Here is a 56901-nt window from a genome sequence, read left to right on the forward strand (position 1 = left end):
TGTGCTCTTCCGATCAGTTCCCCGGTCGGTCGGGGAACTCGGGCACGGCGCCCTGATGTTGTGCCGGGTGCGGTCGGCTCAGCGGCCGGTGCCGCCGTCGGCGTTGGGGCCCGCGTAGTCCTCGCCGTAGGCGCCCTTGGCGGGGCGGCGGCGGCGCATGGGGGGCTCGACGCCGTCGGCGAGGCGGCGGGCGGTGAGCAGGAAGCCGGTGTGGCCGATCATGCGGTGGTCGGGGCGGACGGCGAGGCCCTCGATGTGCCAGTTGCGGATCATGGTCTCCCAGGCGGTCGGCTCGTTGAAGCAGCCGATCTCGCGGATGGATTCCACGGTGCGCGCGAGCTGGGTGGTGGTGGCCACGTAGCAGCAGACGATGCCGCCGGGGACGAGTGCCTTGGAGACGGCTTCCAGGCATTCCCAGGGGGCGAGCATGTCGAGGATGACGCGGTCGACGTCGGTGTCGGACAGGTTGTCCTGGAGGTCGCCGACGGTGAGCTGCCAGGCGGGGTGGGGGCCGCCGAAGTAGCGTTCGACGTTTTGCCGGGCGATGTCGGCGAAGTCGTCGCGGCGCTCGTAGGAGTGCAGCATGCCCTGGTCGCCGATGGCTCGCAGCAGGAAGCTGCTGAGGGAGCCGGAGCCGACGCCGGCTTCCACGACGCGGGCGCCGGGGAAGATGTCGGCGAAGGCGAGGATCTGCCCCGCGTCCTTCGGGTAGACGACGGCTGCCCCGCGGGGCATGGACAGGACGTAGTCGGGGAGCAGGGGGCGCAGCGCGAGGTAGGCCACGTTGCCGGTGGTGCGGACAACGCTGCCCTCGGGAGCACCGATCAGTTCGTCGTGCGGGAAGGAACCCTTGTGGGTGTGGAAGTTCTTTCCGGCTTCGAGCGTGAACGTGTAGTGGCGGCCCTTGGGGTCGGTCAGCTGTACCTGGTCCCCGACCTTGAAGGGCCCGCGCCTGCGGGCGGCACCGGTCGGTTCGGACATGTGACCAGACTACCGGGTCCCCGCCGGGCGCTTGACCGGCGCGGGGGGCGTCGGGGGCGGGGCGGTCCGCCGGGCCGCTAGCTGGGCCGTGCCATGGCCTTGACGAAGGCGCGTTCCACGTCGGCGGCGGAGAGGACGCCGTAGATCTCGCCGGTGTTCTCGACCACGAGGTATTCGGTGGCGGGGGCGGCGCGCAGGGCGTCGAGGAGTTCTTCGCCGGACAGCTCGGCGGAGACGCGCATGGCGTCGGTGAGGTCCTGGGCGAGGCTGCTGACGGGGACCCAGGGGCGGCGGTGTTCGGGTACGCCGACGATGGCGGACTCGCGGACCAGGGAGAGGGGGTGGCCGTCGGCGTCGACGACGACGAGGGCGCGGGCGCCTGCGGTGTTGGCGCGGCGCAGGGCTTCGGAGAGGGGGGTGTCGGTCTCGACGGGTACGGCGCGGCGGGTGAGGGTGCGGGCGCGCAGTTCGGGGAGGTGTTCGCGGAGCCTGGCCATGCGCAGGCTGTTGCCGGCGCCGGTCCAGATGATGGCGGCGAGGATGGCGGCGAGCAGGGCGTCGGTGACGGTGTCCATGCCGCCGGTTTCCTCGGTGCCGCCGCCGAGGCCGCCGGAGGAGTTGAGCAGGGGCAGTCCGACGAGGACGGCGACGGCGAGGGCGCGGCCGACCCAGGCGGCGGCGACGGTGCCGCTCATGGGTTTGCCGGTGATCTTCCAGACGACGGCGCGGAGCATCCGGCCGCCGTCGAGGGGGAGGCCGGGGAGCAGGTTGAAGGCGGCCACGATGAGGTTGGAGACCATCAGGCCGGCGAGGAGGACGCCGGGGACGGTGCCGGGCTGCACGGGCTTCATGGCGAGGTAGAAGAGTCCGGCGAGGACGAGGGAGAGCAGGGGGCCGACGAAGGCCAGGACGAATTCCCGGCCCGGTGTCTCGGCTTCCTTCTCGATCTCGGAGACGCCGCCGAAGAACTGGAGCTGGATGCGGCGGACGGGGAGTTTGAAGCGGATCGCGGCGACGGTGTGGGCGAGTTCGTGGACGAGTACGGAGGCGTAGAAGGCGACCGCGAAGAACAGTGACACGAGGTATCGGGCGGCGCCGAGTTCGGGCAGTACCCGGTCGAGTTGTCCGCCGAACACCCAGGTGATCAGGGCGGCGACGAGGAACCAGCTCGGCGCGACGTACACGGGTACGCCGAAGGGGCGTCCCATGAGGATGCCGCCGCCGGGTTCCTTGGGGGGCCGCGGGGGTTCGCCCTTGGCCATGCCGGGGGTGGGGCCGGTGGGGGGTTCGGTGTGGGCGAGGGTGCGGTGGGTTTCGTGGGGGTCGGTGGCGGGGTCGCGGGGGCCTTCGGCGGTCTTGGTCCCGTCGGCCTCGGCCTTGTCCGCCCCGGCCTCGCCCGCGCCGGTGTCGGGCGTCTCGGTCTCGGTCTCGGGGCCGACGGTGTCCGTGTCTTGGCCGTCTTCCGTCGGTGCCGGGGCCTCGGAGGCCGGCGGCGGGGGCGTTGGGACTGCGGGGTGGTCGGTCGGCTGATCGTCGCCGGACCGCGGCTGCCCGCTCGCGCCGCTCACGTCCACGGTGTCCCCTCGTTCGAAGCGTCTTCCGCGCCTCTTGGGGCGGAAGGGTCTCTGATCGATGGTATGCGGCCGTGGTGGCACGTTTCGCCCCGGCACCCCTTGTGTTCGCACCGGGTCACTGTCGGTGGTGGGCCGTATGGTCTGTGGACATGGACACCAGCTTCGAGGAGGCGGGAGCCGCGGCGAGCGGTCCCGAGCCGACGGATCCGCCCGCGGCGGACGCGACGACCGGCGCCGTGGCGGCGAGCGCCGTGGCGACGCGGGAGCCCGCCCCTGTGGCCTCGGCCGCCGATTCCACTCCGGCGACCGTCGAGGCCGCCGAGGCCGCCCCCTGCGCGGTCCCCGTCCCGCGCCCCGCCGCCGCGCCGACCTCGCTCTCGCCCTCCCGCGCCGGTGACTTCATGCAGTGTCCGCTGCTGTACCGGTTCCGGGTGATCGACCGGCTGCCGGAGAAGCCGAGCGAGGCGGCGACGCGGGGCACTCTGGTGCACGCGGTGCTCGAGCGGTTGTTCGACGCGCCCGCCGGGGAGCGGACCGCGCCGCGGGCCAGGGCGCTGGTGCCGGGTCAGTGGGACCGGCTGCGCGAGAGCCGCCCGGAGCTGGCGGAGCTGTTCGCGGACGATCCGGACGGGCAGCGGCTGGCGCGCTGGCTTGGCGAGGCCGAGCGGCTGGTGGAGCGCTGGTTCACGCTGGAGGATCCGACCCGCCTGGAGCCCGCCGAGCGGGAGCTGTTCGTGGAGACCGAGCTGGAGTCGGGGCCCCGGCTGCGCGGCATCATCGACCGGGTGGACGTGGCGCCGACCGGCGAGGTGCGGATCGTCGACTACAAGACGGGCAAGGCGCCGCGGCCGGAGTACGCCGAGGGCGCGCTGTTCCAGATGAAGTTCTACGCGCTGGTGGTGTGGCGGCTGAAGGGCGTCGTGCCGCGCCGGCTCCAGCTGGTGTATCTCGGCAGCGGCGAGGTGCGGACGTACGATCCGGTGCTCGCCGATCTGGAGCGGGTGGAGCGCAGGCTGCGCGCGCTGTGGGACGCCATCTGCGAGGCCACGGAGAGCGGGGAGTGGCGGCCGCGTCCGACGAAGCTGTGCGGCTGGTGCGATCATCAGGCGCACTGCCCGGAGTTCGGGGGCACTCCCCCGCCGTATCCGCTGCCGGTGAGGGCGCGGGAGGCGGGCGATGTGCCGCAGGGCAGAATGGGCGCGGAATAGCGAAGGAGTGTCACGTGGCCATCCGCGTCCTACTGGTCGACGACCAGCCCCTGCTGCGTACGGGTTTCCGGATGATCCTGGAGGCCGAGCAGGATCTCGCGGTCGTGGGCGAGGCCGGTGACGGCCTGCAGGCTCTCGATCAGGTGCGGGCCCTGCAGCCGGATGTCGTGCTGATGGACATCCGTATGCCGCGGATGGACGGGGTGGAGGCGACCCGGCAGATCAGCGGTCCGGAGCGGAACGGCCCGGCGAAGGTGCTGGTGCTGACGACCTTCGATCTGGACGAGTACGTGGTGGAGGCGCTGCGCGCCGGTGCCAGCGGTTTCCTGCTCAAGGACGCGCCCGCGGACGAGCTGGTGCAGGCGATCCGGGTGGTGGCGGGCGGTGAGGCGATGCTGGCGCCGAGCATCACGCGCCGGCTGCTGGACAAGTACGCGACGCATCTGCCCTCGGGCGAGGAGCCGGTTCCGGACACCCTGCACACGCTCACGGACCGTGAGGTGGAGGTGCTGAAGCTGGTGGCGCGGGGGCTGTCCAACGCGGAGATCGCGGCGGATCTGTTCGTCAGCGAGACGACCGTCAAGACGCATGTCGGGCATGTGCTGACCAAGCTGGGTCTGCGGGACCGGGTGCAGGCGGCGGTGTACGCGTACGAGAGCGGTCTGGTGCGTCCCGGCGCGCAGTAGGCGGCGCGGGCTGCCGACGGCCGGTCGCCGGGGGCTTGTTCGGTACGACGGCGAAGGGCGCCCCTCTCCTCGCGGGGAGAGGGGCGCCCTTCGCCGTTGTCGGCGCTGCCGCCGTCGTGGTCGGCGGGTCAGCCGCTGACACCCCGGCCGAGCTCCCAGAGCTGGAGCGTGGAGGAGGAGTTGACGGCGTAGGCGACGCCCGTGATGTCGTCGCGGGCGGCGATGTACTGCTTGCCCTGCCACAGCGGGAGGACCGGGACGTCCTCGGCGACGGTGTCCTGGATCTTGGTCAGGCTGTCCGCGGCGGAGAGGCGGTTGGCGTCGCGGCGGGACTGCGGGATCAGGTTCCGCTGGATGTCGCTGTTGGAGTACGGCGAGCCGAGGAAGTTGTCCTTGTCGAGGAACGGCGCGAGGAAGTTGTCGGCGTCGGGGAAGTCGGGGAACCAGCCCATGCCGTAGACGTCGTACTGGCCCTTCTCCTCGGCGGGGCGGAAGGAGTCCCAGGGGTGGCCCTGGATGGTGACGTCGAACAGGCCGCTGTCGTTGAGCTGCTTCTGCAGGACCTCGAACTCCTGCTTGGTGGCCGTGCCGTAGTGGTCGGTCGTGTAGTGCATGGTCAGCTTCACCGGGGTGGTGATGCCGGCCTTGGTGAGCAGGTTCTTGGCCTTGGCGGCGCTGGGGTTTCCGTACTTGTTGAAGAACGAGTTGGAGTGCCCGGTGACGGTGGCGGGGACCAGCGAGTACAGCGGCTCGGCCTCGGTGCCGTAGACCTTGGAGACCAGTTCGCCGCGGTTGATGAGCTGGGCCATGGCCTGGCGTACGGCCTTGGACTTCACCGTGGGGGCGTTGGTGTTGAAGGCGAGGTAGCGGATCTCGAGGCCCGGCATGTCGACGAGGTCGACGTTGTCGTCGCTGCCGGAGTCCAGCTTCTGGATCTGGGCGGGCGACATGGTGCGGGTCATGACGTCGATGTCACCCTTGTCGATGGCGGCGCCCATGGCGTCGGCATCGGCGAAGGAGCGGACCACGACCTTGTTGTTGTTCACCGTCTGGGCCCCCTTGTAGTGGGGGTTCTTGGTGAAGGTGACGCTGACGATCGCGTTGTCCTTGACCTCGGCCTGGAAGGTGTACGGGCCGGAGCCGTCCAGGTGGAAGCCGTCGCGCAGGGAGCCCTTGGGGTAGTCCTTGGGGTCGAGGATGCCCGCGACCGGGGTGGACAGCTTGTAGGGGAAGGTGGCGTCGGCCGTCTTGAGGTGGAAGACGACCTCGCGGTCGCCCTGCGTCTCGATGGTGTCGATGGTGTTCAGCAGCGAGGCGACACCGCTGTCGGCCTTGATGTGCAGGGCGCGTTCGATGGAGAACTTGACGTCCTGGGCGGTCACCGGGTCGCCGTTGGCGAAGGTGAGGCCCTCGCGCAGCTTGCAGGCGTAGCGCTCGCTGCCGCTGTCGGTGAAGCCGCAGCTTTCGGCCGCGTCCGGGACCGGGTCGCCCTCGCCCTTGGGCTCGGCCATGAGGGTCTGGACGGTCTGGCGCAGCAGGTTCCAGCTGCCGACGTCGTAGGCGTAGGCCGGGTCGACCGGAGCGGGGGCGTCCTTGGTGACGGTGAACCGGTCCGTGGTGCCGACGACGATGGCGTCGCCGCCCTTGCTCCCGCTGCCCGATCCGCCGCACGCGGCGAGGACCGGGGTGAGCAGGCCGGCCACCGCCGGCAGCACCAGAGTCTTGCGGTTCATGCGGGGGTTTCTCCAGAGCTGTTCGGGTCCGTGTTTCCGGCGCGCATGGGTGGCGCGCGGCGGAGTACGGGGGTTTCTTCGGTGATGTTCTCGCGACGAGATTAGTCCGCGCCCCGTGGGGCGTTCACAGCCGCGTGAGTTGACTCTCCATCACGCTGTGAAACCGGGTGTGGACACACCGAAAACCCGACAGTGGCAGGATTAGTGCAGCGTCTCATCAATCGGGACACAAGGGCGTGCCGCTCCCGGTCGAACCGGGCCGGTCTGCATACTCGTCAGACCTTGTCGAGACCCTTCGGGGTGGCGAACGTCACATCTTCAACTGCGCGGGACGGCGGTCGAATTCGGCCGTGCCGACTTGCGGTGAATTCCCTTGGGCGTACTTCCGCGGTTATTTGAGGGCCGCGGTCAATGGCCTTTGCACGCTGGGTGAACGGCTAGGGCATTTCCGTCATCAGGCCCCGCAGAAATGCGAGGTCGACGTGTTCGAGGGAGGGGACGACGGTGCGTCGTTCGGCCGGGCCGATGGGGGCGAGGGAGGGTACGGCGACGACGCGGCAGCCGGCGGCCTCGGCGGCGGCGACGCCGGTGGAGGTGTCCTCGACGACGGCGCATCTGGCGGGGTGGGCGCCGAGTCCGCCGGCGGCGAGGAGGTAGGGGTCGGGGAAGGGCTTGGTGCGGGTGACCTCGTCGCCGGCGATGGACAGGGCGAAGTGGTGCGGGCCGAGGACGGCGAGGACGCGGTCGATGATGCGCCGGTGGGAGGCGGAGACGAGGGCGGTGGGGACGCGGTGCTGGTGGAGTTCGGCGAGCAGCCGGGCGGCGCCGGGTTTGAGGGGCAGGCCGGTGCTGATGCGGGCCTCGAAGCCGTCGTTGAGCAGGACGCTGAGTTCGGCGAGGGTGATGTCGGCGCCGGTGGCCTCGATGAGGAAGCCGGCGCTGCGGGTCATCGGGCCGCCGACCACGATGTGCTTCCAGGAGTCGTCCAGGGTGTGGCCGAGGGCGGCGAAGACCTCCGTCTCGACGTCCCACCAGAAGCCCTCGGTGTCCACCAGGGTGCCGTCCATGTCGAGGAGGACCGCTTGCAGGGCGGATCCTTCGGCCGAACGGGTTCCGAGCGCGGGGACCGTGCTGGTCATCCGGCGCACCTCCTTGAGGGACGTTCAGGCCGGCTCCCCTGCGGGGAACCGGCCTGCGGTGGACCGACCAGTGTACGACTCCGCGCGGCGAAGCGCTTCGTTTATCGCTGGTGGCCCGGGGTATCCCGAAAGTCCCCGGGCGTGGCCCGAGGGACGCTTCTCCGTGCCCTTGGCATATGCCTCAGCGGGCGTTGAAGTACTTCGCCTCCGGGTGGTGGATCACGATGGCGTCCGTGGACTGCTCGGGGTGGAGCTGGAACTCCTCGGAGAGGTGGACGCCGATCCGCTCGGGCTCCAGCAGGGCCGCGATCTTGCCGCGGTCCTCCAGGTCCGGGCAGGCGCCGTAGCCGAGGGAGAAGCGGGCGCCGCGGTACTTCAGGGCGAACATCTCCTCGATGTCGGCGGGGTCCTCGCCGCCGAATCCGAGTTCGGTGCGCACGCGCGCGTGCCAGTACTCGGCGAGGGCTTCGGCCAACTGGACGGACAGGCCGTGCAGTTCGAGGTAGTCGCGGTAGGCGTTGGCCTCGAACAGCTTGGCCGTCTCCTCGCCGATGCGGGAGCCGACGGTGACGACCTGGAAGCCGACGACATCCCGCTCGCCGGACTCCTCCGGGCGGAAGAAGTCGGCCAGGCACAGGCGGCGGCCGCGGCGCTGGCGCGGGAAGGTGAACCGGGTGCGCTCGTTGCCCTGTTCGTCCAGGACGATGAGGTCGTCGTCCTTGGAGACGCAGGGGAAGTAGCCGTAGACCACGGCCGCTTCGAGCAGGTTCTCGGTCTGGAGCCGGTCCAGGAGTCCGCGCAGCCGGGGCCGGCCCTCGGTCTCGACCAGTTCCTCGTACGACGGTCCCTCGCCGGTGCGGACCTGTTTCAGTCCCCACTGGCCCTTGAAGAGGGCGCCTTCGTCGAGCCAGGAGGCGTATTCCTTGAGCTGGATGCCCTTGATGACGCGGGTGCCCCAGAACGGCGGGGCGGGTACCGGGTTGTCGGTGGAGACGTCGGAGCGGACGTGCCCCTCCTCCGGGCGCTCGGTCACCTCGACGGGGGCCGTGGCGCGGACCCGGCGTTGCTTGAGTTCGGGGAGTTTGGCGCCGGGGACGCCGCGTTTGACGCCGATGAGGGCGTCCATGAGGCGCAGGCCCTCGAAGGCGTCGCGGGCGTAGCGGACCTCGCCCTGGTGGTGCCCTTGCCGTCGGCGTCGGACTTCTCCATGTGGGGTTCGAGGTGGGCGACCGCGGCCTTCATCACCTCGGCGGACTGGAGGACGAACGGCAGCTGCATCTGGCCCGAGCCGAACAGCTCACCGACGACCTTCATCCCCTCCAGCAGCGTCTCGTTGACGATGTCCAGGGCGGGGCGGTCCTGGAGCGCGGTGTCCAGGTCGGCCTCCAGGCCGTTGCGCTCACCGTCGATGATCCGCCGCTTGAGCCGCTCCTCCAGCGGCAGCGCGGCCAGCTCCTCGGCCCTGCCCGCCTTCAGCGACTTCGCCGTCGCCCCCTCGAACAACCGCATCAGCTTCTGGAGCGGGTCGTAGCCCTCGGCGCGCCGGTCGTGGATGAGGTCGAGCGCCGTTCGCACCTCTTCCTCGCTGAAACGCGCGATGGGGAGGATCTTGGAGGCGTGCACGATCGCCGAGTCGAGTCCGGCCTTGACGCACTCGTCCAGGAAGACGCTGTTGAGAAGGATGCGGGCGGCGGGGTTCAGGCCGAAGGGTCACGCGTCGGCGGGGTCAGACCCCGCACCCGCTCCACGACCTGGCGCAGGTGCTCGGGAGTCGTACCGCAGCAACCACCGACCAGCGAGAGGCCGTACTCACGGACGAACGTCTCCTGGGCGTCCGCCAGCTCGGGGGCGGTCAGCGGGTAGTGGGCGCCGTCCTTGCCGAGGACGGGCAGGCCCGCGTTGGGCATGCAGGACAGCGGGATGCGCGCGTTGCGGGCGAGGTAGCGCAGGTGCTCGCTCATCTCGGCCGGGCCGGTGGCGCAGTTGAGGCCGATCATGTCGATGCCGAGCGGCTCGAGCGCGGTGAGGGCCGCGCCGATCTCGGAGCCGAGGAGCATGGTGCCGGTGGTCTCGACGGTGACGGAGACGATCACCGGGAGGTCCAGGCCGAGGGCGGCCAGGGCGCTGCGGGCGCCGATGACGGATGCCTTGGTCTGGAGGAGGTCCTGGGTGGTCTCCACGAGCAGCGCGTCGGCGCCGCCCTCGATCAGTCCCTCGGCGTTCGCCTGGTAGGCGTCGCGCAGCACGGGGTAGGGCGCGTGGCCGAGGGTGGGCAGCTTGGTGCCGGGGCCCATGGAGCCCAGGACCCAGCGGGGGCGGCCGTCGCGGGCGGTGAACGCGTCGGCGCTCTCCCGGGCGACCCGGGCGCCGGACTCGGAGAGTTCGTGGACCCGGTCGGAGATGTCGTACTCGCCGAGGGCGGAGTGGTTGGCGCCGAAGGTGTTGGTCTCGACGCAGTCGACGCCGACGGCGAAGTACGCCTCGTGGACCGAGCGGACGATGTCGGGACGGGTGAGATTGAGGATCTCGTTGCAGCCCTCGAGCTGCTGGAAGTCGTCCAGGGTCGGGTCCTGGGCCTGGAGCATCGTGCCCATGGCTCCGTCGGCGACCACCACACGGGTGGCGAGCGCCTCTCGGAGCGCGGACGCACGGGTCCGGCTGTCGGCGATAGGGGACGTTGGCAACGAGGCCATGTAAGGGCTCCCTGAAGGTGCGACGGCTGTCGGCTATGCGGTGCCCCACGGCAGGTGGGAGGGCCGCACGGCGCCAGACTAACCGGGAGTGGGCTTGGATGGGCACCGGCGTCCACGTGACGGACGCGGATGGCCCCACCGCCACGTGCGGGCCACATGTGATGTAACAGGTGTCGACCGACCATTAGCGGGAGGTCGGCATGGACCGGTAGTGTTCGACATTGCCGAACGGTGGTAGCGAAGCGCAGGAAGTCGGCGGCGCTTCGCCCATAGATGTGTTTCGGCAGTCGAAGGGGACGGAGGCAGTACGGCGATGGCACGGAACATCCAGTCGCTCGAACGCGCGGCCGCGATGCTGCGGCTGCTCGCGGGCGGCGAGCGACGCCTCGGGCTGTCGGACATCGCCTCTTCGCTCGGACTCGCCAAGGGCACCGCGCACGGCATCCTGCGCACCCTCCAGCAGGAGGGCTTCGTGGAGCAGGACGACGCCTCGGGCCGCTATCAGCTGGGCGCGGAGCTGCTGCGCCTGGGCACCACCTATCTGGACGTCCACGAGCTGCGGGCGCGCGCCCTGGTGTGGACGGACGATCTGGCCCGCTCCAGCGGGGAGAGTGTGCACCTGGGCGTCCTGCACCAGCAGGGCGTGCTGATCGTGCACCACGTCTTCCGGCCCGACGACAGCCGGCAGGTGCTGGAGATCGGGGCCATGCAGCCCCTGCACTGCACGGCGCTCGGCAAGGTGCTGGCGGCGTACGACCCGGTGGCGCACAGCGAGGCGCTGGAGAGCGAGCGCAAGGCGTTCACGGACCGCACGGTGTGCGACGCGGCGGAGTTCGAGCACATCCTCGACCTCACGCGCGCGCGGGGCTACGCGGCCGACGTGGAGGAGACGTGGGAGGGCGTGGCGTCGATCGCCGCGCCCGTCCACGACCGGCGCCGGATGCCCGTGGGTGCCGTCGGCATCACGGGGGCGGTGGAGCGGCTGTGCCGGGAGGGCGAGCTGCGGCCCGAGCTGATCGCGGCGGTGCGCGACTGCGCCCGCGCGGTCTCCAGGGACCTGGGCGCCGGGCGGTTCTGAGGGTCCCCGAGGGATCACGCTCTGTTGTGGGTAGGACCGGGACGCCGGGCGGCGTTCCGGCTCTCGGCCTACCCTGAAGTGGACAAAGTGGGGCTAAAACTACATAGCGTAGCGAAGAGTGATAGCCGACGGCGATCAATAACGATCCGGTTTTCGATAAGAGAACTCTTGACGCACGCGTAACACCGAAGCGAGACTCCCGTCCATCGGTCGGCATTGTCGAACACCTATCGGTAATACGCGTTAGAGTGTGACAACGCCAAGGGCCGGCATCGCTCTCACCCCCGAGGGCACCAGAACCCCCGGTGGGACCGGGGTTCGCTTACCCCTGGACGAAGGACAAAGGAGTCGCGGGTGTCCAGCTCCGACATCTTCATCGGCGAGACCCTCGGTACCGCCATACTCATCCTGCTCGGCGGCGGCGTCTGCGCCGCTGTCACGCTGAAGGCCTCCAAGGCCCGTAACGCCGGTTGGATCGCCATCGCCTTCGGGTGGGGCTTCGCCGTCATGACGGCCGTCTACATCTCCGCGCCGCTCTCCGGCGCCCATCTGAACCCGGCCGTCACCGTCGCCCTGGCCATCAAGAACAGCGACTGGAGCGACGTTCCGTACTACCTCGGCGGCCAGCTGCTCGGTGCCATGATCGGTGCGGTCCTCGTGTGGCTCGCCTACTACGGGCAGTTCCACGCGCACCTCACCGACAAGGAGATCGTCGGCGGTCCTGGTGCCCAGGCCACGTCGGCCAAGGCGGTCGAGGCCCAGGAGCAGGGCGCGGGCCCGGTGCTCGGCATCTTCTCCACCGGCCCGGAGATCCGGAACGTGGTGCAGAACCTCGTCACGGAGATCATCGGCACCATCGTGCTGATCCTCGCGGTCCTCACGCAGGGCCTGAACAACAATGGCAACGGCCTCGGCGCGCTCGGCGGTCTGATCACCGCCTTCGTGGTGGTGGCCATCGGCCTGTCCCTCGGCGGCCCGACGGGCTACGCGATCAACCCGGCCCGTGACCTCGGCCCGCGCATCGTGCACGCCCTGCTGCCGCTGCCCAACAAGGGCGGCTCCGACTGGAGCTACGCCTGGATCCCGGTGGTCGGCCCGCTGATCGGCGCCGCCATCGCGGCGGGTATCTACAACGTCGCCTTCTGACGAAACCCCCCACAAGGGATTCGCGCACGCGCCGTACGTTCAGCCCCTCAACCACGGACCTTTCAGGAGCACACAGTGACCGACGCCCACACCGCAGGCCCCTTCATCGCGGCGATCGACCAGGGCACCACCTCCTCGCGCTGCATCATCTTCGACCGGGACGGCCGCATCGTCTCCGTCGACCAGAAGGAGCACGAGCAGATCTTCCCGAAGCCGGGCTGGGTCGAGCACAACGCCAACGAGATCTGGACCAACGTCCAGGAGGTCGTCGCCGGAGCCGTCGAAAAGGCCGGCATCACCCGCGACGACATCAAGGCCATCGGCATCACCAACCAGCGCGAGACCACCGTGCTGTGGGACAAGAACACCGGTGAGCCCGTCCACAACGCCATCGTCTGGCAGGACACCCGCACCGACGGCCTGTGCCGGGAGCTCGGCCGCAACGTCGGCCAGGACCGCTTCCGCCGCGAGACCGGCCTGCCGCTGGCCTCCTACTTCGCCGGTCCCAAGGCCCGCTGGCTGCTCGACAACGTCGAGGGCCTCAAGGAGCGCGCCGCCGCCGGGGACATCCTCTTCGGCACCATGGACACCTGGGTCATCTGGAACCTGACCGGCGGTGTCAACGGCGGACAGCACGTCACCGACGTCACCAACGCCTCGCGCACCATGCTCATGAACCTGCACACGATGCAGTGGGACGAGAAGATCGCCGAGTCGATCGGTGTGCCGCTGAACATCCTGCCCGAGATCCGCTCCTCCGCCGAGGTCTACGGCGAGGTCACCGGCGGCAAGCTCGGCGACCTGTTGGGCGGCATCCCGGTCGCCTCCGCGCTCGGCGACCAGCAGGCGGCCCTGTTCGGCCAGACCTGTTTCTCCGAGGGCGAGACCAAGTCGACCTACGGCACCGGCACCTTCATGGTGATGAACACCGGCGACAAGATCATCAACTCGTACGCCGGTCTGCTGACCACCGTCGGCTACAAGATCGGCGAGCAGCCCACGGTCTACGCCCTGGAGGGCTCGATCGCCGTCACCGGTTCGCTGGTGCAGTGGATGCGCGACCAGATGGGCCTGATCTCCACCGCCGCCGAGATCGAGACGCTCGCGCTCTCGGTCGAGGACAACGGCGGCGCCTACTTCGTGCCGGCCTTCTCCGGCCTGTTCGCCCCGCACTGGCGTTCCGACGCCCGCGGTGTGATCGCCGGTCTGACCCGGTACGTCACCAAGGCGCACCTCGCGCGCGCCGTCCTGGAGGCCACCGCCTGGCAGACCCGGGAGATCGCCGACGCCATGGTGAAGGACTCCGGCGACGAGCTGGTGGCCCTGAAGGTCGACGGCGGCATGACCTCCAACAACCTGCTGATGCAGACGCTCGCCGACGTCCTGGACGCGCCCGTGGTGCGCCCGATGGTCGCCGAGACCACCTGCCTCGGCGCCGCCTACGCCGCCGGCCTCGCCGTCGGCTTCTGGTCCAGCACCGACGAACTGCGCGCCAACTGGCGCCGGGCCGCCGAGTGGACCCCCCAGATGGACGCGGAGACCCGCGACCGTGAGTACAAGAACTGGCTCAAGGCCGTCGACCGGACCATGGGCTGGATCGAGGACGAGAGCTGAGCTGCCTCTTTCCGCGCAGACCGCTCTGACGAGGAGTAAGTACCCCACATGACCAGTCAGTCCACCCTGCAGTCCGTGCCTGCCCTGGGAACGCGCCCGGCCTCCGGCTCCAACCCGAGTCGCGCCGAGACCAGGGAGCAGCTCTCCAAGGCGTCGTACGACCTTCTTGTGATCGGCGGCGGCATCCTGGGCATCTCCACCGCCTGGCACGCCGCGCAGTCCGGGCTCAGGGTGGCGCTGGTCGATGCCGGCGACTTCGCCGGTGCCACGTCCTCCGCCTCCTCCAAGCTGCTCCACGGCGGTCTGCGCTACCTGCAGACCGGCGCGGTGAAGCTGGTGGCGGAGAACCACTTCGAGCGCCGTGCGGTGTCCCGTCAGGTGGCCCCCCACCTGGCGAACCCGCTGACCTTCTACCTCCCCGTGTACAAGGGCGGACCGCACGGCGCGGCGAAGCTCGGCGCGGGCGTCTTCGCCTACTCGGCGCTGTCCGCGTTCGGCGACGGCGTCGGCCACCTGCTCTCCCCCGCCAAGGCGGCGCAGGACGTGCCCGAGCTGCGTACCGAGAACCTCAAGGCCGTGGCCGTGTACGGCGACGACCAGATGAACGACGCGCGCATGGCGCTGATGACGGTCCGCGCGGCCGTCGAGGCGGGCGCGGTCGTCCTGAACCACGCCGAGGTCACCGGCCTGCGCTTCACCCGGGGCCGGGTGACGGGCGCGGAGCTGAAGGACCGCACCTCCGGTGACGAGTTCGGTGTCGACGCCCGTCTGGTGCTGAACGCGACCGGCCCCTGGGTCGACCACCTGCGCAAGATGGAGGACGCGAACGCGGCGCCGTCCATCCGGCTGTCCAAGGGCGCGCACCTGGTCCTGAAGCGGACCTCGCCGTGGAAGGCCGCGCTGGCCACCCCGATCGACAAGTACCGGATCACCTTCGCCCTCCCCTGGGAGGACATGCTGCTGCTCGGCACCACCGACGAGGAGTACGAGGGTGACCCGGCGGATGTTTCGGTCAACGACAAGGACATAGCGCAGATCCTGGACGAGGCGGCGTTCTCCGTCCGGGACCAGCAGCTGAAGAAGGACCTGATCACATACGCGTTCGCCGGTCTGCGGGTGCTGCCGGGCGGTCCCGGTGACACCGCGAAGGCCAAGCGCGAGACGGTGGTGACCGAGGGCAAGGGCGGCATGCTGTCCGTCGCGGGCGGCAAGTGGACCACGTTCCGCCACATCGGTCGTACGATCATGAAGAAGCTGGAGGCGCTGCCGGGCCACCCGCTGGGCGACGACTTCGAGCCGATCTCCTCGCTGCCGAAGAAGCTGCCGCTGCCCGGTGTCGCCAACCCGCGCGCGGTCGCGCACCGGCTGCTGGTGGACGGTCCGGCGCCCGGCCCGCGGATGGCCGCCGACACCGCCAAGCACCTGGCCACCCACTACGGCTCGCTGGCCTTCGACATCGCCCGTATGGCGAACGAGAACCCGGAGCTGGCGCGGCGGGTGCACCCGGACGCGCCGGAGATCTGGGCGCAGGTCGTGTGGGCCCGTGACCACGAGTGGGCCGAGACGGCGGACGACGTGCTGCGCCGCCGTACCACGCTGACGATCCGCGGCCTGGCCACGGACGAGGTCCGGGCGAAGGTCCAGGGTCTGCTCGACGAGAAGTAGTCCCGGCCGGAAAGCGACACCGGGGAACCGGACAGCGACACCGGGGAAGGGGCGGCGCCGTACGCGACGGGCCGCCCCTTCCGCGCGCCCGTTCCTGCGGGTCCGGGCCCGGGTCAGGGCTTTATCAGGGGCGCGAGGGGTGTCCGAGCGGGGAGCGCGGGGCAGTGATCCGTTCACTGCCCCCGACAAGGGGACTGCGGACGCCCTTGCCGGACGCCGTAAGGTTGGTGGGTCAAGCGAGGGCACGTCGGAAGGAGGCACTGGGTGATCGAGCTGGAGGGGGTTCCCGAGCTGATCGACCCAGTCATGGTGGCCGCGTTCGAGGGCTGGAACGATGCCGGTGACGCCGCCTCCACGGCGGTCGCGCATCTGGAACGCGAGTTCAAGGGCGAGGTGTTCGCGGCGCTGGACGCCGAGGACTACTACGACTTCCAGGTGAACCGGCCGACGGTCTTCATGGAGGACGGGGTACGCAAGATCACCTGGCCGACGACCCGGCTCTCGGTGGTCCGCGTCGGCGGTGCCAAGCCGCGCGATCTGGTGCTGGTCCGTGGCATCGAGCCGTCCATGCGCTGGCGCTCGTTCTGCAACGAGCTGCTGGGCTTCGCGCACGAGCTGGGCGTGGAGCTGGTGGTCGTCCTGGGCGCGCTGCTCGGGGACACCCCGCACACCCGTCCGGTACCGGTCAGCGGGGTCACCTCGGACACGGATCTGGCGCAGCGGATGGATCTGGAGGAGACGAAGTACGAGGGTCCGACGGGCATCGTCGGGGTCCTCCAGGAGGCGTGCACGCATGCCGGGGTGCCGGCGGTGTCGCTGTGGGCGGCGGTGCCGCACTACGTCTCCCAGCCGCCCAACCCGAAGGCCACGCTGGCGCTGCTCAACCGCCTTGAGGATCTGCTGGACCTGCGGATCCCGCAGGGCGAGCTGCCGGAGGACGCGCGGGCCTGGCAGGTGGGCGTGGACCAGCTGGCGGCGGAGGACAGCGAGGTCGCGGAGTACGTGCAGACGCTGGAGGAGGCCCGCGACACCGCGGAGCTGCCCGAGGCGTCCGGAGAGGCGATCGCGCGGGAGTTCGAGCGGTATCTGCGGCGCCGGGACACCCCGGGCGGCAAGGCGCGCCCCTCGAAGCCCGATGCGGATGCCTCCGGCGGTTCGGCCGGCGATGACGAGGGTGACGGGTCGGAGGACTGAGGTAAGGCGAAGGGCGGCTCCTGGTTGGGGGCCGCCCCTTCTTCGTGTCGCCGGTGCGCCGCGGGATGCCGCCCGAGGTCGTCGGGCGGCTGCCGCGTCACCGTGGTTTCTCGTGCCCCTTCGGGCGCGTTCTACAGGGCCACTCCCAGGAGGGCGTCCACGGCCCTGGTGACCAGGCCCGGGGCGCCCGTGTCCGGGCCGCCCTCGGAGTTCTGCCGGGCGGCCCAGCGGTCCACCGCGGCGAGCGCCGTGGGGGCGTCCAGGTCGTTCGACAGGGCGTCGCGGATCTCCTCGACCAGGGCGTCGGCACCGGGGCCGTCGGGGCGGGAGACCGCGGCGCGCCAGCGGTCGAGGCGGTCCACGGCGTCCTGGAGGACCTGGTCGGTCCACTCCCAGTCGGCCCGGTAGTGGTGGGCCAGCAGGGCCAGGCGGATCGCGGCCGGGTCGACGCCGTCGCGCCGCACCTGGGAGACGAAGACCAGGTTGCCCTTGGACTTGGACATCTTCTCGCCGTCCAGGGCGACCATGCCGGCGTGCACGTACGCCTTGGCCATCGGGAACTCGCCGGTGAGCACCTGGGCGTGCGAGGCGCCCATCTCATGGTGCGGGAAGGCGAGGTCGGAGCCGCCGCCCTGGACGTCGAAGCCCATGCCGAGGTGGTCGAGGGCGATGGCCACGCACTCGATGTGCCAGCCGGGCCGGCCGGGGCCGAGGGAGGCGCCGTCCCAGCTGGGCTCGCCCTCGCGGGCCGCCATCCACAGCATCGGGTCGAGCGGGTTCTTCTTGCCCGGGCGGTCCGGGTCGCCGCCGCGCTCGGCGGACAGCAGCCGCATGGCGGCCGCGTCGAGGTGCGAGACGGAGCCGAAGTGCGGGTCGGACTCGACGGAGAAGTAGATGTCGCCTTCCAGCTCGTAGGCCGCGCCGAGGTCGCGCAGCCGCTCCACGAGCGGGACGATGCCGGGTATGGCCTCGACGGCGCCTATGTAGTGCTGGGGCGGAAGCATCCGCAGGGCGGTCATGTCCTCGCGGAAGAGGGAGGTCTCCTTCTCGGCGAGGGCGACCCAGTCGACGCCGTCGCGCTCCGCGCGCTCCAGGAGCGGGTCGTCGACGTCGGTGACGTTCTGGACGTAGTGGACCTGCCGCTTGGTGTCGAGCCACACGCGCTGGACGAGGTCGAACGCGTTGTAGGTCGCCGCATGACCCATGTGGGTCGCGTCGTACGGGGTGATTCCGCAGACGTAGATACGGGCGACGGGACCGGGCTGGAGGGTGACCAGGCCGCCGGTCGCGGTGTTGTGGATCCTCAGGTCGCGGCCCTGACCAGGCAGGGCGGGGACCTCGGAAGCGGGCCAGGCATGCATGTACATGAGCCTAACCGGCCGCGCGTGGCGCACACGACCGGGATCGGGTCGGATGGCTCGTTGTGCGCTCTTGTATCTTCGGTCGCACTGTGCTCACACGGGTGGCCAGGGGATCGCCGGCCAGTCCCCGCCGGGTTCCGGGTGCAGCCCGGAGGCGAGGAGGGCGGCGACACGGGCGCGGGTGGCGTCCAGTTCCGCCGCGGTGATCAGCGGGGCGAGGCGCTCGCCCAGGTCGCCGTCCAGGGCGTCACGGAGCCGCTTGAGGACCCCGACGGCCTCGGCGGTGAGGGGTTCGCCGGCCCAGCCCCACAGCAGGGTGCGCAGTTTGTCCTCGACATTGAAGGTGACGCCGTGGTCGATGCCGTAGAGCCGTCCGTCGGCGGTGGGCAGCAGATGGCCGCCCTTGCGGTCGGCGTTGTTGATCACGGCGTCCAACACTGCGAGCCTGCGCAGCCGCTCGTCGTCGGCGTGCACGAGCAGCGCGGTGCGGCCCTCGCCGACCTCGGCGAAGCCGATGGCCTTCCAGCCGGGCTCGGGCTCCTCGCCGTCGACCAGGGCGAGGAGTTCGGGCTCCGGGGAGACCTCGATCCACAGCTGGCACATGCCCTCGCCGTAGGGGCCGTCGCGCAGCACGGTGGGCGGCACGAGGCCCCAGCCGGTGGCCTCGGAGACCTCGTAGGCGGCGACCTCCCGGGCGGCGAGGGTGCCGTCGGGGAAGTCCCACAGGGGGCGCTCCCCCGCCACCGGCTTGTAGACGCAGCCGGCTTCCCGGCCGTCGTGGGCGACGGTGCAGAACAGGGCGGCGTTGGAGGCGTCGCGGATGCGGCCGCGCACGGTCAGCTCACCGCGGGCGAGCAGTTCGGCGGCGCCCGGGTCGGCGGCGGTCACGCCCCGCGGCGGTATCCGTTCTGGCGCGGGCATACGTGTCCTTCCGGATCGAGCGGGAGGCTGCACAGGGGGCACGGCGGCCGCCCGGCGTTGACGACGTCGAGGGCGCGTTTGGCGAAGGCACGGGCCTGCGCGCCGGTCAGCCGGACCCGCAGCATCGGGGGCCCGTTCTCCTCGTCCTGGAGCAGCCGTTCCTCGGCCTCGGCGAGGTCCTCCTCGGTGTCGGCGTCCAGCTCCACCAGAGCCTGCGCCTCCACGACCATGCGCTGTTCCTCGGCGTCCCAGGCCAGGGCCATGGTGCCGACCCGGAACTCCTCCTCCACGGGGCTCTCCAGCGGGGCGGTGTCGGAGATCTCGCTGGGCGCCATGGCCGGGACGGGGGCGCTGCCGCCGCTGCGGCGCACCACTTCGTCCAGGAGTTCGTCCATGCGCTCGGCGAGCGCGGCGACCTGGGTCTTCTCCAGGACCACGCTGGTCACCCGGGGACCCGCCATGGCCTGGAGGAAGAACGTACGGCGTCCGGGCAGTCCGACCGTGCCGGCCACGAAGCGGTCCGGCGGATCGTAGAGGAACACCTGACGGGACACGTCCTGTCTCCATTGGGTCGAGAGTTTCGGCGGTGCGAGTGCGGGCCGCTGCGGATACGCGACGGCGCGGATCGCTTCACCCTACTGCGGGCGACGATCACGGTGCGCCCGCACCACCACCGACCGGTGCGTCGCCGTCGGGGTGCTCCTCGCGCGGGGCGAGCGAGGCGAGATCGCCGGTGTCGCCGAGGCGGACCAGGAAGGGGCGCAGCCGGGTGTAGCGGATCGCGGTGACGGAACACGGTTCCACGGAGATCCGCTGGAAGAGGTCGAGGTGGAGGCCGAGGGCCTCGGCGACCAGGGACTTGATGATGTCACCGTGGGAGCACATCAGGTAGGTGGCGTCGGCTCCGTGGTCGCGCTCGACGCGCGCGTTCCACTCGCGGACGGCCTCGGCGGCGCGGGTCTGCATGGCGCGCATGGACTCCCCGCCGGGGAAGGCGGCGGCGGAGGGGTGGGCCTGGACGACCTCCATCAGCGGCTCGTCCTTGAGTTCGGCGAGCTTGCGGCCGGACCAGTCGCCGTAGTGGCACTCCCCGATCCGGTCGTCGGTGTGGAGGCTCGTCCCGGGCCGGGCCGCGAGGAGCGGGGCCAGGGTCTCCTGGCAGCGCTGGAGCGGGCTGGTGACGATCTCGGCCAGCGGCAGGGCGGCGAGCCGGGCGGGCAGGGCGGCCGCCTGGGCGGTGCCGCGCTCGTCCAGGGAGACCCCCGGGGTCCAGCCGGCGAGCACGCCGGAGGTGTTGGCGGTGGAACGTCCGTGCCTTACGAGGATCAGCGTGGGCATGCGGACCAGGGTAGGCGCATCAGGTGATGCGCCGTTGATCTCGTGAAGGGAGAATGCGCTCCGTGATCGTCGACTGTGCCATCTACCGGCACGGACAGCGGACCGAGGGTCCGGAGGACCTGTCCGACGCGCTCGCCGAGGCGCGGGCGGCGGGCGGGTTCGTGTGGATCGGGCTGTACGAGCCGTCCGAGCGGGAGTTCGACCTGGTGACCCAGGAGTTCGGGCTGCACCCGCTGGCGGTGGAGGACGCTCTCAAGGCTCATCAGCGGCCCAAACTCGAGGTGTACGAGGATTCCCTGTTCGTGGTGCTGAAACCGGTCGCGTACGAACAGGCGAGCGACACGGTCTCGGCGGGCGAGGTGATGGTCTTCGTCGGGGACTGCTTCGTGGTGACGGTGCGGCACGGCGAGGCCTCGCCGCTCGCGGCGGTGCGGCACCGGCTGGAGGAGGAGCCGGAGATGCTGCACAAGGGGCCCACCTCGGTGCTGTACGCGATCGCCGACGCCATCGTGGACCGGTACCTGGAGGTGGCGACCGAGCTCCAGACGGATCTGGAGGAGGTGGAGGCGGAGGTGTTCCGGCCCGAAGGCGGCGGCGCGCGCAACACCGCCTCGCGGATATACGGCTTCAAGCGGCAGATCGTGGAGTTCCGCCGGGCGACCGGGCCGCTGACGGTGCCGCTGAACCGGCTGGCGGGGACCGGGCCGCTCGGCTCGGGCGGCGGGGTGCCGTACGTGCACGAGGACGCGCGGCCGTTCTTCCGGGACGTCGGCGACCATCTCGCCCGGGTCAACGAGTCGGTGGAGGGCCTGGACCGGCTGGTGTCGGACGTGCTGTCGGCGCATCTCGCGCAGACGAGCGTGCGGCAGAACGACGACATGCGGAAGATCTCCGCCTGGGCGGCGATGGCGGCGGTGCCCACGATGATCGCCGGGATCTACGGCATGAACTTCGACCACATGCCCGAGCTGCACTGGCTGTGGTCGTACCCGGCGGTGATCCTGGTGATGGCGCTGCTGGAGGTGGTCCTGTACCGGCTGTTCAAGCGGCGCGAGTGGCTGTGAGCCGCCGTGGCCGCGGGGGCGCCCCGGAAGAAGGGGGCCGGGGCGTCGTAACCGCTCGGCGCCGGGCGCGTTGTTCCCGGTGACGGCCGTGGCGGGGAGGACCCCCGAGCCCCCACCACGGCCGTGGAAGACCTTCCGGCTCAGGCGAGCCCGGCGCGCTCCAGGGCCTCGGTGCCGGCGCGCAGGGAGGCGAGCCGCTCGTCCAGGGTGAATCCGGCGGGCGCGAGGCTGAGGGTGGTGACACCGGCCGCGGCGTAGGCCTTCATCCGGTCGGCGATGCGGTCGACGGAGCCCAGCAGCGTGGTCTTGTCGATGAGGTCCTGCGGGATCGCGGCGGCCGCGCCCTGCTTGTCGCCGGACAGGTACTTCTCCTGGATCTCGGCGGCCTCCCGCTCGTACCCCATGCGCTGCGCGAGCTTGTTGTAGAAGTTCTGCTTGGCGCTGCCCATGCCGCCGACGTACAGCGCGGTGTAGGGGCGGAAGGTGTCGGCGAGCGCGGCCACGTCCTTGTCGTCGCCGACGGCCAGCGGCAGGGTCGGGCACACGTCGAACCCGTCGAGGGTCTTGCCCGCCTTCTCCCGGCCCGCGCGCAGATGCGTGAGGGTGGTCTCCTCCAGGTGCTCCGCCGCGGGGAAGATCAGCAGGGCGCCGTCGGCGATCTCGCCGGTCTGCTCCAGGTTCTTCGGGCCGATCGCCGCGATGTACAGCGGGATGTGCTCGCGCTGCGGGTGCACGGTCAGCTTGATCGGCTTACCGGGGCCGTCCGGCAGCGGCAGCGTCCAGTGCTCGCCCTCGTACGACAGCCGCTCACGGGTCATCGCCTTGCGGACGATCTCCACGTACTCCCGGGTGCGGGCCAGCGGCTTGTCGAACCTGACGCCGTACCAGCCCTCGGAGACCTGGGGCCCGGAGACGCCGAGGCCGAGCCGGAAGCGGCCACCGGAGAGGGTGTCCAGGGTGGCCGCCGTCATCGCGGTCATCGCGGGCTGGCGGGCCGGGATCTGGAAGATGGCCGAGCCGACGTCGATGCGCTCGGTCTGGGCGGCGACCCAGCTGAGCACGGTGGCCGCGTCGGAGCCGTACGCCTCGGCGGCCCAGCACACGGCGTAGCCCAGCCGGTCGGCCTCTTGGGCCACGGCCAGATTGTCCCCGTCCATTCCGGCACCCCAGTAGCCGAGGTTGAGTCCGAGTTTCATGGCCGATTCCCCTTACCCGTGAGTAACGTCCCTGTGGCGCAGACCTTAGCGCGGAGCCGTGGGCGGCGCCCCGTGCGGGCCCGCGCGAGTTGTCCACAGGCTTCCCACCCCCCTCGTTCCGGCCAGTAATCTCGCGGTCATGGAGCAGAGGCATCTCGGCCGTACCGGCCTGCGCGTGTCCCGGATCGGACTCGGCACCCTCACCTGGGGCCGGGACACCGAGGAGCATGACGCCGCGGACATGCTCAAGGCGTTCTGGGAGGCCGGCGGCACCCTCGTCGACACCGCGGACGTGTACGGCGGCGGGGAGGCCGAGTATCTGCTCGGGCGGCTGATGGAACGGCTCGTGCCGCGCCGTGACCTGGTGATCTCCACGAAGGCGGGCAGCGTCCCGGACCCCGGGCGCCGCTTCGACGGCTCCCGGGGCCATCTGCTCGCCGCGCTGGACGCCTCGCTGGTCCGCCTGGGCACGGACCATGTGGACCTGTGGCACATCCACGCGTACGACACCGGGACCCCGCTGGAGGAGACGCTCCAGGCCCTCGACATAGCGGTGGCCAGCGGCCGGGCCCGGTACGCGGGCGTGTCCAACTTCTGCGGCTGGCAGCTCGCCAAGGCGGCCACCTGGCAGCTCGCGGCGCCGGGCACCCGCACCCGGCTGGCCAGCACGCAGATGGAGTACTCGCTGCTCCAGCGGGGCGTGGAGCGCGAGGTGCTGCCCGCCGCGCTGGACCTGGGCGTGGGCCTGCTGCCCTCCTCCCCGCTGGGCCGGGGCGTGCTGACCGGAAAGTACCGGCACGGCACGCCCGCGGACTCGCGCGGCGCGTCCGAGCATCTGGCCCCGTTCGTGGAGCCGTATCTGGACGACACGGCGACACGCATCGTGGACGCGGTGACGACGGCCGCCGACGGGCTCGCGGTCACCCCGCTCCAGGTGGCGCTCGCCTGGGTCCGCGACCGCCCCGGAGTCACCGCCCCGATCGTCGGCGCGCGCACCGCGCAGCAGCTCACGGCGGCGTTGTCAGTGGAGGCGCTTAGTCTTCCTGACGAGATCTGCCGGGCGCTGGACGATGTGTCGGCGCCCTTGCACCGCTATCCCGATCACGACTGGAGCACGCTGTGAGCACGGAACCGGAGACCACGGAGGAAACGGGGCCGGGGACGCCGGAGATGCCGGAGGCGCAGGGGGCGCCGGACGCGGCGGACGCGGCGAACGAAGGCGGGCGCGCGGCGGACGGCGGTGACGGTGCGGCCGAGGTGTCCGGGGCGGCCGAGGCCTCCAGAGCTTCCGGGGCCTCCGGGACGTCCGAGACGGAGGACGGTGGCGCGGGCGAGGGGGCGGCGGGGTCGGCCGAGGGCACTGAGGCGGCTGAGGCGGCTGAGGCGGCTGAGGCGGCTGAGGCGGCTGAGGCGGCTGAGGCGGCTGAGGCGGCTGCCGATGGTGCCGGGAAGCCGGAGTTGTCCGAGGCTGCGGCCGAGTTGGCCGCGCAGCGGGTGGAGCGGGAGCGGATCGAGCGGCGCAAGGCGGAGCGGGGCGGTCCCGTCGAGAGCGGCGCCAAGCTGAGCGGGAAGGCGGCCGATCTGCTGGCCGCGGTGCGGGCGGTGGAAGGCGGCGGGAAACCGGCGTCCACGGTGTTCGCCGAGCCCTCCCGGCCCGCGCCCGAGCGGGCGCCCGAGCCGGACCCCGCGGCCGCTCCGGCCTTGTCGCGTGGGGGTTTGGCGGTGACACCCAGAGAAAACCCCAGCAACGGCCCCTCGTCGCCGACGGTGGAGGCCGTACGGCGGGTGCTCGCGGAGGGGGGTGCGCCGGAGGCGCTGGGGCAGCAGGCGGCCGCGGCGCTCGGCGAGGGTGCCGGGGAACTGCTGCGGGAGGACCCCTGGCAGTTGCTGCGGGTCCCCGGGGTGCGGCCCGAGCAGGCGGACGGTTTCGCCCGGGCGCTGCTCGGTGCCGAGTGCGGTCCGCGGGACGAGCGGCGGGGGCGGGCGGTGACGGTCTGGCTGCTGGAGCAGGCGGCCCTCGCCGGACACACCGCCCTGGAGGCGCCCGCGCTCACCGCGGCGCTGGCCCAGCGGGGGGTGCCGGACGCGGACGAGGCCGTGCGGAGCACCCTGGCCGAGGGCGAGGCGCTGGTGTTCGAGGACGCCCTGGAGGAGGCGGGCGCCCCGGCCGCGCAGGCGGCGGACGACGGCGAGGAGGCGGCGGCGGAGCGCCCGGTGCGGGTGCTCATCGCCCTGGAGCGGTACGCCATGGCCGAGGAGAGCCTCGCCGACGGCCTGGCCCGGCTGATCAACTCCCCGTCCCAGGAGGCCGGGGAGACCTGGGCACCGGTCGTCGCGGCGCTGTCGGGCGGCGCCGCCGAGCTGGCCCGCGCGGTCGCCGGGCACGGTCTGGTCCTGCACACCGGCGGCGACGCCTCCCGTGCCGAACCGGCGGCCCTGCTCGGCGCCGCCCGGGACGCGGGCCTGCGCCCTCGCCGTGTGCCACACCGCCGACGGCCGCGACCGGCTCGCCGCGCTGCCGCCGACGCGGGGTGCGGGCGTGGGCACGGTCGCCGGGCTGCTGGCCGGTGCCGAGGGACCCGGCCGGGACGGGGACGGAGCGCTGGAGCTGGATCTGCTGATCGTGCCGGACGCGCCCCAACTGGACGTGGAGAGCGCGGCGATGCTGGTGGAGTCGCTGCCCGACGGGGCGCGGCTGGTGCTCGGCGGGGATCCGGCGCTGCTGTGGTCGGCCGGTCCCGGGCGGGTCTTCGCCGATCTGCTCGCGGCCCGCGCCTGCCCCCAGATCGCCTCCCGGCTGCCCGACCCCGGCCCCATCGGCGAGCTGGTCTCCGGGATCGGCGTCGGCGAGCTGAATCAGGTCGAGGCGCCCGGCAAGGAGGTCGTGATCGTGCCGGTGCGGGACGCGGGCGAGGCCGTGCACCGCACCGTGCAACTGGTCGCGGACTCGGTGCCGCGGGCCTTCGGGGTGCCCGTCGAGGGGACCGTGGTGATCACGCCGGGCCATGGCGGCGCGGCCGGTACCCGGGCCCTCAACTCCGCCCTGAAGGAACGCCTCAACCCCGGCCCCGGCCGGTTCGGCGGCTTCGACCCCGGCGACCGGATCGCCTACTCCCCCGCCCCGGGCCGGACCCTGCCGGGCACGGTGGTGAAGGCCGACGCCGAGGGGCTGCACCTGTCCTGCGCGGGCGCCCCCGTGGTCGTACCGCGAGAGCGGGTCGAGGCGTGGGTGCGGCACGGATGGGCGCTGACCGCGCACCAGGCGGTGGGCGGGCGCTGGCCCGCGGCGGTCGTGGTGCTGCCCGGCGACGCCGCGCAGGCGCTGAGCAGGCCGTGGGTGTACACGGCGTTCGGCCGGGGCGAGCGGCATCTCTCCGTGGTCCACGGCGTGGAGGGCGCGCTGCCGCGGGCGGTCGCGGAGATCCCGGCGAAGCCCCGTACGACCCGGCTGGCGACCCTGCTGCGCCCGCAGTCCCCGGCGAGCTGAGGCGCCCCGGCGCCATCGGGGTGGGGATCACCCGGTACGGCGCCGCGCGGCGGTGCCGTACCGGCTTCGCGCCGTCACGGCACCGCCGCCGAGGTCACCTGCCGGTGCCCCGGACGCCCGCGCCGTCGGCCTCGCCGCCGTGCCCGTCGCGCCCGTCGTGCTCGTCGTCGGTCTCGTCCAGATCCTCGTCGTCCACGAACTCCAGGTCGTCGTCCTCGGCGTCCGGGTCGGTGTCGCCGTGTTCGTCGTCCTCGTCGTCGAACACCGCGCTGACGTCGAAGCGGCAGACCACCGCCTGCGGATCGAAGTGCTCGAAGGGGGCCTCCAGCCACTCCCCGGCCTCGGGGGCCTCGTCGGCCGCGGTGACCCAGAGCGTGGAGTCGCCCTCCTCCAGGCCGAACTCCTTGTGCCGGGAGGCGATCTCGTCCGGTTCGAACTCGCCGAAGAGCAGGCCCAGCGCCCCGGGGACGGTGCCCGCGGCGTCCTCGTCCAGGCCGGCGAGGTCCTCGAAGTCCTCCGCGGCCTCGACCCGCTCGGCCTGGGCCAGCAGCCGCTGGGGCTCGGCCACGGTGTAGTCGCGGCGGATCAGCACGCTGATCGCGTGGGGCTCCTCGGGACCCTCGTACGGCGGCAGCGTCTCGTCGGCGCCGGGGATCTCGAAGGGGGTGACCTCGTCGTAGCGGTCGTAGAGCAGCTCGTCGTACACCTCGGCGGCCGCGGCCAGCTGGTTGAACGCCTCGAACACGGCCGGATCGTCGTCTCCTGACCTGCGTTCGACCGCCGCCAGGTGACGGTCGAGCGCGGTCTTGATCGCCTCGGCGGCGGCGCGTACCTCGGCAGCGGTGGGCTGCGCAGCATCAGACATAGTGCAGACGCTATCCGTACCGGGCACCAGCCCGCACAATAGATGCGATGCCGGAATACGAATTTGTCGACGTGTATGTGCCTCGCGGGGTGTCCCGCAAGGAGACCACACGTCTGCTGACGGACCATGCCGAGTACGGACACTGGGAGTTGGACCGCCTGAGCCTGCTGCGCGACGGCAGCCGCAAGGTGCGGCTGCGGCGGCGGATCATCCGCCAGCTGCGGGCCACCTGGTGAGGCGGGACCCCTGAGGACGACGGAGGCGCGACAGCGGCGGAGCGGGCCCGCCGACAAGGCCGGACCCGCTCCTCATGCGCCGCCCGTCACGGCGTGTTCGCCGTCCGTCACGGCATGACCGTCCGCCGGTTCAGGCCCTGGCCCGCGCCTTGCGGTAGAGCACGGCACCCGCGATCAGCGCGCCCGCCCCGGCCGGCAGCGCGAGGCCCAGCGGCAGGTCACTGCCGGTGTGCGCGAGCTGGCCCGTGGTCAGGGACGCCGAGGGAGCCTGCGGCACATGCACCTGGTGGGCGGGCGGGGTCGCCGGGTGGTGCGGGGTGCCCGGGGTGGTCGGCTTGCCCGGGGTGGTGGGCGTGCCCGGCTGAGTCGGGTGACTCGGGTGGCCAGGGTGACTCGGGTGACCGGGGTGGCCCGGGTGACCGGGGTGGCTCGGCGGGGTGGTGTGGCCGCCGCCCGGCGGAAGGCCGTGCGTACCGCCGCCGTTGGAGCAGTCGTTGCCCATGGCGGGGTTGCCCAAGCCGATGACGTCGACGCTGTTGCCGCACGCGTTCACCGGGACGTCGATCGGCACCTGGACGGTGTTGCCCGATCCCACGCCCGGCGAGCCGGAGGTGTGTCCGCCGGCGCTCGCGCCCCCTGAACCGCCGGTGCCGCCGTGGCCCTGACCTCCGTGGCCGCCGCCGGAGTTGGCGCAGGCGTTGCCCATCGCCGGGTTGAGGAGCCCGACGACATTGACGGTGTTGCCGCAGACGTTCACCGGCACATGCACCGGCGCCTGCACGGTGTTGCCGGACAGGACGCCGGGTGAGCCGGTGGCGGCGCCGGACGCGCCCGCGTCCGCGTGTGCCATACCGGTCGCGGCGGCGAGTACCCCGGTCGCCGCCGCCATGGTCATCAGACCCTTACGGGTTCCTGGTCGCATTGCTGCGTACCCCCCTGCCTTCGCTTGCCTTCACTGTCTGGAAAAGGCCGGTCGGCCTCGGAGCGCATGGCGCACGCTCCGAGGCCGACGGCTGAAAGAAGACGCCCCTCGGGGTGGAAAGCCCCTCCGGGGAACCGGTGTCAGCTGTTGACGCAGGTGTTGCCGAAGGCGGGGTTCAGGAGCCCGATCACGTTGATCGTGTCGCCGCACACGTTCACCGGAACGTGCACGGGCACCTGGATGACGTTGCCGGAGACGACACCCGGGGAGTGCAGGGCGGCACCCTGGGCACCGGAGTCGGCGACGGCCAGGCCCGCGCCCGCGAGAACCAGCCCACCGGTGGCAGCCGCGGCAGCGACGACCTTCTTGATCATTGTTCCTCCTCGTTGGCAAAGCGGCCCCAAGGTGCGGGGTCGCATCACCTGTAACGAGGAGGGAGTAATGGAGCTACGAGCTTATGGTCGCATTCACCCTTCTCAGTCGATCTCGAACGCGCGCCCGAAGTCGAGGCGGCCCGGCTCGAACGTCCCGGCGTCCGCTCAGGACGCGTCGATGAACCGGTCGAGCACCCGCACGCCGAACTGGAGGCCGTCCACCGGCACCCGCTCGTCCACGCCGTGGAACATGCCGGCGAAGTCCAGCTCCGGCGGCAGCTTCAGCGGGGCGAAGCCGAAGCCGCGGATGCCGAGGTCGTCGAAGGACTTGGCGTCGGTGCCGCCGGAGAGCATGTACGGGACCGCCTTGGCGATGGGGTCCTCGGCGAGCAGCGCGGACTGCATGGCCTCGACCAGCGCCCCGTCGAAGCTGGTCTCGACGGCCTTGTCGGCGTGCACGTCCTCGCGGCGCACATGCGGGCCGAGCAGCCGGTCGAGGTCGCCGAGGAACTCCTCCTCGTGGCCGGGCAGGAAGCGGCCGTCGATGTGCGCGGTGGCCTCGCCGGGGATGACGTTGACCTTGTAACCGGCGTTCAGCTGCGTCGGGTTGGCGGTGTTGCTCAGGGTCGCGCCGATCAGCTTGGCGATGCCGCCGAGCTTGGCGATGGTCGCCTCCATGTCCTCGGGGTCCAGCTCGGTGCCGAGCGCGTCGCCCAGCTCGTCGAGGAAGGCCCGGGTGGTCTTGGTGACCCGCACCGGGAACTTGTGGCGGCCGACCCGGGCGACCGCCTCGGACAGCTCGGTGATGGCGTTGTCGCGGTGGATCATGGAGCCGTGCCCGGCGGTGCCGGCCACGGTGAGCTTCATCCAGTGCATGCCCTTCTCGGCCGTCTGGATCAGATAGAGCCGCCGGTGCTCGTTCACCGTGAAGGAGAAGCCGCCGACCTCGCTGATCGCCTCGGTGACGCCCTCGAACAGCTCGGGGTGGTGGTCGACCAGGTGGCGGGCGCCGAAGGTGCCGCCGGCCTCCTCGTCGGCGAGGAAGGCGACGACGATGTCGCGCGGGGGCCGCCGCCCGCTGCGCAGCCGGTCGCGCACCACCGCGAGGGTCATGGCGTCCATGTCCTTCATGTCGACCGCCCCGCGCCCCCATACGCACCCGTCGGCGATCTCGCCGGAGAAGGGGTGGTGGGTCCAGTCGTCGGCGTTGGCCGGTACGACGTCCAGGTGGCCGTGGATCAGCAGGGCGGGCCGGGAGGGGTCCTCCCCCGCGATGCGGGCCACGGTGGAGGCGCGGCCGGGGTGGGACTCGTAGATCTTCGGCTCCAGGCCGACCTCCGCGAGCTTCTCGGCGACCCACTCGGCGGCCCCGCGCTCGCCGGGCCCGGAGTGGTCGCCGTAGTTGCTGGTGTCGAACCGGATCAGGTCGCGGCAGAGGTCCACGACCTCGTCCTCGCCGGTGATGCCCTGGGCCGTGTCCTTCTCGCTCACGCTGCTTCCTCCCGCTTCCCTGCTGGTGGGTCCCCCTCATCCTCTCTCCGCGCCCGCCTCCGGCCCAAGACCGGTCCCGGCCCGTCACACGCCGTTCACGCCCGCCCGCCCCCGCCCGGGGGGTGATCAGCCACCCCCGAAAGCCTGGTAATGTTTCCTCTGTCGCCGCGAGGGAAACCCCGCCGAGGGAAAACCGCGCACGACAGACACCTTGTCCGGGTGGCGGAATGGCAGACGCGCTAGCTTGAGGTGCTAGTGCCCTTTATCGGGCGTGGGGGTTCAAGTCCCCCCTCGGACACCAGCAGAGACCCCAGTTGATCTGGGGTTTTTTGCATTTCCGGGCCGCGGTGTGAGCAATCACGTGGCCGACGGCGGTGCCGGACGTTCGCGGAGACCTCTACGGGTTCCCCTGGCCTCCAGATCTTTCATGACCTTGCTGTGCCTCCAGGTGAAGGGCCCGGCCGATTGCCTGGAGGAGGCCGAGGCACGGCGTCGGGGGACTGTCTCACATATCGCCATGGAACGGCTGGGCTCGATCTCCCCGTAGCGCGCGGACCAGGAGCGTGCCGGTGGTGCGCTTGTCCTGCTCCGGGGCCGGGAGAACGATGGCGGTCACCTCGGCGAATCCGTATTCCTTGAGCAGGGAGCACCAGATGTCGGGCTCGAAGTCCCATCGCTTCACGACGGCCGGATCCTCGTCGGCCCCTCGGGGGATGTAGGACGCCTGGCAGCCGTAGCAGCCTTCGACCGGGGGGCGCTGAGAGAAGGCGAAGACGCCTCCCGGCTGGAGACTGCCGTGGATGAGGGGCAGCAACAGGCCGGGGTCGGTGAACCAGGCGGCGCCGAAGACACTGTAGATCGCATCGAAGATCGTGGACTTGTCCCGCAGGTACGCCAGTGCATCGGTCTGGTGAAGCTGCATGCCGCGTGCGTCGGGCCAGCGGTCACGCGCCCTGCCGAGCTGTTGTGCGGACAGGTCGATGCCCACCGGCTTCATCGCGAGGGTGGCGAGGTGGGCGAGGTTGCCACCGGACCCGCACCCGAGGTCGAGCACGGCAGCCCCCGGCGTGAGGCCCAGCACTTCGGCCCCGGGGCCGTGATCGGCGTACTGGGTCCAATTGAACCAGGTGGTCTCACCCTTGGCGTTGGTGAGCCTTCGCTGTGGCTTGGTCAGTGAGTAGGTGTCCCATGCGGCGCTACGCGGGTCAGTCATGCGGGTGTCCGTTCTCGTCCATGGCGACAGCCGCCCGGCACGATACCGGGCGGCTGAAGCGGCTGGGTGGCCGTTCCGCGGCTGTTACTCGCTCTTGCCACTGTTCGGGCTGTCGGTGCATCCGGCGTAGGACTGGGTGCAGTCGGCGGCGCCGTCGACGGGCCAGAACTCGGGGTCGGCGTCAAAGCCGGCCGCGCGAATCATCTCGGCCGTCCGACGCAACGCGGCTCGCCCCTCAGCCGGGTTGTGTTCGGGGTTGTTGCGGTCGGGGACGTGATGGATGAACCCGCCGAGCGCGTCGCAGAAGTCGGCGTACGGCTTGGTGTGCAGGATCGCCGCATGCCAGAAGAGATCCACGCGGAGGCCGGGAGTTGCCCTCTCCGTGGTGCTCGCGGCGACGGCGAGGAACGCGGCGAGCTGGTCGACCCCGCGCTCGCCCTGGTCGTCCGTCATCTCCGGCCAGTAGTCCTCCCGGACCATGGCGATGAGGTCCGCCCGGAGGGCGGGGCTGATCAGGCTGAGGACGCTGGCGCTGTCATGCTGGATGGTCGTCACGTCTGTGCCTTTCCGGTCAGGAGACCTGGTGATCCCGTTCGACAGGGCGACCAGGCTGCGGACGCGAAGGACGTCGCCCCCCGGGGCTCCCTCGTCGCGGTCGCCCATCAACTCGCCTTCCGGCCCGATCGCCCTGTCGGTGAGGTGATGCTCCCGCTGCCGGAATGACGGAACGACGACACTTCGGGCGTCGCCCGGGCGTCACTCAGAGGAGGGTCAACGTCGCCTGCCTGGGCGTCAAACCGGTGTCATTCGCGAGGCGTTGGGAATTGCGTTGATGTCATGACGACGACCGCCGTGGTGCCCAATGACGTGCTGCGGGCCGTGCGTATCGGCCTGCGCTTAAGCCAAGACGACTTCGCCAAGACTCTACGCCGGGCCGGGCAACAGCTGGGGGAGCCCAACGAAGCGTCGAAGCGTCTGGTACAGCGCTGGGAGTCCGGTACGAGCAAGACGCCCCGGGGCGTGTACGCGAGGGCGTTGGAGCGAGTCACGGGCCGTCCGGTGGAGGCATTGGGGTTCACCCTGCCGGTACCGATGACGAGGGTCCAGGCAGACGGCGAAGGAGAGCATGACATGGACACAGGAGGAGACGGGATCACCTCCGCTGCCGTGACCTCTCAGGCGGCGCGGCCGACCGCTGAGAACTACTCGGGGGTGTGGCTCAGCCGCTACGAGTTCTTCTCATCGAGTCGGGACGAGACCTACGACGGCAAGCACTATGTAGTGATCGTCCAGCATGGGAACCGGCTGACGGCTCAGAGCCTGCCGGACGCGTCCTCAAACCCGGGCAGCCCTCTCACCCTGGACCTGACCGTGGATCGCAACGTAGTCACTGGCTCATGGGTGGAGCAGACCGCTTCGGACGGCTACTACAACGGCGCTCGCTATCACGGTGCGGTTCAAATGCTTGTGGAGCCGACCGGCCGGCGTATGGCGGGAAAGTGGGTCGGGTTCGGCAAGGACTTCGATGTGAACACAGGGCCGTGGGAGTTGCGGCTGGTGGACCGCTCCACATCGAAGGCCGCGCTGGAGCGGTACAGCCGACCGCCGGAGTAGTCGTGACCAACCGTGACTGGCCCCGGACGCGACCGGGTTCCTAGACTTGATGTGTGGCCCGGGTCAATGGCGAGGTCGAGGCGGTTCTGCGGGAGTACGCGGATCTCATCGCGATCACCGGAGGTGACGCGTTCAAGGCGCGTGCCTACGAGAAGGCGGCGCGGGCCGTCGGGGGGTATCCGGCGGATGTCTCGAAGCTCGACGAGGAGGGGCTACGGGAGATTCCGAACGTGGGCCGGTCGATCGCCGAGAAGGTGAGCGAGTATCTGCGGACCGGGAAGATGGCGGCCGTCGAGGAGCGGCGGGCCCGGATTCCCGCCGGGGTGCGGGAGTTGATCGCCATCCCGACGCTCGGGCCGAAGAAGGCGCTGCGGCTGTACGAGGATCTGCACATCTCCTCGGTGGGCGAGCTGGCCGCGGCGATCGAGGCGGACCGGCTGGCCGATCTCAAGGGTTTCGGGGAGAAGACGCAGGACAACATCCGGCACGGGATCGAGCTGCTGCGGCAGGCCGGGGCGCGGGTGCCGTTGTCGCTCGCGCTGGACACCGCCGAGGGGATCGTCGGCGCGCTGGAGGAGGTGACCGGGTGCCGGCGGTGCGCGTACGCGGGGTCGCTGCGGCGGATGCGGGAGACCGTCGGGGATCTGGACATCCTGGTGGCGGCGCGGAAGTCGGGGCCGTTCATGGCGGCGCTGTGCGAGCTGCCGGACACGGCCGAGGTGATCGCGCGGGGCACGAAGAAGACGTCGGTGCGCACCGGCAAGGGGCTCCAGGTGGATCTGCGGGTGCTGCCGCCGCAGTCGTGGGGCGCGGGGCTCCAGTACTTCACCGGGTCCAAGGCGCACAACATCCGCACCCGGACGATCGCCGTGCGCCGGGGGCTGAAGCTGTCGGAGTACGGCGTGTTCGACGCGGAGAGCGGGGAGTCGGTGGCGTCGCGCACCGAGGAGGAGGTGTACGCGCGGCTCGGGCTGCCGTGGATCCCCCCGACGCTGCGGGAGGACCGCGGGGAGATCGAGGCGGCGCTGCGCGGGGAGCTGCCCGTGGTGGTGACGGAGCGGGACGTCCGCGGTGATCTGCACACGCACACGGATCTCACCGACGGTCTGGCGTCCCTGGACGCCATGGTGGAGGCGGCGGCGGAGCGCGGGTACGCGTACTACGCGGTGACCGATCACGCGCCGGATCTGTCCATGCAGCGGATGACGGACGAGAAGGTCCTCGCCCAGCGGGAGCGGCTGCGGGAGCTGGACGGGGCGCGTCACCGGATGCGGCTGCTGCACGGTACGGAGCTGAACATCGGGCCGGGCGGCGGGCTCGACTGGCCGGACGAGTTCCTGGCCGGTTTCGATCTGTGTGTGGCCGCGCTGCACTCGCACTTCGACCTCGGGCGCAAGGCGATGACGCGGCGGCTCGTGCGGGCGGTGGAGAACCCTTACGTGAACATCCTCGGGCATCCGACCACCCGGCTGATCGGCCGCCGGGCGGGGGTGGACGCGGACTGGGACGAGGTGTTCGCGGTCTGCGCGCGCACGGGCACCGCGCTGGAGGTCAACGCGCAGCCGGACCGGCTGGACCTCGGGGACGAGGACATCCTGCGGGCGCGGACGCACGGGGTGCGGTTCGCGGTGAACACCGACGCGCACTCGGTGCCGCAGCTGGCGCAGCTGCGGTACGGCGTCGGCACCGCCCAGCGCGGCTGGCTGACCCCGGACGAGGTGATCAACACCTGGCCGTTGACCCGGTTGCGGCGTTTTCTGCGCAAGGGCGGGCGCTGAGCCGCGCCCGGCGCTACACGTGCGCGGGTGCCAGGTGGTCGGCGAACCAGTCGCGGGCCAGTTCGGTCACCCTCTCCAGCGTGCCGGGTTCCTCGAAGAGGTGGGTGGCGCCGGGGACGGTCTCCAGCCGGTTCTCGCAGCGCAGCCGGGTCTGCGCGTCCCGGTTGAGGTCGAGGACCAGCGGGTCGGCGCCGCCGACGATCAGCAGGGTGGGCGCGGTGACCTCGGGGAGCCGGGGTGCGGCGAGGTCGGGGCGGCCGCCCCGGGAGACGACGGCGGCGGGGTGCCCCTCGGCGGCGGCCCACAGGGCGGCGGCCGCGCCGGTGCTGGCGCCGAAGTAGCCGAGGGCGAGGCCTGAGGTCACGGGCTCCGCGCGCAGCCAGTGGGTGGCGGCGAGCAGCCGTTCGGCCAGCAGCGGGATGTCGAACACGTTGTTCCGGTCCCGTGCCTCCGCGTCGGTGAGCAGGTCGAACAGCAGGGTGCCGAGCCCGGCGCGGTGCAGGCCCTCGGCGACCTGCCGGTTGCGGGGGCTGTGCCGGCCGCTGCCGCTGCCGTGCGCGAAGGCGACGACCGCGGTGGCGCCCTCGGGCAGGGTCAGGCTTCCGCCCAGCCGTACGGCACCGGCGGGCACGGTCACTTCCCGCTCGGTGCTCCCGGCGCCCGGGCGCCGTCGCCGTGCCCGGCGCAGACACGCCGTGACCTCCGCGTCCTCGGTCTGGGTGAAGTCGTCGTAGAACTGTCCGACGGCGGCGAAGTCCCAGGGTGTCTCCAGGCAGACGACGTCGTCGGCGTCGCCGCCGAGGCGGCGGGCGACGTCGCGGGGGGCGACGGGGACGGCGAGCACGATGCGGGCGGCGCCGCGGGCGCGGGCGACCCGGCAGGCGACCCGGGCGGTGGAGCCGGTGGCCACGCCGTCGTCGACGACCACGGCGGTGCGGCCGGTGAGCGGGACGGAGGGGCACTCGCCCCGGTAGCGCTCGGCGCGTTCGGCGAGCACCCGGCGCTCGCGCTCCTCGACCCGGGCGAGTTCGTCGTCGCGGACGCCGGTGCCGCGCAGCACGTCCGCGTTGAGCACCCGTACGCCGTCCTCGCCGATCGCGCCCATCGCCAGTTCGGGCTGGTACGGCACCCCGAGTTTGCGCACGAGGCAGACGTCCAGCGGGGCGTCCAGGGCCGCGGCGACCTCGGCGGCCACCGGTACTCCCCCGCGGGGCAGCCCGAGCACCACCATGTCCCGGTCCCGCAGCTGCCGCAGGCGGGCGCCGAGTCTGCGCCCCGCCTCCGGCCGGTCGGCGAACCGCACGGCGGGCACCTCACTCCCGGGGCAGCCAGAGCGGTGTGGGGCTGCTCTCCGTGTCGAGCGCGCCCAGCGCCCGCATGTCGCCGTTGGCCGCGCGCACCAGCAGCCGGCCCATGGCGATCAGGGCGCGTCCGGCGGCGAGTTCGTCGCCGATCTCGGGCATGTCGCGGTCGTACGGGTTGCGGCGGGCCTCGGCGTGGCTCTCCAGGACGTTGTCCCCGGTGTCCAGGACGATCCGGGCCGTGGTGTCCGGGTCGTGCTCGGACAGGTACAGGTTCAGCCGCCACTCCTTGACGGCCGGCGGGTGATGGCTGCTGCTCACGGGTCGGGTCATCGTCCGTCCCTCCTCCTCGCGCCTCCTCGCGGCGCGGGCCCCGGGCGCGTCGGGCCGTATGTCCGCCGTGGGCCCGCCCGGTCCGCGCTTCGCGGGTCCGCCCGTTCTCCACTGTGCACCCGCCCGGCGGCGGACGCCTCCCCTGCCCCGGGCCCGGTGTGCCCGTCCCGTCCCGGCACAATGGGGCGCATGACCACGCGCGCCACCTGCCCCTGCGGACTGCCGCAGTCCTACGACGCCTGCTGCGGCCGTTTCCACTCGGGCGCCGCGGGCGCGCCGAGTGCCGAGCTGCTGATGCGCTCGCGGTACTGCGCCTTCGTCAAGGGGGACGCGGGGTATCTGCTGCGCACCTGGCATCCGCGGACCCGGCCGGAGCGGCTGGATCTCGATCCGCGGATGCGGTGGACCGGTCTGGAGATCCTCGGCGGCACCGACGGGTCCGCCTTCCACCCCACCGGGACGGTGACCTTCCGGGCCTCCTACCGGGGCGGCTCGCTGCATGAGCGCAGCCGGTTCGAGCGGGTGGCCGGGGCGTGGGTGTACGTGGACGGGGACTTCCTGGAGTAGCGCGTGCCGGTCAGGGCGCCAGGATGTCCAGTTCCTGGAGCGCGCCCACGGTGATCTGCCGGGTGAGTTCCTCGGCGCGGACCGCGTCCCGGGCGCGGACCGCCTCGGCGACCCGCACATGCAGGGTGACGGCCGCGGGGTCGGGGTCCTCGAACATGACCTCGTGCCGGGTGCGGCCGGTCAGCACCTCGGCCACGACGTCGCCGAGGCGGGCGAACATCTCATTGCCCGAGGCGGTGAGGATGACCCGGTGGAAGGCGACGTCGTGGAACAGGTACTCCGCGAGCCGATGGCCGCGGGAGTGGGCGACCATGCCGAGCGCGCACTCGGTGAGTTCGGCGCACTGCTCGGCGGTGGCGTGCCGGGCCGCGAGTCCGGCGGCGGCCGGTTCGATCGCGGAGCGCAGCACGGTGAGCGAGCGCAGCTGGTGGGGGCGGTCGGCGCCGGCCAGCCGCCAGCGGATGACCTGCGGGTCGTAGACGTTCCACTCGCTCTTGGGGCGGACGGTGACGCCCACGCGGCGGCGGGACTCGACCAGGTGCATGGATTCGAGGACCCGCACCGCCTCGCGCATCACGGAGCGTGACACCTCGAAGTGCTGGGCGAGTTCGTCGGTGCGCAGGATGGCGCCCGGCGGGTACTCGCCCGCGGTGATCGCGGGGCCGAGGCTGTCCAGTACGCGGCCGTGCAGCCCCCGGCCCGGTGTGCTCATGCACTCAGCGTACGGCGTAGATCACGGAAACAAAAAGTCAGACTTATACATCACAGACTCTTGAATTCGTCGTACCTAATGGGTTTCAGTGTGGCGACGCCGCCGTGGCGTCGGATGTCGAGGAAGACAGCGAGGCAGTACATGCGAACACCCCAGGTCGTCGTCGTGATGGGCGTCGCGGGGACGGGCAAGACCACGATCGGTCCGCTGCTCGCCGCGCGGCTGGGCGTCCCGTACGCCGAGGGCGACGACTTCCACCCGAGGGCCAACATCGACAAGATGACGGCCGGTGTACCGCTGGACGACAGCGACCGCTGGCCCTGGCTGGACGCCATCGGCCACTGGGCGCACGGGCGGGCGGGGCTCGGCGGGGTGGTCAGCAGTTCGGCGCTGAAGCGGGCGTACCGCGACCGGCTGCGGGCGGTGGCGCCCGGGGTCGTGTTCGTGCACCTGACGGGCGACCGGAAGCTGATCGAGGACCGGATGGCGCACCGGCAGGGCCACTTCATGCCGACCGCGCTGCTGGACTCGCAGTTCGCCACGCTGGAGCCCCTCGGGCCGGACGAGGCGGGCGTCGCCGTGGACGTCGCCGGTGGCCCCGAGGAGATCGCCGAACGCGCCGTACTGGCGCTGGACGGGCTGTCCACCGCATCCGCGCAGCAGTAGCGCTCCCCAACTCCCCGTAACCGCAAGGAACCCCCGTGACCAGACTCAGCGTCGAGATGCTGGCAGCGGACGCCCCTCCGCCGATCTCCACCGCAGGACACGCCCAGCTGGGCATCGCCGTCCTGGTGGGCATCGCGGTGATCGTCCTGCTCATCACCAAGTTCAAGCTGCATGCCTTCCTGGCGCTGACCATCGGGTCGCTGGCGCTCGGCGCGGCCGCCGGCGCGCCCCTCGACAAGGTGCTCACCAGTTTCACCACCGGGCTCGGCGCCACGGTCGCGAGCGTCGGTGTGCTGATCGCACTGGGCGCCACGCTCGGCAAACTGCTCGCCGACTCCGGGGGCGCGGACCAGATCGTGGACACGATCCTGGCCAGGGCGAGCGGCCGGGCGATGCCGTGGGCGATGGTGCTCATCGCCTCCGTGATCGGGCTGCCGATCTTCTTCGAGGTCGGCATCGTGCTGCTGATCCCGGTCGTGCTGATGGTCGCCAAGCGCGGCAACTACTCCCTGATGCGCATCGGCATCCCGGCGCTCGCCGGTCTGTCCGTGATGCACGGTCTGATCCCGCCGCACCCCGGGCCGCTGGTCGCGATCTCCGCGCTGCACGCCAATCTGGGTGTGACGCTGGCGTTCGGCATCCTGGTCGCGATCCCGACGGTGATCGTCGGCGGCCCGCTGTTCTCGAAGGTCGCGGCCCGCTGGGTGGACGTCCCGGCGCCCGAGCGGATGCTGCCGCAGCGGCCCTCGCAGGAGCTGACGCGCCGTCCGAGCTTCGCCGCGACGCTCGTCACCATCCTGCTGCCGGTGGCGCTGATGCTGCTCAAGGCGCTGGTGGACATCGTCATCGACGACCCGGCGAACACCACGCAGCGCGCCTTCGACGTCATCGGCGCCCCGCTGATCGCGCTGCTCGCCGCGGTGATCGTCGGCTTCTTCACGCTGGGCCGGCCCGCCGGGTTCAGCAAGGAGCGGCTCCAGGCCACGGTGGAGAAGGGCCTGATGCCCATCGCCGGCATCCTGCTGATCGTGGGCGCGGGCGGCGGCTTCAAGCAGACGCTGATCGACTGCGGTGTCGGCCAGATGATCCTGGACGTCTCCAAGAGCTGGTCGATCCCGGCGGTGCTGCTGGCCTGGCTGATCGCCGTGGTGATCCGGCTGGCGACCGGCTCGGCGACGGTGGCGACGGTCTCGGCGGCCGGTCTGGTCGCGCCGCTCGCGGCCGACATGTCGACCGCGCACACCGCGCTGCTGGTCCTGGCGATCGGCGCCGGCTCGCTCTTCTTCAGCTTCGTCAACGACGCCGGGTTCTGGCTGGTCAAGGAGTACTTCGGGCTCACCGTCGGGCAGACCGTCAAGACCTGGTCGATCATGGAGACGATCCTGTCGGTGGTCGGCGGCGCGCTGGTGCTGGTGCTGTCACTGGTGGTTTAGCGACCGCGGTACGACAGAGGGCGGTACGACAGAGGGCGGTACGACAGAGGAACGGCAGAAGAGGCCCGCCCCGTTTTTCGGGGGGCGGGCCTTTTCGTGGGCCGGAAGCCGTTTACGGGCGCGTTCGCCACAGAGGGTGGTGCCGTTTCGCCCACTCCTGGCTGACCGTTCCCGTGCGCAGCCCCTCCCGCGACTCCGGGTCGCCGAGCGCCATGCCGATGTGCCCGGCCAGGACGACCGCGATGGTGAGGGCGAGCCAGTCGTGGACGAAGGTGGCGGAGGTGCGCCAGACCAGCGGGGCGAGATGGGTGAACCACATCAGCAGGCCGGTGCCGAGCATGACCCAGGTCGCCCCGGCGATCCAGGCGGCGTAGATCTTCTGCCCGGCGTTGAACTTGCCCGCCGGGCGCGACCCTTGGCGCCGGTCGCGGAGCAGGGCGGCCCGCAGCCATGTCCTGTCGTGCGGGCCGAACCGGTTGAGGAAGCGCAGGTCGGCGCGGAAGGCGCGGGAGGCGAGGCCCAGCAGGACGGGGACGGGCAGGGCGAGCCCGGCGCACTCGTGGACGCGGACGACCAGGGCGCGACGGCCGACCAGGACGGCCAGTTGAGGGATGTAGAGGACGGCCGCGGTCAGCACGCAGACCCCCATCAGCGCGGCCGTGGCCCGGTGGATCCAGCGTTCGGCCCGGGAGAAGCGGCGGATCCGGGCGGCGGGGCGGGCCGGGGTGTCAGCTCGTAGGCTCATCGGTGCGTCCGTTCGAACGGCCGACCCAGGCGTCGACGTCGTAGCCCAGGTTCTCCCAGTAGCCCGGCTCGACGCGGTCGGTGACGGTGATGCCGGAGAGCCACTTGGCGGACTTGTAGAAGTACATGGGGGCGACGTAGAGGCGGACGGGGCCGCCGTGGTCGTGGCCGATGTCCTTGTTCTGCATGCGCAGGGCGACCAGGACGTCCGGGCGGCGGGCCTGGTCGAGGGTGAGGCTCTCGCTGTAGGTGCCGTCGAAGCAGGTGAAGCGGATCGCCTTGGCGCCGCGGCGGACCCCGGCGGCGTCGAGGAGATCGGCGAGGCGTACGCCCTCGAAGGGGGTGCCGGGGACCCGCCAGCCGGTGACGCACTGGACGTCCCTGACCAGCCGGGTCTGCGGAAGGGCGCGCAGGTCGGCGAGGGTGTAGGCGCGGGGGCGGTCGACCAGGCCGCCGATGGTCAGGCGGTAGTCCGTGGCGTTCTTGTCCGGGACGGAGGCGGCGACCGAGTAGTAGCGGAAGCCGCCGCCGTTGGGCAGCAGACCGGTCAGACCCGTCGGGTCCTTGCCCGCGATGCCCTCCAGGGCGCGTTGCAGGGTGGGCGCGGCGAGCACGCCGAGGGCGCCCAGGCCGAGGGTGCCGAGGAAGACACGGCGGCCGACGGGGGTGCCGTCCCGCTCCTCGGGGGGTTCGGGGTTCACCTGCTCATTCGAACACCGGGCGCGCGGGGTGGCCAGGGAATCGGGGCGCTGGTCAGGGATTCGTAAGGAATCCTGGTCAGGGATTCGTCAGGAACGCGGAGGCGCGGGCGCGGGCCGTGCGGAAGGCGGCGCGCGGGTCGCGGTGCGGGTAGCTCCAGGGGGCCCGGGTGGCGTGGGCGCCGATGCGCCGGAAGAGGACGGCGGCCTCGGCCGGGCGGCCCGCGCAGGACAGCGCGAACGCGAGGTGGTTGAGGTCGATGTGGCGGCGGGGGTGCTCGTCCTGCTCCCACTCCAGCCACCAGTCGAAACCGGCGCGCAGGATCCGGCGGGCGCGCGGCCCGGACCAGTGCGCCGAGGCGGTGGGGTCGGCCGGGGCGAGGCCGGTGGCGGCGAGCACCCGGTAGCGCTCGGCGAGGGCGACGACCGGGAGCACGGCCAGCGGGGAGTCGGCGGGGGCCTCGGCGGCGGCCAGCTCGGCGAGGTCGTACACCTCGTGGGACTCGTAGCGCCCGCCCGAGGGCCGTTCGGCGAGGCGGGCGACCAGGAGGTGGTGGGCGTGGTGGTGCTCGGGGTGGCGGCGGCGCACCTCGGCGAACACGTCGAAGACCTCGCGCTCGGGTCCGACGATCCGGGCGAGCCGCAGCAGCCCGAGCCAGGGGGTGGGGTCGGCGGGGGCGAGCGCGGCGGCCCGCTCGCACGTCTCGCGGGCCCGCTCGGGGTTCTCCCGGCCGCGCAGGGCGCGCTGCACCTGGGCGAGGGCGAGCAGGGCCGCGGCGTCCGGGGAGCCGGGTTCGGCCTGGAGCCAGTCCCGGGCCCAGGCGGCGGCGTACGGCTCGCGGGCGAGCGCGGTCAGCCGGTGGCCCCGGCGGTCCCAGTCGTCGCCGGTGTGCAGCAGCAGGGAGCGGGCGGCCTGGCGGCGGCCCTGGACCAACGCGGCGCGGGCGGTGCGCAGTTCGGCGTCGTCGAGGGCGTCGTCATAGCCGCCGGGGAGGTCCGGGGCGGTGGCGCCGGAGGGGGCCGTGCGGGCCCGGCGCACGTCGAGCAGGGGCGGGAGTGGTGACACCGCAGGACTTCCTGTTTCTCGGGCTGCCATCGGCCGATCACACACAGCAAACCCGCAGGCCAAGGTTTGCGTCAAGCGGAACGCTGATGTTAATGGGTTCAACTACCGTTCGTGGCAGGGAAATTGGGGTATAGGCGCGGATACGTGACCGACCGTGAGGCCGAGCCGGAACCGGCGCGGAACCGGCGTGCGGTGCGGCGCTGTGGCGTACGCCATGCCGTCGCGCGCCCCCGTCGTGCCGAGGTGTGTGGCGTACGCCATGGCGCCCCGCGCCCCGGGCGCCGACCATGGCGGGTCCCCCGCCCCTTTCCGGGTTCTTCCGGGGCAATGCCGTCCCGGGGGCGCTACAGTCGGCCACTACGCGTCCGTGGTCCGGCCGGATGATCGAGGTACGCAGCGTGTCGGTTCTGGTTCTCCTCCTCGCCGTGAGCGCGGCCTGCTGTCTGGGCCTCGGCTTCGTGCTCCAGCAGAACGCCGCGCAACAGGCGCCGCTGAGCGACTTCCTGTCGTTCCGGCTGCTGCTCGACCTGATGCGGGTGCCGCGCTGGCTGGGCGGTCTCGGGCTGATGGTGGCCGGCATGGTGCTGGGCGCGGTGGCCCTCGGCAAGGGTGAGATCTCGCTGGTGGAGCCGCTGCTCGCGACCAATCTGCTGTTCGCGCTCGCGCTGTCCCGGTACCAGACCAGACAGCCGCTGGGACGCCAGGGTTGGGCGGGGCTGCTGCTGCTCGCGGGCGGGGTGAGCGCGTTCATCACGGCGGGCGAGCCCCGGGCCGGCGACGCCATCGCCGATCCGCTGCGGCACTGGCTGATCATCGGCGTGGTGGTGGGCGTGGCCCTGGCCCTGACGACGTACGCCAAGCGCTCCCGGCTGAACTGGGCCGCCGTACTGCTGGCCCTGGCCGCCGGGCTGCTCTACGGGGTGCAGGACGCGCTGACCCGGGTGAGCGGCACCCTCTTCTCCGACGGCGGCTTCGCGGAGCTGTTCACCAGCTGGCAGCCGTACGGCGTGTTCGCGTGCGGGGTCACCGGTCTCGTGCTGGTGCAGAGCGCGTTCGAGACCGCGCCGCTGCGGATGTCGCTGCCCGCGCTGACCGCGGCCGAGCCGCTCACCGGGATCCTGTGCGGGGTGGGTTTCCTCGGCGACCGGCTGCGCACCGACACCGGGGCGCTGGCCGGGGAGGCGGCCGGGCTCGCGGGGGTGGTCGCGGGCATCGTGCTGCTCGGGATGCACCCGGCGATGCCCTGCGGCGCGACGGAGTCGGAACCCCCGGCCCACGAGCTCCAGCGCCGCTGAGTCCCTCCACCACAGCGCATGCCCCGTGCTTGGATGAGGGCATGAACCCTGCTGACGAGATCCTCGACGTCGTCGACGAACACGACCGTGTCGTCGGGCAGTTGCCGCGCGGTGAGGTGTACGAGAGGGGGCTGCGCCACCGCTGTGTCTTCATCCAGGTCCGAAACGCGCGGGGGCGCCTGTTCGTGCACCGGCGCACGGCGACCAAGCTGGTGTTCCCCGCCCTGTACGACCCGTTCGTCGGCGGGGTCGTGGGCGCGGGCGAGTCCTATGACGACGCGGCGCTGCGGGAGGCCGAGGAGGAGCTGGGCGTGTCCGGGCTGCCCCGGCCGACGCACCTGTTCACGTTCCTCTACGACGACGGCGCCGGGAAGACCTGGTGGTCGGCGGTGTACGAGGTGCGCTGCGAGCTGCCCGTGAACCCGCAGGTGGAGGAGGTGCAGTGGCACGACTTCCTCTCCGAGGAGGAGGTCGAGGCGCGCCTCGGCGAGTGGGAGTGGGTGCCGGACGGGCTGGCCGCGTACGAGCGGCTCGCGCGGTTCCGCGCCGAGAACGCAGAGAACGCAGAGAACGCCGGGAGCGCCGGGAACTGAGCCTCCCCCGCACCCGGAATCCGGTGGTCCCCGTCACGTTTCCCGCCCTGTTCGCCGCACACACTGGACGACATACCGACCGGTCGGCATCATGAGTCGGGTCCTGATACCCGACCGTTCACAGGAGTGACACATGAGCGCCGACCACCCGCCCGGACTGGACCTGGACCGGCTGCGCGCCCTGCTGGAGCGGGAGCGCCCGGGGCTGGTGCGGGGGCCGCTCACCGGGCGGCTGATCGAGGGCGGCCGGTCGAACCTCACCTACGCGCTCTCCGACGGCATCTCGCGGTGGGTCGTGCGCCGCCCGCCGCTCGGCCATGTCCTCGCCACCGCGCACGACATGAAGCGCGAGCACCGGGTGATCAGCGCCCTGCACCCCACCTCCGTACCGGTCCCCGCGCCGGTGCTGCTGTGCGAGGACGAGGAGGTGCTCGGCGCGCCGTTCTACATGATGGAGTTCGTCGAGGGCACGCCGTACCGCACCTCCGCGCAGCTCGCCCCGCTCGGCGAGCGGCGGGTGCGGGGCGCGGTGCTGTCCCTGGTGGACACGCTGGTCGAGCTGCACGCGGTGGACCCCGCCGAGGTGGGGCTCGGCGACTTCGGCCGCCCGGAGGGCTATCTGGACCGGCAGCTGCGCCGCTGGGGCAAGCAGCTGGACGCCTCCCGCAACCGCGAGCTGCCCGGCATCGACGAACTCCACGCCGAACTGGGCCGCAAGCTGCCCGCCTCGCCCACCGCCACCGTCGTGCACGGCGACTACCGGCTGGACAATGTGCTGATCGGGGCGGACGACCGGATCACGGCGATCCTCGACTGGGAGATGTCCACCCTCGGCGACCCGCTGACCGACCTCGGGCTGCTGGTGATGTACAGCCGCTCCCTGGACATGCCGGACTCGCCCGTCTCCACCACCGCCGAGGCGCCGGGGCACCCCGCGCCCGAGGAGCTGATCGAGCGGTACGCGGCGCGCTCCGGGCGGGACGTGACGGCCGTGTCCTGGTACGAGGCGTTCGCGTTCTTCAAGCTCGCCGTGATCCTGGAGGGCATCCACTACCGCTTCACGCTGGGCCGGACGGTCGGGCAGGGCTTCGACCGGATCGGCGAGCTGGTGCCCGTCTTCATCGACCACGGACTGACCACCCTTCAGGAAGGCTGACCGTCATGGACTTCGCGTTCGACGCGCGTACCGAGGAGATGCGGGCCAAGCTGCTCGCCTTCATGGACGAGTACGTCTACCCGGCCGAGCCGGTCGCCGAGGAGCAGCGGGCCGCGCTCGCCTCGCCCTGGGACACCCCGGCGGTGGTGGAGGAGCTGAAGGCACAGGCGCGCAGGCAGGGGCTGTGGAACCTGTTCCTGCCCGGCACGGAGTACGGCGCGGGCCTGACGAACCTCCAGTACGCGCCGCTCGCCGAGATCACCGGCCGCTCCCCGCACCTGGCGCCCACCGCGACCAACTGCGCGGCGCCCGACACCGGGAACATGGAGGTGCTGGCGCAGTTCGGCGACGAGGCGCAGAAGAAGCAGTGGCTGGAGCCGCTGCTCGCCGGTGAGATCCGGTCCGCGTTCGCGATGACCGAGCCGGAGGTGGCCTCCTCGGACGCCACCAACATCACCACCCTCATCGAGCGGGACGGCGACGAGTACGTCATCACCGGCCGCAAGTGGTACATCTCCGGGGCGATGAGCCCGGACTGCCGGATCTTCATCGTGATGGGCAAGACGGACCCGGACGGCGCCGACATCCGCCGCCAGCAGTCCATGGTCCTGGTCCCGCGCGACACGCCCGGGGTGACCGTCAAGCGGGCCATGCGGGTGTTCGGTTACGAGGACCACTCGCACGGCGGACACGCCGAGGTGGTCTTCGACCGGGTGCGGGTGCCGGTGACCAATCTGATCGGCGAGGAGGGCGGCGGCTTCGCCATCGCGCAGGCCCGGCTCGGTCCCGGCCGGATCCACCACTGCATGCGGCTGATCGGCATGGCCGAGCGGGCGATCGAGCTGATGTGCCGGCGCGCGGTCTCCCGTACGGCGTTCGGCAAGCCGCTGGCCCAGCAGGGCGTGGTGCAGAATTGGATCGCCGACGCCCGGGTGACGGTCGAGCAGCTGCGGCTGCTGGTGCTGAAGACGGCCTGGCTGATGGACACCGCCGGCAACCGGGGCGCGCACACCGAGATCCAGGCCATCAAGATCGCCACCCCGCGCGCGGTGGTCGACATCCTGGACCGGGCGATCCAGCTGCACGGCGCGGGCGGGGTGAGCCAGGACTTCCCGCTGGCCGAGGTCTACGCCGCCGCCCGCACCCTGATGCTGGCCGACGGCCCGGACGAGGTGCACCAGCGGTCGCTGGCGCGGCGGGAGCTGAAGAAGTACCTGTAGGCGGACACGTGTAAGGGGCGGCCTGCAAGGGAGGCCGCCCCTTACCGGCGTTCAGGGCCGCAGCGCGCGCAGCAGCAGGTCCGCGAGGTGGTCGGCCACCTGCTGGGGGGTCAGCGGCCCGTCCGGGCGGTACCAGGTGGACAGATGGTGGACGGAGCCGAAGTGGTAGTCCACGACCAGGTCGGCCGGGGTCGCGGTGGAGAAGACGCCGGACTTCTGGCCCTCCTCGATGAGCGCGCGGAACCGTTCGTGGTAGCGGCGCCGTTCGGCCCGCACCTGCTTGTGCTTCTCCGGGCTCAGCTGGTGCATGGAGCGGAAGAAGATCGAGGCGTCGTCCAGGTTCTCGATGGTCGACACCACGACGTCCGCCGCCGCTTCCCGCAGCCGGGTCTCCACCGGCGCGTCCATGTCGGCGAAGTGGTCGAGCCGCTCCTGCTGGACGCGCAGCATGCGCGCGTACACCTCGTGCAGCAGATCGTCCTTGGAGCCGAAGTAGTGGTACAGCGCCCCCTTGGTGACGCCGGCCGCCTCCACGATCTCCTGTACCGAGGTCCGGTCGTATCCCTGCTCGGCGAAGAGCCGGGTGGCGGCGGCCAGAAGCCGCTGCGGAACAGGTGCTCCGTCGCCGTCCGTCGTCCTGGGCACTGCCGCCACCTGCCTTTCCATGAGGTCGCTCGTTCTGAGATACCGCTAGTTCTGACGTTTGCCGTCGCCGCGGGAACGAAGCTCCCGCCGGAGGATCTTCCCACTCGACGTCTTGGGCAACTCGGGCAGGATCTCCACCTGGCGCGGATATTTGTAGGCGGCCAGTCTCTCCTTGCAGTACACCGCGAGTTCATCCGGGTCGGCGTCGGCGCCCGGACGCAGGCTGATGTACGCCTTGACGGTCTCCCCGCGATAGCCGTCCGGGACGCCGACGACGGCGGCCTCGCGCACCGCCGGATGGGCGTACAGGACGTCCTCGACCTCGCGCGGCCACACCTTGAACCCGGACGCGTTGATCATGTCCTTCTTGCGGTCCACGACGTACAGCCAGCCCTGCGGGTCCATGAACCCGATGTCGCCGGTGCGCAGCTCGCCGCCGGGGAAGGTCTCGGCGGTGGCGTCCGGGCGGCGCCAGTAGCCGGGGATCACCTGGGGCCCGCGCACCACGATCTCGCCCTGCTCGCCGAACGGCACGTCCGCGCCGGTCTCGTCCACGATCCGTACGAGCGTGTCCGGTCCCGGCAGGCCGACCGCGAGCGTCCCGGAGACCGGGTCGACCGGCGCCTCCAGGCCGGAGGGCACGGAGGCGCAGGGCGCGGTGCACTCGGTGAGCCCGTACCCGTTGCGGATGTACGCCCCGAACCGCGCCCGGAAGCCCTCCACCAGCGCGGGCGGCAGCGGGGCGCCGCCGGAGGCGAGGTGCACGAAGGAGGAGAAGTGCTCCGGGCCCGCCCCGGGGTGGGCGCCGAGCGCCATGAAGGCGGTGGCGGGGCCGACCGTGAACACCGGGCGGTGCTCCGCGAACGCCTCCAGGACCACGCCCGGCTCGAACCGGTAGGCGAGCACCAGGGTGCCGGCGCTGTTCAGACAGGCGCCGAACTGGCAGACCATGCCGGTGATGTGGAACAGCGGCGCGAGCGCGAAGTAGACCGGCCCCTCGGGCAGCGGGAGCCCGGTGCGCTGGCGTTCCACGGTGTACATGATGTTGCCGTGGGTGTTGGTGGCGCCCTTGGGGGTGCCGCTGGTCCCGGAGGTGTAGCTGATCAGCGCGATGTCGCCGGGCCCCGGGTCCCGCCCCTCGGGCACCCGCCCGCCCTGCCGGGCCACGGCCACCAGGTCTTCCGCGTCGGGGGCCGCGGGCAGCCGCTCGAAGGCCAGCACCCGCTGGTCGTCGCGGGTCTGGAAGTCCCGCTCGCACCCGGTGAGCACGATCCGCACCGGCGAGTCGGCCGCCGTCCGCCGCAGATACGACTCCCACGCCCGGTCGGAGCAGATCAGCGCGGCCGCCTCGGCGTCCCGCAGCACATGGCCGACCTCGGCCGACTTGTACATCGGGTTGACCGGCACCACGGTCGCGCCCGCCTTCCAGGCGCCGAGCACGGCGAGCACGAAGTGCGGGGAGTTCTGCAGGAGTACGGCCACCCGGTCGCCGCGCTCCAGTCCGCGCGCGGCGAGATGCGCGGCGACCGAGTCGCTCAGCGCGTCCACCTCGCGGTAGCTCAGGCGGGCGTCGAAGTAGGCGAGGAAGGTGCGCTCGGGCGCCTTCGCGGCGGCGGCGCGCAGGGCGTGCACCAGCGAGTCGGCGGGCGCGACGGGGGCTCGCTGGGCCTCGTTCAGCAGGGCGAGCCAGGGCCTCGCCGCGTAAGGGGAGTCGCTCACGAGACCTCCTCCACCTTCTGCTGGAGGTGGTTCATGCCGGCCAGCCAGCGCTCGGGGTCCGCCGCGCGCACCTGGTAGCGGGCGCCGGTCTCCGGGTGCGGCAGGATCAGGAAACGGTCCTCCTCGATGCCCTTGAAGAGCGCGTCGGCCACGTCCGCCGGCTCGATCGCGGTCGGCACCAGCACCACCTCGCCCGCGGTGCCGGTGGCCGCGAGCATGTCGGTGCGCACGCCCTCCGGGCAGATCGCGTGCACCTTCAGACCGCGGTGGCGGTACGTCAGGGACAGCCACTCGGCGAACGCGTAGGCGCCGTGCTTGGTGACGCTGTAGGAGGGGGCGCCGACCATGGTGAGCAGCCCGGCGGCGGACACGGTGGTGACGAACCGGCCGCTTCCCCGCTCCAGCCAGTGCGGCAGCAGGGCGTGGGCCGCGCGGACGTGGGCCATCACATTGACGTCCCAGGCCAGCGCCCAGGACCGCTCGTCCAGCGGCCCGGCGATGTCGCCGTCGGAGCTGCCGACCCCGGCGTTGGCGCAGTACACGTCGATGGCCCCGCCGAGCGCGTCCCGGGCCTCCTCGACGATCGCGGAGGCGTCCCCGGGCACGGCGGTCCCGCCGATCTCCTCGGCCACCGCCTTCGCCTTTCGCCCGTCCAGGTCGTTCACCACGACCCGTGCCCCGGCCCCGGCGAACCTCCGGGCCAGCGCGGCCCCGATCCCCCCACCGGCCCCGGTGACGACGACTCCCGCATCCTGCATGGCTTCCACCATCGGTCTCCTTCGACACGACGCGACTCGGCACAGCTCGGCTCAGCTCGGCACAGCTCGGCACAGCGCGGCCAGACTAACCGGTCGGTATGTGTGAAGGAAGGGTCATCGCACCAACCTCTAGAGGCCCGCACCTTCCGCACCGACGGAGGTCCCATGAACCTGTCCCGAAGAAACCTCCTGGCCACGGCCACCCTGGCCGCCGTCCCCGCCGCGTCCCCCGGGGAGGCCGTATCCCCCGGGAAGGCCGTATCCCCCGGTGAGGCCGTGTCCCCTCAGCACCGCGCGCCCTTCCGCACCGGCTTCGAACGGCTCGCGGCCGACGGCTACCGGCTCCTCCACGGCCGAAAAGTCGGCATCGTCACCAACCCCACCGGCATCACCCGCGACGCCCGGCACATCGTCGACGTGATGCACGCCAGCCCCCTCGTCAGGCTGACGGCGGTCTTCGGACCGGAGCACGGATTCCGCGGCACCGCGCAGGCCGGTGGTTCCGAGGGCCGCTACGACGATCCGGAGACGGGCCTGCCGGTCTACGACACGTACCTCAAGAGCGGTCAGCCGCTGGCCGACGTCTTCACCGCCTCCGGCGTCGACACGATCGTCTTCGACATCCAGGACGTCGGCGCCCGCTTCTACACGTACATCTGGACGCTGTACGACTGCATGGAGGCCGCCCGGCTCGCGGGGAAGCGGTTCGTCGTGCTCGACCGCCCGAACCCGGTCACCGGCCGCGAGGCCCAGGGTCCGGTGCTGCACAAGGAGTTCGCCACCTTCGTCGGCCGGCAGCCGATCGCGCAGGCGCACGGCATGACCGTCGCGGAGCTGGCCCACCTGTTCGACAAGGAGTTCCTCGGCGGGTCCGTCCCCCTGGAGACCGTGCTGATGACGGGCTGGCGGCGCACTGACTTCTACGACGCCTCGGCGCTGCCCTGGGTGCCGCCGAGCCCCAACATGCCCACCCCGGACACGGCGTTGGTGTACTCCGGCACCTGCATGTTCGAGGGCACGAACCTCTCCGAGGGCCGCGGCACCACCCGGCCGTTCGAACTCCTCGGCGCCGAGGGCGTCGACGGCCGCTGGGCGGCGGCCGCGAACGCGCTGGGGCTGCCCGGGGTGCGGTTCCGGGAGGCGTACTTCGCGCCGACGTTCTCCAAGTTCGAGGGGAAGACGGCCGGCGGGGTGCAGATCCATGTGACGGACCGGGCGGCCTACGACCCGGTGCGCACCGGCATCGCCCTGCTGGTGACCGCGCGCAAGGTCTGGGACGGCTTCGCCTGGCGGCCGGACGACTGGATCGACAAGCTCACCGGTTCGGACCGGGTGCGCACGATGATCGACGCGGGCGCGGACACCGACGAGGTGACGGGCGCCTGGCGGCAGGAGCTGGCCGCGTTCCGGCGGGTCCGGGAGGAGTACCTGCTGTACATGTGAGGCGCGCGGACCGGTTTCAACTCCTCTGCGTCGCGGGACAATTACACCGGGTAACGTGTCGTTCTCCGCGGGGCGAGGGAGCCTGACATGGCGGATTCCGGGATGAGTGTGTCTCCCTACTGGGAGCTGACCTTCGACGCGAGCGGGGACGTCGACCCGCCCGAACGCGATCACTTGCTGGCCCAGGTCACGGAGCACGGCCTCCGCGACCTGGTCGTCTTCGCACACGGGTGGAACGAGGACCGCTCGGCCGCGACCGCCCTGTACCGCCGCTTCTTCGCCCCGTTCCCGGGGCTCGCGCCGGGCGCGCACCTCGGGTACGCCGGGGTGGTGTGGCCGTCGATGCGGTTCAGCGACGAGCCGATCCCCGACTTCCCGAGGTCGGTGGCGGCGACGGAGGCGGCGCCCGCACCGGCGCTGGACCAGGACACCCGGCGCGGGCTGCTCGTCGCCTTCCCGGACCGGGCGGACGTCATCGACCGACTGGCCCGGCTGCTCGACCAACGGCCGGACGGGGACGCGGGGTTGACGGAGTTCGGGCGGCTGGTGCGGCTGCTGCTGGAGCGGACGGGGAGCGCGGCTGCCGACACCGACGAGGAGGGCGAGCCGGCCGTGTTCACCGAGGAACCGGCCACCGCGTGCGCCGAGTTCGCCCAGGCGCTGGCCGCGGTCGCGGCGCCGGGCGGCACCGAGGGGTTCAGCCTGCCCAACCCCTGGGAGGGCGCGAAGGAGCTGCTGCGGCAGGCGGCGTACTACCAGATGAAGGGGCGGGCCGGGACCGTCGGCGAGCATGGGCTCGGGCCGCTGCTGGGCAGGCTGGCGGCGCGGGCGCCGGGGGTGCGGGTGCATCTGGTGGGGCACAGCTTCGGCGCGCGCCTGGTGGCGTTCGCGCTGCGCGGGCTGCCCGCGAAGGCGTCCCCGGTGAAGTCGGTGACCCTCCTCGAAGGGGCCTTCTCGCACTATGTGTTCGCGGAGCGGCTGCCCGACGACCCGCACAGGTCGGGCGCGCTGAAGGACCAGCAGCGGCGGATCGACGGTCCGCTGGTGTGCTGCCACTCGCACTTCGACGCGGCGCTCGGCACGTTCTATCCGCTGGTCTCGCGGCTCTCCGGGGACGACCGGACCTGCCTGGGCGACCAGATCGCGGCCGTGCTGGGTCCCCGCTGGGGTGCGCTGGGCCATGACGGGGTGCAGGCGGTACCGGGCACGGCCCGGCTGGATCTGGCCGGTGCCCTGGCGGGCCGGCTGCCCGCGTCGGGGTGTGTGAACGTGGACGCGGCGGCGGTGGTCCGCCGGGGCGGTCCGCCGGCCGGGGCGCACAGCGACATCCTGCATCCCGAACTGGCCCGGGTGGTGCTGGCGGCGGGCCGGATCGCCTGACCCGCCGCCAGTCACCGCTCGCTCGGTACCGGGGTCACCGGTGCGAGGTGTACTCCACGACCTGCTGGAAGGTCGGCCGGTTCTGCCAGCTGATGTTGCCGTGCTTGATGCCGCCCAGCGTGCGCTGGACGATCGAGTCGGCACACCACTGGTCACCGGCGGAGCAGACGGAGTCGCCCGGGTAGACCTGGGCCGCGGTCATCCCGGCGGCCTGCTTCAAGGTGCTGATCAGGGCGTCCCGGCAGGCGCCCAGGTCCCCGTCGCCGCAGTACTTCGCGGCGAGCGGGCCCTGCACGTTCTGCCCGAGCACCGACCGGATGTCCTTGTCGACATAGCTCCACCAGCCGTACTGGAAGGAGCTTCCGGCGTGCGAGCCGGTCGGTCCGTGTCCGGCGGACGGGGCCTCGTCGACGGCCAGGTTGCTGGTGAGCGCGTTGTACAGATCGCTGCCGAGGCCGGGCTGGAACTCGGCCTTGACCAGCAGCGGCCACCAGGCGTCCAGGATGCGGATCGCGTCGGCGTTCGCGTACGTCTTGGAACCGGCGCTGGTCTCGGTGCGCTGGGCGCCCGCGGTCACCCACGCCTGGAGCTTGTTCACGGCGTCGGCGGCCGCGGAGTCGGTCACCGGCGAGGAGTTGATCACCTGGAGCAGCTCGGGCAGCACGTCCTCGGCGCGCAGATCGCTGACGCCCGCGGACGCCATGGCCTGCACCAGCTGGGCGCGGGTCACCCCACCGGCCGCGACCAGCTTCTTCACCCGGTCGTCCAGCAGATTGGCGCGGTGCACGGAGCCGTCGCCCCAGGAGGCGGTGGTGTAGTCCTTGGCCTGCTTGTTGTTCCAGGAGACGTAGTAGTCCTGGTCGATGGAGTTGGGGTGGGCGGACGGCGGGGTGTAGTCGGCCGTGTTGGTGTCCGGGTTCCAGTTCTTCCACTCGTAGGCGGGCTGCGCCCAGACCGGGAACTCGGTGTCGACGCCGTCCGCGCGGACCGGGTTGTCACCGCTGTTGTAGTAGGCGGTGTGCTGGGAGTCGGCGTAGAACCAGTTGAAGGTGTAGTTGATGTGCTGGGCCGCGCTCTGGAAGTCCTGGGGGCCCTTGATGTAGCCGGGGTCGTTCAGCATCTGGAAGCCGATGATCGAGTCGACCTCGTGCAGATACGAGGAGCGCAGGCTGGTGTAGGCGACCTTCTTGCCGCCGACGGTCGCCCGGTACTCCACCGGACCGTACTTGGTGCGCCAGACCCGCATGGTGTACGACCCGGCGGCGGTGCCGTCGGCCAGCGTGGGCGACCAGGAGTTCTTCTGCTCGACCTTGTCCATGGCGGTGCAGGTGCCGTGGTACAGGTAGTGGTAGTCGTCCTGGCACAGCTCGACGGCGTAGGTGTCGATGATGTCCTGGCCGGAGGTGGTCGCGCTCCAGGAGTAGTCCTGGCCGCGGCCGAGTTCGACGTACATGCTCAGGCCCGCGAAGGAGGCGCCGCGGGCGCTGATGCCGGGGCCCTGGATCTCCTGGAGCATGAGCAGCTGCGGCGCGAAGTAGCCGGTCTGCGGTCCGAAGACGGCGATCGGATGGCCGCTCGCGGTGTGTTTGCCGCTCACCACCAGGGCGTTGGACATCCCGCGATGGGCGGAGCTGAGGTCCGTCTTCGCGGCCGTGCCGGAGGCGCTCTTGGCGGCGGCGGTGGCCGCGCTGCCGGTGCGGTCGTAGACCAGCGGCTCCTCGGTCACCGAGCCGGCGTCGGGCAGCGCCTGTCCCTTGGCGGTGGCGGGCTTGGTGCCGTACGGGAAGCTCTGGCCGTCGTGGACGGTGAGGACGGCCTCGGGGTCGTTGCGCTCGCGGAAGGACTCCCAGACCTTGGTGCCCTGCTCGACGCCGTACTTGTCCTGCGCGGCCATCAGGGAGAGGGCGTTGTTCACCTCTCCCCCGCCGCCGGAGCCGAACAGGGAGCCGATGACGGAGGCCAGCGCCACCAGGTCGGTGATCTTGAAGTGGTCGATGGTGCCGGCGTTGGTGATCGCGTCCTTGTGGCCGGTCAGGTCGTACTCGCCGGGGAAGTAGCGGCCGCTGTCGGAGGCGTCGATGTAGGAGTTGATGCCGTCCAGGTAGGCGTCGGCGTCGGCGAGGGCCTGCTGGCCCCGGGCGCCGTTGTTCGCCACGGCGCGGTCGAGCTGCGCCTGGAGGTCGGCCTCGGTGTAGGGCGCGTTGCGGTAGAACTGCTGCTCCAGGCCCTGGTTGGCGGCGGCACCGCCCGCGAAGGAGGTCAGCTGGCCCCGGCCGACGTGCCGGAAGACGTCCATCAGCCAGAGCCGGTCCTCGGCCGCGGCGTACCCGGCGCCGAACTCGGTGCCGTAGCGGGTGGTGCCGGTGATGTGGGGGACACCGGTCTTCTTGTCGCGCACGATCGTCACATCGCCGCGCCCGTTCGGCTTCTCGGTCGAGGCGACCTGGTCGGAGGGGACGCCGAACGAGGCGTCGTTGAAGAAGTTGTTGATGGTCGTGTCGCTCAGGCCCTTGTAGCCGGTGGCCAGGTTGGCGTACGGGCCGAGCTGGTCCTCGGCGTGCCCGGGCTGGGTGCCGAACGCCTGGTTGAGGAGGATCTGGGCGAGGGTGGCGTTGCCGTTCTCGCCGGGCGGCAGGATGTCCGAACACTGGCCGCCGCAGTAGTCGTTCGCGGCGGCCGCGGGGGACGCGGAGGTGGCCGCGCTCGCGGCGCTCTGGGTAATGGGGGAGACAAGTCCGGCTATCAGAACGCATACCGACGCCGTCTTCAGGAACCCGGGGAGTCGGCGGAACGTTCTCACTCTGTCAAGGGCGGTCCGTGGGGTGCGCCGTGGCATGGCAGCTCCTAGCGACTGGGGTGCGCGAACGTTACCGCCGGTATCCCCGAAGTTGAAGATGAACATGCGTCAACTTTTTGAGTTTGCGGGAAGGCCGAGCAGAACAAGCGCGAGAAGAGATGGAGCCGAAGCGCCTGTCGATACGTCTATCAGGCGACGTCCGTACGACGACGCCGAAGTGGCCGCGGAACAGGTGCAGGTGTGACGGAGGTGCAGGGCGATGGCCGGTTTCCGGAGTCTGGCGAGACAGGTACGCGATCCGGACTGCGATCTGGCACTGCGGCGCTATTCGCTGCGCAAGTGCCTTGAGAAGTTCGCCCCTTACGGGCATCGGGCGACATGGGACCATCTGTGCGCGCGGGCCGGGTTCGGTCCCGAGGACCGCTCCCCCGACCCGGCGCGGCTCGTGGCCGCACTGGAGGAGCTGGAGGAGGCCCGCTCCGTGTGGCTCGGCTACGAGGGCGAGTTCACCGAGCGCCGCCGCCGCGAGAAGCACGACGGGCTGCGCCGGCCGGGCAGCGTGGACGACTGGCACCGGCTGACCTGGGGCGGCTTCGGGGTCGCCTGGTGCGACGACCCGCGGGTGCACCCCTCCGATCCGCTGGCCGAGGTGCTGCGCAGGCTGATCGACGCGCTGGAGCGGGAGCCGGGGGCGAGCTGCCCGGTCTGCGGCGCCGACCGGCTCGTATGGAAGTACGGCCTCGACCACGAGCCGTCCTCGGGACCGGTGTGCGGCGACTGCGGGATACTCGTCCCGCGCCCGGTGCTCTCCCCGCAGGCGCTGGCGTACGCCCGGCGGGGGCGCCTCCTGATGCCGGCCTGACCGACGCGGCGAGGATCTCGGCAGGGAAATGTCCGGGGGCCGCGCAGGGGATGCCGCGCCCCCATGCACCACCGATCTCGCTCCGCTGACTTCACCGGCGGCGACTGGCACCATCGAAGCATGGTGCAGGCATGTCTGAACGGAAGCCGTACCGCCGAGCACGGCGCGGCCGTCCCGATGTCACCGAAGGACCTGGCGCGCTCCGCCGCGGACGCCGTCGCGGCCGGGGCCACGGAGATCCATGTCCACCCCAAGTGCCCGTGCGGGCACGACAGCCTCTCCCCCCGCGTCCTGACCCCGGTCCTGGAGGCGCTGCGCGCCGAGCTCGCGGTGCCGATCGGGGTGACCACCGGCGCCTGGGCCGAGCCCGATCCCGCCGCCCGGCTCGCCCGGGTGCGCTCCTGGTCCCTCCTGCCCGACTTCGCCTCGGTCAACTGGCACGAACCCGGCGCCGAGGAGCTGGCCGCCCTGCTGCTGGAGCGGGGCGTGGCCGTCGAGGCGGGCATCTGGTCCGGCACGGACGGCGCCTCCCGCTTCACCGCCTCCGCCCTCGGCCCCCGGGTCCTGCGCGTCCTGGCCGAGGTCAGGGACCCGGACCCGGCCACGGCAAACACCTCGGCCCACGCCCTCCTGGCCGCCCTGGGCGAGGCCCGCGGCCGCCCCCTCCTCCTGCACGGCGAGGAGGGCGGCACCTGGCCCGTGCTCCGCCTCGCCGCCCGTCTCGGCCTGCCGACCCGCATCGGCCTGGAGGACACCCTGCTGCTGCCGGACGGCGAACGGGCCGATTCCAACGCCCGGTTGGTGACGGAGGGGCTGCGCCAGTACGCGTCGGCCCGGCGCGCGCCGTAGGCCGACGGGACGGTAGCAGGCGGGAATTGACTCGTTCCACGGGTTTGGTGTCCGCGACAGTGGCGGGAGTCGAAGCCGTGCGGAACGGGGGAA

At 71.7% G+C, this 56901-nt stretch carries 48 protein-coding genes, 1 tRNA gene and 2 pseudogenes; 25 read left to right on the top strand and 26 right to left on the bottom strand.

Annotated elements, in window-relative coordinates; genetic code table 11:
• Positions 1–78: 78 nt before the first annotated feature.
• Positions 79–981, bottom strand: a complete 903-nt coding sequence (locus tag ACLF5H_RS13655; protein WP_037651283.1) for a tRNA (adenine-N1)-methyltransferase — start codon at positions 979–981, stop codon at positions 79–81.
• A gap of 77 nt (positions 982–1058) precedes the next feature.
• Entirely contained in the window at positions 1059–2555 is a 1497-nt protein-coding gene (locus ACLF5H_RS13660) for a site-2 protease family protein (protein ID WP_421676339.1), read from the bottom strand.
• A gap of 149 nt (positions 2556–2704) precedes the next feature.
• Here ACLF5H_RS13660 and ACLF5H_RS13665 point away from each other — a divergent pair, with 149 nt between their 5' ends.
• Positions 2705–3763, top strand: coding sequence for a PD-(D/E)XK nuclease family protein (locus ACLF5H_RS13665; protein WP_421676340.1), 1059 nt, complete (start codon positions 2705–2707; stop codon positions 3761–3763).
• Between the two features lie 14 nt (positions 3764–3777).
• Complete coding sequence (locus ACLF5H_RS13670) at positions 3778–4449, top strand: response regulator (protein WP_046423998.1); 672 nt, start codon at positions 3778–3780, stop codon at positions 4447–4449.
• Between the two features lie 128 nt (positions 4450–4577).
• Here the strand turns inward: ACLF5H_RS13670 and ACLF5H_RS13675 are convergent, their stop codons facing one another.
• The 3 genes and pseudogenes from ACLF5H_RS13675 to ACLF5H_RS13685 form a co-directional block, all read right to left on the bottom strand.
• A complete protein-coding gene (locus ACLF5H_RS13675) occupies positions 4578–6182 on the bottom strand; it encodes an ABC transporter substrate-binding protein (protein ID WP_421676341.1) in 1605 nt (534 codons plus the stop codon).
• Between the two features lie 437 nt (positions 6183–6619).
• Complete coding sequence (locus ACLF5H_RS13680; protein WP_421676342.1) at positions 6620–7321, bottom strand: HAD family hydrolase; 702 nt, start codon at positions 7319–7321, stop codon at positions 6620–6622.
• 181 nt (positions 7322–7502) lie between these two features.
• A pseudogene (locus tag ACLF5H_RS13685) lies at positions 7503–10014 on the bottom strand (homocysteine S-methyltransferase family protein).
• A 313-nt stretch (positions 10015–10327) separates the two neighbouring features.
• On the opposite strand from ACLF5H_RS13685, the gene ACLF5H_RS13690 reads away from it, so the two are divergent.
• The 5 genes from ACLF5H_RS13690 to ACLF5H_RS13710 all read left to right on the top strand — a co-directional run bounded on the left by ACLF5H_RS13690 (position 10328) and on the right by ACLF5H_RS13710 (position 16711).
• Positions 10328–11092: an IclR family transcriptional regulator gene (locus ACLF5H_RS13690; RefSeq protein ID WP_421676343.1), complete on the top strand. Its 765-nt coding sequence runs from the start codon at positions 10328–10330 to the stop codon at positions 11090–11092.
• Positions 11093–11446: 354 nt separating this feature from the next.
• Positions 11447–12238: an MIP/aquaporin family protein gene (locus ACLF5H_RS13695; RefSeq protein WP_421676344.1), complete on the top strand. Its 792-nt coding sequence runs from the start codon at positions 11447–11449 to the stop codon at positions 12236–12238.
• 75 nt (positions 12239–12313) lie between these two features.
• Positions 12314–13852, top strand: a complete 1539-nt coding sequence (gene glpK / locus ACLF5H_RS13700) for a glycerol kinase GlpK (RefSeq protein ID WP_421676345.1) — start codon at positions 12314–12316, stop codon at positions 13850–13852.
• A gap of 48 nt (positions 13853–13900) precedes the next feature.
• Complete coding sequence (locus tag ACLF5H_RS13705) at positions 13901–15517, top strand: FAD-dependent oxidoreductase (RefSeq protein ID WP_421676346.1); 1617 nt, start codon at positions 13901–13903, stop codon at positions 15515–15517.
• A gap of 264 nt (positions 15518–15781) precedes the next feature.
• A complete protein-coding gene (locus ACLF5H_RS13710; protein WP_421676347.1) occupies positions 15782–16711 on the top strand; it encodes a PAC2 family protein in 930 nt (309 codons plus the stop codon).
• 131 nt (positions 16712–16842) lie between these two features.
• Here the strand turns inward: ACLF5H_RS13710 and mshC are convergent, their stop codons facing one another.
• The 4 genes from mshC to ACLF5H_RS13730 all read right to left on the bottom strand — a co-directional run bounded on the left by mshC (position 16843) and on the right by ACLF5H_RS13730 (position 20331).
• Positions 16843–18072 carry a cysteine--1-D-myo-inosityl 2-amino-2-deoxy-alpha-D-glucopyranoside ligase gene (mshC, locus tag ACLF5H_RS13715; protein WP_421676348.1) on the bottom strand — a complete coding sequence of 410 codons (1230 nt, stop codon included), beginning with the start codon at positions 18070–18072 and terminating at the stop codon, positions 16843–16845.
• Positions 18073–18165: 93 nt separating this feature from the next.
• Positions 18166–18993, bottom strand: a complete 828-nt coding sequence (locus ACLF5H_RS13720) for an SCO1664 family protein (protein WP_421676349.1) — start codon at positions 18991–18993, stop codon at positions 18166–18168.
• Positions 18957–19547 carry a DUF3090 domain-containing protein gene (locus ACLF5H_RS13725; protein ID WP_037661964.1) on the bottom strand — a complete coding sequence of 197 codons (591 nt, stop codon included), beginning with the start codon at positions 19545–19547 and terminating at the stop codon, positions 18957–18959. Before ACLF5H_RS13725 ends, ACLF5H_RS13720 begins: the two co-directional genes overlap by 37 nt.
• Positions 19548–19644: 97 nt before the next feature.
• The gene (locus tag ACLF5H_RS13730) at positions 19645–20331 is read right to left on the bottom strand and encodes a histidine phosphatase family protein (protein WP_421676350.1); all 687 of its coding nucleotides are present in this window, start codon (positions 20329–20331) and stop codon (positions 19645–19647) included.
• Positions 20332–20393: 62 nt separating this feature from the next.
• On the opposite strand from ACLF5H_RS13730, the gene corA reads away from it, so the two are divergent.
• A complete protein-coding gene (corA, locus tag ACLF5H_RS13735) occupies positions 20394–21395 on the top strand; it encodes a magnesium/cobalt transporter CorA (RefSeq protein ID WP_421676351.1) in 1002 nt (333 codons plus the stop codon).
• A gap of 140 nt (positions 21396–21535) precedes the next feature.
• Here corA and ACLF5H_RS13740 read toward each other — a convergent pair whose 3' ends face one another.
• The gene (locus tag ACLF5H_RS13740; RefSeq protein WP_421676352.1) at positions 21536–22591 is read right to left on the bottom strand and encodes an LLM class F420-dependent oxidoreductase; all 1056 of its coding nucleotides are present in this window, start codon (positions 22589–22591) and stop codon (positions 21536–21538) included.
• Between the two features lie 139 nt (positions 22592–22730).
• Here ACLF5H_RS13740 and ACLF5H_RS13745 point away from each other — a divergent pair, with 139 nt between their 5' ends.
• On the top strand, positions 22731–23714 hold the full coding sequence (locus ACLF5H_RS13745; protein WP_182775264.1) for an aldo/keto reductase: 984 nt from the start codon (positions 22731–22733) through the stop codon (positions 23712–23714).
• Positions 23711–26078: pseudogene (locus ACLF5H_RS13750) on the top strand (helix-hairpin-helix domain-containing protein). Before ACLF5H_RS13745 ends, ACLF5H_RS13750 begins: the two are co-directional and overlap by 4 nt.
• A gap of 94 nt (positions 26079–26172) precedes the next feature.
• Here the strand turns inward: ACLF5H_RS13750 and ACLF5H_RS13755 are convergent.
• Positions 26173–26943, bottom strand: coding sequence for a hypothetical protein (locus ACLF5H_RS13755; protein WP_421676353.1), 771 nt, complete (start codon positions 26941–26943; stop codon positions 26173–26175).
• A 47-nt stretch (positions 26944–26990) separates the two neighbouring features.
• On the opposite strand from ACLF5H_RS13755, the gene ACLF5H_RS13760 reads away from it, so the two are divergent.
• Positions 26991–27179: a DUF5703 family protein gene (locus ACLF5H_RS13760; RefSeq protein WP_037661951.1), complete on the top strand. Its 189-nt coding sequence runs from the start codon at positions 26991–26993 to the stop codon at positions 27177–27179.
• Between the two features lie 130 nt (positions 27180–27309).
• Here the strand turns inward: ACLF5H_RS13760 and ACLF5H_RS13765 are convergent, their stop codons facing one another.
• From ACLF5H_RS13765 to ACLF5H_RS13775, 3 genes are all read right to left on the bottom strand, one after another.
• Positions 27310–28101 (bottom strand): chaplin, encoded by a 792-nt coding sequence (locus ACLF5H_RS13765; protein ID WP_421676354.1) that lies wholly within the window; start codon positions 28099–28101, stop codon positions 27310–27312.
• 140 nt (positions 28102–28241) lie between these two features.
• Positions 28242–28475, bottom strand: coding sequence for a chaplin ChpH (gene chpH, locus ACLF5H_RS13770; protein ID WP_085563988.1), 234 nt, complete (start codon positions 28473–28475; stop codon positions 28242–28244).
• A 165-nt stretch (positions 28476–28640) separates the two neighbouring features.
• The gene (locus tag ACLF5H_RS13775) at positions 28641–29966 is read right to left on the bottom strand and encodes a M20/M25/M40 family metallo-hydrolase (RefSeq protein ID WP_421676355.1); all 1326 of its coding nucleotides are present in this window, start codon (positions 29964–29966) and stop codon (positions 28641–28643) included.
• Between the two features lie 213 nt (positions 29967–30179).
• Here ACLF5H_RS13775 and ACLF5H_RS13780 point away from each other — a divergent pair.
• Positions 30180–30267: transfer RNA gene (locus tag ACLF5H_RS13780), tRNA-Leu, on the top strand.
• 204 nt (positions 30268–30471) lie between these two features.
• On the opposite strand, the gene ACLF5H_RS13785 is transcribed toward ACLF5H_RS13780, so the two are convergent.
• Positions 30472–31179 (bottom strand): class I SAM-dependent methyltransferase, encoded by a 708-nt coding sequence (locus tag ACLF5H_RS13785; RefSeq protein WP_421676356.1) that lies wholly within the window; start codon positions 31177–31179, stop codon positions 30472–30474.
• A gap of 84 nt (positions 31180–31263) precedes the next feature.
• Entirely contained in the window at positions 31264–31734 is a 471-nt protein-coding gene (locus ACLF5H_RS13790) for a hypothetical protein (protein ID WP_421676357.1), read from the bottom strand.
• 282 nt (positions 31735–32016) lie between these two features.
• Between ACLF5H_RS13790 and ACLF5H_RS13795 the strand changes: the two genes are divergently transcribed.
• Positions 32017–32793 carry a helix-turn-helix domain-containing protein gene (locus ACLF5H_RS13795; RefSeq protein WP_421676358.1) on the top strand — a complete coding sequence of 259 codons (777 nt, stop codon included), beginning with the start codon at positions 32017–32019 and terminating at the stop codon, positions 32791–32793.
• 53 nt (positions 32794–32846) lie between these two features.
• Positions 32847–34571 (top strand): DNA polymerase/3'-5' exonuclease PolX, encoded by a 1725-nt coding sequence (polX, locus tag ACLF5H_RS13800; protein ID WP_421676359.1) that lies wholly within the window; start codon positions 32847–32849, stop codon positions 34569–34571.
• A 13-nt stretch (positions 34572–34584) separates the two neighbouring features.
• On the opposite strand, the gene ACLF5H_RS13805 is transcribed toward polX, so the two are convergent.
• Entirely contained in the window at positions 34585–35874 is a 1290-nt protein-coding gene (locus ACLF5H_RS13805) for a phosphoribosyltransferase family protein (RefSeq protein WP_421676360.1), read from the bottom strand.
• 10 nt (positions 35875–35884) lie between these two features.
• The gene (locus ACLF5H_RS13810; protein ID WP_421676361.1) at positions 35885–36205 is read right to left on the bottom strand and encodes a dsRBD fold-containing protein; all 321 of its coding nucleotides are present in this window, start codon (positions 36203–36205) and stop codon (positions 35885–35887) included.
• Between the two features lie 189 nt (positions 36206–36394).
• Here ACLF5H_RS13810 and ACLF5H_RS13815 point away from each other — a divergent pair, with 189 nt between their 5' ends.
• Positions 36395–36772: a YchJ family protein gene (locus ACLF5H_RS13815; protein WP_421676362.1), complete on the top strand. Its 378-nt coding sequence runs from the start codon at positions 36395–36397 to the stop codon at positions 36770–36772.
• A gap of 10 nt (positions 36773–36782) precedes the next feature.
• Here ACLF5H_RS13815 and ACLF5H_RS13820 read toward each other — a convergent pair whose 3' ends face one another.
• Positions 36783–37484 carry a FadR/GntR family transcriptional regulator gene (locus tag ACLF5H_RS13820; protein WP_421676363.1) on the bottom strand — a complete coding sequence of 234 codons (702 nt, stop codon included), beginning with the start codon at positions 37482–37484 and terminating at the stop codon, positions 36783–36785.
• Between the two features lie 141 nt (positions 37485–37625).
• Between ACLF5H_RS13820 and ACLF5H_RS13825 the strand changes: the two genes are divergently transcribed.
• Positions 37626–38150 (top strand): gluconokinase, encoded by a 525-nt coding sequence (locus tag ACLF5H_RS13825; protein WP_421676364.1) that lies wholly within the window; start codon positions 37626–37628, stop codon positions 38148–38150.
• Between the two features lie 35 nt (positions 38151–38185).
• The gene (locus ACLF5H_RS13830) at positions 38186–39583 is read left to right on the top strand and encodes a gluconate:H+ symporter (protein ID WP_421676365.1); all 1398 of its coding nucleotides are present in this window, start codon (positions 38186–38188) and stop codon (positions 39581–39583) included.
• Positions 39584–39695: 112 nt separating this feature from the next.
• Here the strand turns inward: ACLF5H_RS13830 and ACLF5H_RS13835 are convergent, their stop codons facing one another.
• From ACLF5H_RS13835 to ACLF5H_RS13845, 3 genes are all read right to left on the bottom strand, one after another.
• On the bottom strand, positions 39696–40328 hold the full coding sequence (locus tag ACLF5H_RS13835; protein ID WP_421676366.1) for a cytochrome b/b6 domain-containing protein: 633 nt from the start codon (positions 40326–40328) through the stop codon (positions 39696–39698).
• Complete coding sequence (locus tag ACLF5H_RS13840; protein WP_421676367.1) at positions 40312–41028, bottom strand: molybdopterin-dependent oxidoreductase; 717 nt, start codon at positions 41026–41028, stop codon at positions 40312–40314. The genes ACLF5H_RS13835 and ACLF5H_RS13840 overlap by 17 nt, the downstream gene beginning before the upstream one ends.
• 76 nt (positions 41029–41104) lie before the next feature.
• On the bottom strand, positions 41105–42091 hold the full coding sequence (locus ACLF5H_RS13845; protein ID WP_421676368.1) for a hypothetical protein: 987 nt from the start codon (positions 42089–42091) through the stop codon (positions 41105–41107).
• 398 nt (positions 42092–42489) lie between these two features.
• On the opposite strand from ACLF5H_RS13845, the gene ACLF5H_RS13850 reads away from it, so the two are divergent.
• From ACLF5H_RS13850 to ACLF5H_RS13865, 4 genes are all read left to right on the top strand, one after another.
• Positions 42490–43386, top strand: a complete 897-nt coding sequence (locus ACLF5H_RS13850; RefSeq protein ID WP_421676369.1) for a DMT family transporter — start codon at positions 42490–42492, stop codon at positions 43384–43386.
• Between the two features lie 41 nt (positions 43387–43427).
• A complete protein-coding gene (locus tag ACLF5H_RS13855; protein WP_421676370.1) occupies positions 43428–43979 on the top strand; it encodes an NUDIX hydrolase in 552 nt (183 codons plus the stop codon).
• A gap of 133 nt (positions 43980–44112) precedes the next feature.
• Positions 44113–45135 carry a phosphotransferase family protein gene (locus ACLF5H_RS13860; protein ID WP_421676371.1) on the top strand — a complete coding sequence of 341 codons (1023 nt, stop codon included), beginning with the start codon at positions 44113–44115 and terminating at the stop codon, positions 45133–45135.
• A 5-nt stretch (positions 45136–45140) separates the two neighbouring features.
• Positions 45141–46355, top strand: a complete 1215-nt coding sequence (locus ACLF5H_RS13865) for an acyl-CoA dehydrogenase family protein (RefSeq protein WP_421676372.1) — start codon at positions 45141–45143, stop codon at positions 46353–46355.
• A 51-nt stretch (positions 46356–46406) separates the two neighbouring features.
• On the opposite strand, the gene ACLF5H_RS13870 is transcribed toward ACLF5H_RS13865, so the two are convergent.
• The 3 genes from ACLF5H_RS13870 to ACLF5H_RS13880 are packed head-to-tail and all read right to left on the bottom strand — an operon-like array spanning position 46407 to position 49489.
• Positions 46407–47000, bottom strand: a complete 594-nt coding sequence (locus tag ACLF5H_RS13870; protein WP_421676373.1) for a TetR/AcrR family transcriptional regulator — start codon at positions 46998–47000, stop codon at positions 46407–46409.
• A 45-nt stretch (positions 47001–47045) separates the two neighbouring features.
• Positions 47046–48719, bottom strand: coding sequence for a class I adenylate-forming enzyme family protein (locus ACLF5H_RS13875; protein WP_421676374.1), 1674 nt, complete (start codon positions 48717–48719; stop codon positions 47046–47048).
• Positions 48716–49489: an SDR family oxidoreductase gene (locus ACLF5H_RS13880; RefSeq protein ID WP_421676375.1), complete on the bottom strand. Its 774-nt coding sequence runs from the start codon at positions 49487–49489 to the stop codon at positions 48716–48718. Before ACLF5H_RS13880 ends, ACLF5H_RS13875 begins: the two co-directional genes overlap by 4 nt.
• Before the next feature lie 153 nt (positions 49490–49642).
• Here ACLF5H_RS13880 and ACLF5H_RS13885 point away from each other — a divergent pair, with 153 nt between their 5' ends.
• A complete protein-coding gene (locus tag ACLF5H_RS13885; RefSeq protein WP_421676376.1) occupies positions 49643–50920 on the top strand; it encodes an exo-beta-N-acetylmuramidase NamZ family protein in 1278 nt (425 codons plus the stop codon).
• An 87-nt stretch (positions 50921–51007) separates the two neighbouring features.
• Positions 51008–52300, top strand: a complete 1293-nt coding sequence (locus ACLF5H_RS13890; RefSeq protein ID WP_421676377.1) for a serine-threonine protein kinase — start codon at positions 51008–51010, stop codon at positions 52298–52300.
• A gap of 34 nt (positions 52301–52334) precedes the next feature.
• On the opposite strand, the gene ACLF5H_RS13895 is transcribed toward ACLF5H_RS13890, so the two are convergent.
• On the bottom strand, positions 52335–55136 hold the full coding sequence (locus ACLF5H_RS13895; protein WP_421676378.1) for a penicillin acylase family protein: 2802 nt from the start codon (positions 55134–55136) through the stop codon (positions 52335–52337).
• Between the two features lie 220 nt (positions 55137–55356).
• Here ACLF5H_RS13895 and ACLF5H_RS13900 point away from each other — a divergent pair, with 220 nt between their 5' ends.
• The gene (locus ACLF5H_RS13900) at positions 55357–55959 is read left to right on the top strand and encodes a hypothetical protein (protein WP_421676379.1); all 603 of its coding nucleotides are present in this window, start codon (positions 55357–55359) and stop codon (positions 55957–55959) included.
• A 120-nt stretch (positions 55960–56079) separates the two neighbouring features.
• Positions 56080–56808 (top strand): 3-keto-5-aminohexanoate cleavage protein, encoded by a 729-nt coding sequence (locus ACLF5H_RS13905; protein ID WP_421676380.1) that lies wholly within the window; start codon positions 56080–56082, stop codon positions 56806–56808.
• Positions 56809–56901: the final 93 nt, after the last annotated feature.

The sequence above is a fragment of the Streptomyces sp. LaBMicrA B280 genome (genome assembly GCF_049222185.1).
GTDB lineage: Bacteria > Actinomycetota > Actinomycetes > Streptomycetales > Streptomycetaceae > Streptomyces > Streptomyces murinus.

Bases quoted from the DNA above. Each gene is read 5' to 3' on its own strand.
- ACLF5H_RS13760 (WP_037661951.1), top strand. From the start codon at position 26,991: ATGCCGGAATACGAATTTGTCGACGTGTATGTGCCTCGCGGGGTGTCC.
- ACLF5H_RS13855 (WP_421676370.1), top strand. From the start codon at position 43,428: ATGAACCCTGCTGACGAGATCCTCGACGTCGTCGACGAACACGACCGT.
- ACLF5H_RS13745 (WP_182775264.1), top strand. From the start codon at position 22,731: ATGGAGCAGAGGCATCTCGGCCGTACCGGCCTGCGCGTGTCCCGGATC.
- ACLF5H_RS13720 (WP_421676349.1), bottom strand. From the start codon at position 18,993: ATGCCCGCGCCAGAACGGATACCGCCGCGGGGCGTGACCGCCGCCGAC.
- ACLF5H_RS13895 (WP_421676378.1), bottom strand. From the start codon at position 55,136: ATGCCACGGCGCACCCCACGGACCGCCCTTGACAGAGTGAGAACGTTC.
- ACLF5H_RS13785 (WP_421676356.1), bottom strand. From the start codon at position 31,179: ATGACTGACCCGCGTAGCGCCGCATGGGACACCTACTCACTGACCAAG.
- ACLF5H_RS13680 (WP_421676342.1), bottom strand. From the start codon at position 7,321: ATGACCAGCACGGTCCCCGCGCTCGGAACCCGTTCGGCCGAAGGATCC.
- ACLF5H_RS13765 (WP_421676354.1), bottom strand. From the start codon at position 28,101: ATGCGACCAGGAACCCGTAAGGGTCTGATGACCATGGCGGCGGCGACC.
- mshC (WP_421676348.1), bottom strand. From the start codon at position 18,072: ATGCATGCCTGGCCCGCTTCCGAGGTCCCCGCCCTGCCTGGTCAGGGC.
- ACLF5H_RS13690 (WP_421676343.1), top strand. From the start codon at position 10,328: ATGGCACGGAACATCCAGTCGCTCGAACGCGCGGCCGCGATGCTGCGG.
- ACLF5H_RS13900 (WP_421676379.1), top strand. From the start codon at position 55,357: ATGGCCGGTTTCCGGAGTCTGGCGAGACAGGTACGCGATCCGGACTGC.
- ACLF5H_RS13835 (WP_421676366.1), bottom strand. From the start codon at position 40,328: ATGAGCCTACGAGCTGACACCCCGGCCCGCCCCGCCGCCCGGATCCGC.
- ACLF5H_RS13810 (WP_421676361.1), bottom strand. From the start codon at position 36,205: ATGACCCGACCCGTGAGCAGCAGCCATCACCCGCCGGCCGTCAAGGAG.
- ACLF5H_RS13860 (WP_421676371.1), top strand. From the start codon at position 44,113: ATGAGCGCCGACCACCCGCCCGGACTGGACCTGGACCGGCTGCGCGCC.
- ACLF5H_RS13655 (WP_037651283.1), bottom strand. From the start codon at position 981: ATGTCCGAACCGACCGGTGCCGCCCGCAGGCGCGGGCCCTTCAAGGTC.
- ACLF5H_RS13705 (WP_421676346.1), top strand. From the start codon at position 13,901: ATGACCAGTCAGTCCACCCTGCAGTCCGTGCCTGCCCTGGGAACGCGC.
- ACLF5H_RS13905 (WP_421676380.1), top strand. From the start codon at position 56,080: ATGGTGCAGGCATGTCTGAACGGAAGCCGTACCGCCGAGCACGGCGCG.
- ACLF5H_RS13815 (WP_421676362.1), top strand. From the start codon at position 36,395: ATGACCACGCGCGCCACCTGCCCCTGCGGACTGCCGCAGTCCTACGAC.
- ACLF5H_RS13885 (WP_421676376.1), top strand. From the start codon at position 49,643: ATGAACCTGTCCCGAAGAAACCTCCTGGCCACGGCCACCCTGGCCGCC.
- ACLF5H_RS13880 (WP_421676375.1), bottom strand. From the start codon at position 49,489: ATGGTGGAAGCCATGCAGGATGCGGGAGTCGTCGTCACCGGGGCCGGT.
- ACLF5H_RS13820 (WP_421676363.1), bottom strand. From the start codon at position 37,484: ATGAGCACACCGGGCCGGGGGCTGCACGGCCGCGTACTGGACAGCCTC.
- ACLF5H_RS13740 (WP_421676352.1), bottom strand. From the start codon at position 22,591: ATGAAACTCGGACTCAACCTCGGCTACTGGGGTGCCGGAATGGACGGG.
- ACLF5H_RS13825 (WP_421676364.1), top strand. From the start codon at position 37,626: ATGCGAACACCCCAGGTCGTCGTCGTGATGGGCGTCGCGGGGACGGGC.
- ACLF5H_RS13755 (WP_421676353.1), bottom strand. From the start codon at position 26,943: ATGTCTGATGCTGCGCAGCCCACCGCTGCCGAGGTACGCGCCGCCGCC.
- ACLF5H_RS13675 (WP_421676341.1), bottom strand. From the start codon at position 6,182: ATGAACCGCAAGACTCTGGTGCTGCCGGCGGTGGCCGGCCTGCTCACC.
- ACLF5H_RS13665 (WP_421676340.1), top strand. From the start codon at position 2,705: ATGGACACCAGCTTCGAGGAGGCGGGAGCCGCGGCGAGCGGTCCCGAG.
- chpH (WP_085563988.1), bottom strand. From the start codon at position 28,475: ATGATCAAGAAGGTCGTCGCTGCCGCGGCTGCCACCGGTGGGCTGGTT.
- ACLF5H_RS13730 (WP_421676350.1), bottom strand. From the start codon at position 20,331: ATGCCCACGCTGATCCTCGTAAGGCACGGACGTTCCACCGCCAACACC.
- ACLF5H_RS13865 (WP_421676372.1), top strand. From the start codon at position 45,141: ATGGACTTCGCGTTCGACGCGCGTACCGAGGAGATGCGGGCCAAGCTG.
- ACLF5H_RS13795 (WP_421676358.1), top strand. From the start codon at position 32,017: ATGACGACGACCGCCGTGGTGCCCAATGACGTGCTGCGGGCCGTGCGT.
- ACLF5H_RS13890 (WP_421676377.1), top strand. From the start codon at position 51,008: ATGGCGGATTCCGGGATGAGTGTGTCTCCCTACTGGGAGCTGACCTTC.